The organism is Tropicimonas aquimaris (assembly GCF_042676185.1).
Lineage (GTDB): Bacteria > Pseudomonadota > Alphaproteobacteria > Rhodobacterales > Rhodobacteraceae > Tropicimonas > Tropicimonas aquimaris.
The window spans coordinates 1-45,245 of sequence record NZ_JBHTJT010000044.1; the positions used below are offsets into that span (position 1 = coordinate 1).

The 45,245-nt window shown below is 65.3% G+C and carries 53 protein-coding genes; 25 read left to right on the plus strand and 28 right to left on the minus strand.

Going from position 1 to position 45,245, the window contains the following annotated elements; all coding sequences use genetic code 11:
• The first annotated feature begins 53 nt into the window (after positions 1-53).
• Both ACFQ2S_RS18085 and ACFQ2S_RS18090 read left to right on the plus strand, forming a co-directional pair.
• On the plus strand, positions 54-359 hold the full coding sequence (locus ACFQ2S_RS18085) for a hypothetical protein (RefSeq protein WP_386076698.1): 306 nt from the start codon (positions 54-56) through the stop codon (positions 357-359).
• Positions 360-503: 144 nt separating this feature from the next.
• A complete protein-coding gene (locus ACFQ2S_RS18090; RefSeq protein WP_386076619.1) occupies positions 504-857 on the plus strand; it encodes a hypothetical protein in 354 nt (117 codons plus the stop codon).
• Positions 858-911: 54 nt separating this feature from the next.
• Here ACFQ2S_RS18090 and ACFQ2S_RS18095 read toward each other — a convergent pair whose 3' ends face one another.
• Both ACFQ2S_RS18095 and ACFQ2S_RS18100 read right to left on the minus strand, forming a co-directional pair.
• A complete protein-coding gene (locus ACFQ2S_RS18095) occupies positions 912-1,454 on the minus strand; it encodes a L,D-transpeptidase family protein (protein WP_386076621.1) in 543 nt (180 codons plus the stop codon).
• Positions 1,454-2,623: a MalY/PatB family protein gene (locus tag ACFQ2S_RS18100; RefSeq protein WP_386076622.1), complete on the minus strand. Its 1,170-nt coding sequence runs from the start codon at positions 2,621-2,623 to the stop codon at positions 1,454-1,456. Before ACFQ2S_RS18100 ends, ACFQ2S_RS18095 begins: the two co-directional genes overlap by 1 nt.
• A 113-nt stretch (positions 2,624-2,736) precedes the next feature.
• Here ACFQ2S_RS18100 and def (ACFQ2S_RS18105) point away from each other — a divergent pair, with 113 nt between their 5' ends.
• Genes def (ACFQ2S_RS18105) through fmt form a run of 4 tightly spaced genes read left to right on the plus strand, consistent with a single transcriptional unit; the run spans position 2,737 to position 5,155 of the window.
• On the plus strand, positions 2,737-3,258 hold the full coding sequence (gene def / locus ACFQ2S_RS18105; protein ID WP_386076624.1) for a peptide deformylase: 522 nt from the start codon (positions 2,737-2,739) through the stop codon (positions 3,256-3,258).
• A gap of 4 nt (positions 3,259-3,262) precedes the next feature.
• The gene (gene def, locus ACFQ2S_RS18110; RefSeq protein ID WP_386076626.1) at positions 3,263-3,757 is read left to right on the plus strand and encodes a peptide deformylase; all 495 of its coding nucleotides are present in this window, start codon (positions 3,263-3,265) and stop codon (positions 3,755-3,757) included.
• Positions 3,754-4,251 (plus strand): peptide deformylase, encoded by a 498-nt coding sequence (gene def / locus ACFQ2S_RS18115; protein ID WP_386076628.1) that lies wholly within the window; start codon positions 3,754-3,756, stop codon positions 4,249-4,251. Before def (ACFQ2S_RS18110) ends, def (ACFQ2S_RS18115) begins: the two co-directional genes overlap by 4 nt.
• Positions 4,252-4,255: 4 nt before the next feature.
• Positions 4,256-5,155 (plus strand): methionyl-tRNA formyltransferase, encoded by a 900-nt coding sequence (gene fmt, locus ACFQ2S_RS18120; RefSeq protein WP_386076630.1) that lies wholly within the window; start codon positions 4,256-4,258, stop codon positions 5,153-5,155.
• 224 nt (positions 5,156-5,379) lie between these two features.
• Here the strand turns inward: fmt and rnhA are convergent, their stop codons facing one another.
• The 5 genes from rnhA to ACFQ2S_RS18145 form a co-directional block, all read right to left on the minus strand.
• Positions 5,380-5,832 carry a ribonuclease HI gene (gene rnhA / locus ACFQ2S_RS18125; RefSeq protein ID WP_089233306.1) on the minus strand — a complete coding sequence of 151 codons (453 nt, stop codon included), beginning with the start codon at positions 5,830-5,832 and terminating at the stop codon, positions 5,380-5,382.
• A 69-nt stretch (positions 5,833-5,901) separates the two neighbouring features.
• Positions 5,902-6,354 (minus strand): DUF3429 domain-containing protein, encoded by a 453-nt coding sequence (locus tag ACFQ2S_RS18130; protein ID WP_386076632.1) that lies wholly within the window; start codon positions 6,352-6,354, stop codon positions 5,902-5,904.
• On the minus strand, positions 6,351-6,965 hold the full coding sequence (locus ACFQ2S_RS18135; protein ID WP_386076634.1) for a LysE family translocator: 615 nt from the start codon (positions 6,963-6,965) through the stop codon (positions 6,351-6,353). The genes ACFQ2S_RS18130 and ACFQ2S_RS18135 overlap by 4 nt, the downstream gene beginning before the upstream one ends.
• Positions 6,962-7,915 carry a 4-hydroxy-3-methylbut-2-enyl diphosphate reductase gene (gene ispH / locus ACFQ2S_RS18140; RefSeq protein ID WP_386076636.1) on the minus strand — a complete coding sequence of 318 codons (954 nt, stop codon included), beginning with the start codon at positions 7,913-7,915 and terminating at the stop codon, positions 6,962-6,964. The genes ACFQ2S_RS18135 and ispH overlap by 4 nt, the downstream gene beginning before the upstream one ends.
• Before the next feature lie 150 nt (positions 7,916-8,065).
• Positions 8,066-8,644 (minus strand): LabA-like NYN domain-containing protein, encoded by a 579-nt coding sequence (locus tag ACFQ2S_RS18145; RefSeq protein ID WP_386076638.1) that lies wholly within the window; start codon positions 8,642-8,644, stop codon positions 8,066-8,068.
• 140 nt (positions 8,645-8,784) lie between these two features.
• Here ACFQ2S_RS18145 and folK point away from each other — a divergent pair, with 140 nt between their 5' ends.
• From folK to ACFQ2S_RS18165, 4 genes are read left to right on the plus strand one after another with little or no spacing between them, the layout of a single operon-like run.
• The gene (folK, locus tag ACFQ2S_RS18150) at positions 8,785-9,360 is read left to right on the plus strand and encodes a 2-amino-4-hydroxy-6-hydroxymethyldihydropteridine diphosphokinase (RefSeq protein ID WP_386076700.1); all 576 of its coding nucleotides are present in this window, start codon (positions 8,785-8,787) and stop codon (positions 9,358-9,360) included.
• 38 nt (positions 9,361-9,398) lie between these two features.
• A complete protein-coding gene (gene rpoZ / locus ACFQ2S_RS18155) occupies positions 9,399-9,755 on the plus strand; it encodes a DNA-directed RNA polymerase subunit omega (protein WP_386076640.1) in 357 nt (118 codons plus the stop codon).
• Positions 9,756-9,790: 35 nt separating this feature from the next.
• Complete coding sequence (locus ACFQ2S_RS18160; RefSeq protein WP_386076642.1) at positions 9,791-11,908, plus strand: RelA/SpoT family protein; 2,118 nt, start codon at positions 9,791-9,793, stop codon at positions 11,906-11,908.
• 34 nt (positions 11,909-11,942) lie between these two features.
• Complete coding sequence (locus tag ACFQ2S_RS18165; protein WP_386076644.1) at positions 11,943-12,656, plus strand: DUF2062 domain-containing protein; 714 nt, start codon at positions 11,943-11,945, stop codon at positions 12,654-12,656.
• A gap of 69 nt (positions 12,657-12,725) precedes the next feature.
• On the opposite strand, the gene ACFQ2S_RS18170 is transcribed toward ACFQ2S_RS18165, so the two are convergent.
• Positions 12,726-15,074: a DNA topoisomerase IV subunit A gene (locus ACFQ2S_RS18170; protein ID WP_386076646.1), complete on the minus strand. Its 2,349-nt coding sequence runs from the start codon at positions 15,072-15,074 to the stop codon at positions 12,726-12,728.
• A 151-nt stretch (positions 15,075-15,225) separates the two neighbouring features.
• Here ACFQ2S_RS18170 and ACFQ2S_RS18175 point away from each other — a divergent pair, with 151 nt between their 5' ends.
• The 7 genes from ACFQ2S_RS18175 (at position 15,226) to ACFQ2S_RS18205 (ending at position 20,213) form a co-directional block, all read left to right on the plus strand.
• Complete coding sequence (locus ACFQ2S_RS18175; RefSeq protein ID WP_386076648.1) at positions 15,226-15,864, plus strand: SH3 domain-containing protein; 639 nt, start codon at positions 15,226-15,228, stop codon at positions 15,862-15,864.
• Between the two features lie 120 nt (positions 15,865-15,984).
• Positions 15,985-16,560 carry an SH3 domain-containing protein gene (locus ACFQ2S_RS18180; RefSeq protein ID WP_386076649.1) on the plus strand — a complete coding sequence of 192 codons (576 nt, stop codon included), beginning with the start codon at positions 15,985-15,987 and terminating at the stop codon, positions 16,558-16,560.
• Positions 16,561-16,620: 60 nt separating this feature from the next.
• Positions 16,621-17,451, plus strand: coding sequence for an SDR family oxidoreductase (locus tag ACFQ2S_RS18185; RefSeq protein WP_386076650.1), 831 nt, complete (start codon positions 16,621-16,623; stop codon positions 17,449-17,451).
• A gap of 60 nt (positions 17,452-17,511) precedes the next feature.
• Entirely contained in the window at positions 17,512-17,715 is a 204-nt protein-coding gene (locus tag ACFQ2S_RS18190; protein ID WP_089233293.1) for a twin transmembrane helix small protein, read from the plus strand.
• Position 17,716: 1 nt separating this feature from the next.
• Complete coding sequence (locus tag ACFQ2S_RS18195) at positions 17,717-18,289, plus strand: cob(I)yrinic acid a,c-diamide adenosyltransferase (RefSeq protein WP_386076652.1); 573 nt, start codon at positions 17,717-17,719, stop codon at positions 18,287-18,289.
• 236 nt (positions 18,290-18,525) lie between these two features.
• A complete protein-coding gene (locus ACFQ2S_RS18200; RefSeq protein ID WP_386076654.1) occupies positions 18,526-19,287 on the plus strand; it encodes an electron transfer flavoprotein subunit beta/FixA family protein in 762 nt (253 codons plus the stop codon).
• On the plus strand, positions 19,287-20,213 hold the full coding sequence (locus ACFQ2S_RS18205; protein WP_386076656.1) for an FAD-binding protein: 927 nt from the start codon (positions 19,287-19,289) through the stop codon (positions 20,211-20,213). The genes ACFQ2S_RS18200 and ACFQ2S_RS18205 overlap by 1 nt, the downstream gene beginning before the upstream one ends.
• Before the next feature lie 76 nt (positions 20,214-20,289).
• Here the strand turns inward: ACFQ2S_RS18205 and ACFQ2S_RS18210 are convergent, their stop codons facing one another.
• Positions 20,290-21,114, minus strand: a complete 825-nt coding sequence (locus tag ACFQ2S_RS18210) for a DUF6473 family protein (RefSeq protein ID WP_386076657.1) — start codon at positions 21,112-21,114, stop codon at positions 20,290-20,292.
• A gap of 182 nt (positions 21,115-21,296) precedes the next feature.
• Between ACFQ2S_RS18210 and ACFQ2S_RS18215 the strand changes: the two genes are divergently transcribed.
• A complete protein-coding gene (locus ACFQ2S_RS18215) occupies positions 21,297-22,172 on the plus strand; it encodes a 3-hydroxybutyryl-CoA dehydrogenase (RefSeq protein WP_386076659.1) in 876 nt (291 codons plus the stop codon).
• A 67-nt stretch (positions 22,173-22,239) separates the two neighbouring features.
• Here ACFQ2S_RS18215 and ACFQ2S_RS18220 read toward each other — a convergent pair whose 3' ends face one another.
• The 7 genes from ACFQ2S_RS18220 to ACFQ2S_RS18250 form a co-directional block, all read right to left on the minus strand.
• A complete protein-coding gene (locus tag ACFQ2S_RS18220; RefSeq protein WP_386076701.1) occupies positions 22,240-23,094 on the minus strand; it encodes a lysophospholipid acyltransferase family protein in 855 nt (284 codons plus the stop codon).
• 84 nt (positions 23,095-23,178) lie between these two features.
• The gene (locus ACFQ2S_RS18225; RefSeq protein ID WP_089233287.1) at positions 23,179-23,457 is read right to left on the minus strand and encodes an HPr family phosphocarrier protein; all 279 of its coding nucleotides are present in this window, start codon (positions 23,455-23,457) and stop codon (positions 23,179-23,181) included.
• The gene (locus ACFQ2S_RS18230) at positions 23,458-23,859 is read right to left on the minus strand and encodes a PTS sugar transporter subunit IIA (RefSeq protein ID WP_386076661.1); all 402 of its coding nucleotides are present in this window, start codon (positions 23,857-23,859) and stop codon (positions 23,458-23,460) included.
• A gap of 1 nt (position 23,860) precedes the next feature.
• Positions 23,861-24,793, minus strand: coding sequence for an RNase adapter RapZ (gene rapZ / locus ACFQ2S_RS18235; protein ID WP_386076663.1), 933 nt, complete (start codon positions 24,791-24,793; stop codon positions 23,861-23,863).
• On the minus strand, positions 24,790-25,263 hold the full coding sequence (locus tag ACFQ2S_RS18240; RefSeq protein WP_386076664.1) for an HPr kinase/phosphorylase: 474 nt from the start codon (positions 25,261-25,263) through the stop codon (positions 24,790-24,792). The genes rapZ and ACFQ2S_RS18240 overlap by 4 nt, the downstream gene beginning before the upstream one ends.
• Positions 25,264-25,279: 16 nt before the next feature.
• On the minus strand, positions 25,280-26,968 hold the full coding sequence (locus ACFQ2S_RS18245; RefSeq protein ID WP_386076665.1) for a sensor N-terminal transmembrane domain-containing protein: 1,689 nt from the start codon (positions 26,966-26,968) through the stop codon (positions 25,280-25,282).
• Positions 26,969-26,990: 22 nt separating this feature from the next.
• On the minus strand, positions 26,991-27,692 hold the full coding sequence (locus ACFQ2S_RS18250; protein ID WP_089233282.1) for a response regulator transcription factor: 702 nt from the start codon (positions 27,690-27,692) through the stop codon (positions 26,991-26,993).
• 416 nt (positions 27,693-28,108) lie between these two features.
• Between ACFQ2S_RS18250 and ACFQ2S_RS18255 the strand changes: the two genes are divergently transcribed.
• Both ACFQ2S_RS18255 and ACFQ2S_RS18260 read left to right on the plus strand, forming a co-directional pair.
• Positions 28,109-29,971, plus strand: coding sequence for a phosphoenolpyruvate carboxykinase (GTP) (locus ACFQ2S_RS18255; protein ID WP_386076667.1), 1,863 nt, complete (start codon positions 28,109-28,111; stop codon positions 29,969-29,971).
• Positions 29,972-30,198: 227 nt separating this feature from the next.
• Positions 30,199-31,797: a phosphoenolpyruvate carboxykinase gene (locus tag ACFQ2S_RS18260; protein ID WP_386076668.1), complete on the plus strand. Its 1,599-nt coding sequence runs from the start codon at positions 30,199-30,201 to the stop codon at positions 31,795-31,797.
• 75 nt (positions 31,798-31,872) lie between these two features.
• Here ACFQ2S_RS18260 and ACFQ2S_RS18265 read toward each other — a convergent pair whose 3' ends face one another.
• Positions 31,873-32,646, minus strand: coding sequence for a sulfite exporter TauE/SafE family protein (locus ACFQ2S_RS18265; RefSeq protein ID WP_386076669.1), 774 nt, complete (start codon positions 32,644-32,646; stop codon positions 31,873-31,875).
• Between the two features lie 151 nt (positions 32,647-32,797).
• On the opposite strand from ACFQ2S_RS18265, the gene ACFQ2S_RS18270 reads away from it, so the two are divergent.
• Positions 32,798-34,495: an acyl-CoA dehydrogenase family protein gene (locus tag ACFQ2S_RS18270; RefSeq protein ID WP_386076671.1), complete on the plus strand. Its 1,698-nt coding sequence runs from the start codon at positions 32,798-32,800 to the stop codon at positions 34,493-34,495.
• A 114-nt stretch (positions 34,496-34,609) separates the two neighbouring features.
• Here ACFQ2S_RS18270 and ACFQ2S_RS18275 read toward each other — a convergent pair whose 3' ends face one another.
• The 8 genes from ACFQ2S_RS18275 to lepB form a co-directional block, all read right to left on the minus strand.
• Positions 34,610-35,230 carry an NUDIX hydrolase gene (locus tag ACFQ2S_RS18275; protein WP_386076673.1) on the minus strand — a complete coding sequence of 207 codons (621 nt, stop codon included), beginning with the start codon at positions 35,228-35,230 and terminating at the stop codon, positions 34,610-34,612.
• Between the two features lie 66 nt (positions 35,231-35,296).
• On the minus strand, positions 35,297-35,962 hold the full coding sequence (locus tag ACFQ2S_RS18280; RefSeq protein WP_386076674.1) for a DNA-3-methyladenine glycosylase I: 666 nt from the start codon (positions 35,960-35,962) through the stop codon (positions 35,297-35,299).
• A complete protein-coding gene (recO, locus tag ACFQ2S_RS18285) occupies positions 35,959-36,693 on the minus strand; it encodes a DNA repair protein RecO (protein ID WP_386076676.1) in 735 nt (244 codons plus the stop codon). Before recO ends, ACFQ2S_RS18280 begins: the two co-directional genes overlap by 4 nt.
• 157 nt (positions 36,694-36,850) lie before the next feature.
• Complete coding sequence (locus ACFQ2S_RS18290) at positions 36,851-37,177, minus strand: DUF1491 family protein (protein ID WP_386076678.1); 327 nt, start codon at positions 37,175-37,177, stop codon at positions 36,851-36,853.
• Entirely contained in the window at positions 37,174-38,082 is a 909-nt protein-coding gene (era, locus tag ACFQ2S_RS18295) for a GTPase Era (protein WP_386076679.1), read from the minus strand. The genes ACFQ2S_RS18290 and era overlap by 4 nt, the downstream gene beginning before the upstream one ends.
• Before the next feature lie 92 nt (positions 38,083-38,174).
• Complete coding sequence (locus ACFQ2S_RS18300; RefSeq protein WP_386076681.1) at positions 38,175-38,666, minus strand: bacterioferritin; 492 nt, start codon at positions 38,664-38,666, stop codon at positions 38,175-38,177.
• 113 nt (positions 38,667-38,779) lie between these two features.
• Positions 38,780-39,460, minus strand: a complete 681-nt coding sequence (gene rnc, locus ACFQ2S_RS18305; protein WP_386076682.1) for a ribonuclease III — start codon at positions 39,458-39,460, stop codon at positions 38,780-38,782.
• Entirely contained in the window at positions 39,457-40,233 is a 777-nt protein-coding gene (gene lepB / locus ACFQ2S_RS18310) for a signal peptidase I (RefSeq protein WP_386076684.1), read from the minus strand. The genes rnc and lepB overlap by 4 nt, the downstream gene beginning before the upstream one ends.
• Positions 40,234-40,419: 186 nt before the next feature.
• Here lepB and ACFQ2S_RS18315 point away from each other — a divergent pair, with 186 nt between their 5' ends.
• Positions 40,420-41,259, plus strand: a complete 840-nt coding sequence (locus ACFQ2S_RS18315; RefSeq protein ID WP_386076685.1) for a calcium-binding protein — start codon at positions 40,420-40,422, stop codon at positions 41,257-41,259.
• Positions 41,260-41,263: 4 nt separating this feature from the next.
• Here the strand turns inward: ACFQ2S_RS18315 and acpS are convergent, their stop codons facing one another.
• The 3 genes from acpS to ACFQ2S_RS18330 are packed head-to-tail and all read right to left on the minus strand — an operon-like array spanning position 41,264 to position 42,912.
• The gene (acpS, locus tag ACFQ2S_RS18320; protein WP_386076687.1) at positions 41,264-41,674 is read right to left on the minus strand and encodes a holo-ACP synthase; all 411 of its coding nucleotides are present in this window, start codon (positions 41,672-41,674) and stop codon (positions 41,264-41,266) included.
• The gene (locus ACFQ2S_RS18325; protein ID WP_386076689.1) at positions 41,675-42,142 is read right to left on the minus strand and encodes a nucleoside deaminase; all 468 of its coding nucleotides are present in this window, start codon (positions 42,140-42,142) and stop codon (positions 41,675-41,677) included.
• Positions 42,139-42,912: a pyridoxine 5'-phosphate synthase gene (locus ACFQ2S_RS18330; protein ID WP_386076691.1), complete on the minus strand. Its 774-nt coding sequence runs from the start codon at positions 42,910-42,912 to the stop codon at positions 42,139-42,141. Before ACFQ2S_RS18330 ends, ACFQ2S_RS18325 begins: the two co-directional genes overlap by 4 nt.
• A gap of 134 nt (positions 42,913-43,046) precedes the next feature.
• Here ACFQ2S_RS18330 and ACFQ2S_RS18335 point away from each other — a divergent pair, with 134 nt between their 5' ends.
• From ACFQ2S_RS18335 to ACFQ2S_RS18345, 3 genes are all read left to right on the plus strand, one after another.
• The gene (locus ACFQ2S_RS18335; RefSeq protein ID WP_386076693.1) at positions 43,047-43,598 is read left to right on the plus strand and encodes a hypothetical protein; all 552 of its coding nucleotides are present in this window, start codon (positions 43,047-43,049) and stop codon (positions 43,596-43,598) included.
• A gap of 85 nt (positions 43,599-43,683) precedes the next feature.
• On the plus strand, positions 43,684-44,331 hold the full coding sequence (locus tag ACFQ2S_RS18340; RefSeq protein ID WP_386076695.1) for a sulfotransferase family 2 domain-containing protein: 648 nt from the start codon (positions 43,684-43,686) through the stop codon (positions 44,329-44,331).
• 46 nt (positions 44,332-44,377) lie between these two features.
• A complete protein-coding gene (locus ACFQ2S_RS18345; protein WP_386076696.1) occupies positions 44,378-45,025 on the plus strand; it encodes a sulfotransferase family 2 domain-containing protein in 648 nt (215 codons plus the stop codon).
• The last annotated feature ends 220 nt before the right edge of the window (positions 45,026-45,245 follow it).

Sequence of the window (45,245 nt, forward strand, 5' to 3'; positions counted from 1 at the left end):
TGTTCGCCATTCTCTGTCCTCCGTTTCCTAAACATAACGGTGGACCAGTTCAGATGGGGCACTCCAATGCCGTTCGGCTCGTTCGCGGACAGGAAGATGCCATCGACGTTCTCAGGCTCGACGCCGTCGACGTGATCGTTCTCGATCTGGTGCTCGAGGAAGGGAGTGCGCTCGCCGTTGCCGATTTCGCGTCCTACAAGCACCCTGACACGAAGGTCGTGTTCGTGACTAACACCACCTTCTTTTCGGATGGGTCGATCTTCAGGCTGGCGCCGAATGCCTGCGCATTCCTGCAATCACAGACGCCGCCCGAGGATCTCACGATGATGGTCGAGCACTACGGCGCCGCGGCGCACTGAACCGGCCCGACGGCCATGACCGATAGAGACCACGTCGGTCATGTGTTTGAAAGGCATCGGTTTCCTGCCAGCTTTCGGCCTCGGTGGTTGACAGGTGGCGAGCGGTGCGCGCCAATAGAGGTGTTCGGTGCGGGAGTCGTAGGTATGTCTGAGTTTCTTCCCAAGGAAGTGCGCGAGGAGCTGGAATCCGCGCGCAAGGAGACCAAGCGTCGGCGTTCGCGGATGGTGGTCCGCGTGGGGGACGAGGACTTCACGATCCTGCGCCACTGGGAGGGCGGTTTCGCGCTCGATGTGGCCGATGCGCCGGGGCTGCGCGGGCTGGTCGATCTCTATGACGGCGGGCGGCATCTCTGCCAGGCGCTGATCGTCGCCTCCGCGGAGGCCGATGGCGAGCGGGTCTTCGAGGTCAAGCGGACGACCCCGGCAGCGGGCGCTGCTCCGGCAGCGGATTTCGTACGTGACCGTCCGGAGCCCTCGGGCCTTCTTCCCCGGAACTGACCGGCCGCGACATGCCCCGGGATTGCCACAGGTGTTAACGCAGGCGCTGCCGGGTCAGGGCAGGATCTCGACCTCTGTGCCCATCGGCGTGTAGCGGAAAAGCTCCTCGATCTCCTCGTCGCTGATCGCGACGCAGCCGGCCGTCCAGTCGCCGCGCAGGTCCGGGCGGCCCTTGCGCTGGTTCGGCTGACCGTGGATGAAGATGTCCCCGCCGGGCGAGACGCCGGCCTCGCTGGCCCGGGCGCGGTGCGATCGCTGCGGATAATCGATGCCGAGCGAAAGGTGATAGGCGCTCTGGTTGTTGCGCCTGTCGATGCGGAACACCCCTTCCGGCGTCCGCCCGTCGCCTTCCTCGAACTTGTCGCCCGCAGGCGCGAAGCCGAGCGCGATCGGGCGATAGACCTTCTGGATCCTGCCGTCGCGATAGACGCGCATGGTGCGGCGCGTCTTGTCCACCACGATGCGGTCGATCTCGGCGGTGAGCTGGCGCGGCGGGGTCATGTCCCAGGGCTGGAAGCGATCCCAGAGGGCATGGCCGGTGGCGCCCGGCGGCCCCAGGATTATCGTCAGCAGCACGGCATGACCCAGCCCCGGCATCACTGCAGGTCCGAGAACGCGCTGGCCAGCCGCTCCATCGCCTCGGCGACCCGGCTGCGGGGCGTCCCGAAGTTGAACCGCAGGACACTGTCGCCGCCCTTGCCGAAGGTGGGGCCGTGGTTGGTCGCGATCCGCGCGCCTTTCTCGACGCGTGCGGTGAACTCCTCGCGGGCCATGCCGGTGCCGGAGAAGTCGACCCACGCGAGGTAGGTCGATTGCATCGGCATCGAGCGCAGGCCGGGGATCGCGTTGATCGACGAATCGACGAGTTGCCGGTTTCCGTCCAGGTAGGCGACCAGATCGTCGACCCAGGCCGCGCCTTCCGGGGAATAGGCGGCCTCGGTCATGAAGAGGCCGAAGGAGTTCGGCGACTTGCCAAGCCCCGCCATGCGCCGCGCGAAGCGGTCGCGAAGGTTCGGGTCCTCTATGATGACCTGACCGGTATGGGCGCCGGCGATATTGAAGGTCTTGGACGGCGCGGTCAGCATGATCAGCCGGTCGGCGATGCCGGGCAGGGTGCTCATCGGGATGTGGTGCGCGCCGGGATAGACGATGTCGTGGTGGATCTCGTCCGAGACGATCATCAGGTCATGGCGCCGTGCGAAATCCGCGATGCCTTCGAGCTCGGCGCGGGTCCAGACCCGGCCGCCGGGATTGTGCGGCGAGCAGAGGATCAGCATCTTTTCCGAGCCGGTCATCTGCGCGTCCCAGGCATCGAAATCCATCCGGTAGATGCCGTCCTGGACGGGCATCTCGCATTCCACCACGTTGCGCCCCGCCGCGCGAATGACCCGGGCGAAGGCGTGATAAACGGGCGTGAACAGCACGATGTCGTCGCCGGGCGCGGTGAAGGCCTCGAGGTTGATGGCGACCGCGTTGACCAGCCCGGCGGTGGTGAAAATCCAGGACGGGTCCACCTGCCAGCCATGCCGCTCCTTCATCCACCAACAGATCGCCTCGCGATAGCTGCGGTCGTCGCCGTGGTAGCCGAAGACACCGTGATCGACCATGCCCTGCACCGCGTCCAGCACGCAGCGGGGGGGACGGAAATCCATGTCGGCCACCCACATCGCGATCCCGTCGTCGGCCGGGACGCCGTAGCGCTCCTCCATCATGTCCCACTTCACGCAATGAGTTCCGCGGCGGTCGATGATTTCGTCGAATGACATGGTGCACCTCGTTGTTCCTGGAGCGCCAAGCTACCCGCAGGGCGGGCAGGGGCAAGGGGTATACCGCAGTCGTGATATTGCACCGGCCGCACCCTTGCCTTACATCCCCGCGCATGACCCTGCGTTCCATTCTCATCCATCCCGATCCGCGCCTGAAAAAGGTCTGCGAGCCAGTGCCCGACCTCACTGACGAGTTGCGGGTGCTCGCCGATGACATGCTTCAGACCATGTATGACGCGCCCGGCATCGGCCTGGCCGCGCCGCAGGTCGGGATCACCAAGCGCCTGATCGTGCTGGATTGCGTGAAGGAAGAGGGCGCGACCCCGAGGCCGCTGGTGATGTTCAATCCCGAGGTCGTGGCGAGCTCGGACGAGCGCAGCGTCTACGAGGAGGGCTGCCTGTCGATCCCGGACCAGTACGCCGAGGTCGAGCGCCCGTCGGAGGTCACCGTGCGCTGGGTGGACCGCGATGGCCGGCTGCAGGAAGAGACCTTCGCCGATCTCTGGGCGACCTGCGTGCAGCACGAGATCGACCATCTCGACGGCATCCTGTTCATCGACTACCTCAAGCCGCTCAAGCGTCAGCTGATCACCCGCAAGATGCAGAAGCTCAAGCGCGAGCGCGCGAGGGCCTGATCGCATGCCGAAGCTCAAGATCCAGATGTGGCCGGCACCGGTGCTCGCTCGGGTCTGCGAGCCGGTGGGAGAGATCGACGCCGGCATACGGACGCTGGCCAGCGACATGCTCGAGACGATGTATGCCGCCGAGGGGCGCGGCCTCGCGGCGCCGCAGGTCGGTCACGCCCTGCGCCTGTTCGTCATGGACTCGGCCTGGAAGGAGCGTGCGCCGGATCCGGTGATCTGCATCAATCCCGAGATCACCTGGACCTCGCCGGAACGAGCCGCCCATGACGAAGGCTGCCTGTCGATTCCCGGCATCGCCGCCCGCGTCGAACGCCCGGCGCAGATCCACATGACCTGGACGGACATCGACGGACGTGCGCAGGAGGCGGATCTCGAAGGTTTTGCCGCGATCTGCGCCCAGCACGAGGTCGACCATCTCGATGGCATCGTCACCCTCGACCGGCTTGACCGGCAGACCCGTCAGGCGCTGATCGAGGAATACAGCGCGTGAGCCCCCGGCCCTTCGTGCGCTGGCCCGACAAGCGCCTGCGGACGCCCGCGGCGCCGGTCGGGGAGATCAACGACGAAATCCGCGCGATCTGGGACGACATGGTCGACACGATGGAGGCAATGCCCGGTCTCGGGCTCGCGGCGCCGCAGATTGGGGTCATGCTGCGTCTCGCGGTTGTCGACTGCTCCACCGAGCGCGGCCAGGCCGTGCGGCTTGCCGATCCGCAGATCCTGTCCGCCAGCGAGGCGCTGCGCGCACATGAGGAGGCGAGCCCGAACCTGCCCGGCGTGCACGCCCGGCTGGAGCGCCCCGCGAAGGTCGACGTCGCTTTCACCGACCAGACGGGGATGCGGGTGCGCCGGGCCTTTGAGGGGCTTTGGGCGACCTCGGTGCAGCACCAGATCGACCATCTCGACGGGCGGATGTATTTCGACCGGCTGAGCCGGACGAGGCGGGACATGCTGATCAAGCGGGCACGCAAGACAAGGGAGTGAGGGGATGAAGGTCGTCTTCATGGGAACGCCGGACTTTTCGGTGCCGGCGCTCGACGCGCTGGTCGCGGCCGGCCACGAGATCGCAGCCGTCTACACCCAGCCACCGCGTCCAGCGGGTCGCGGCAAGAAGCCCCGTCCCAGCCCTGTGCAGGCGAGGGCCGAGGCACTCGGCCTCGAGGTCCGCCATCCGGTCTCGCTGCGCCCGCAGGAGGAGAAGGAGGCCTTTGCCGCGCTTGGCGCCGATGTCGCCGTGGTGGTCGCCTACGGACTGATCCTGCCCCGCGCCATCCTCGACGCGCCAGCGCAGGGCTGCCTCAACATCCATGCCTCGCTGCTGCCGCGCTGGCGCGGCGCCGCGCCGATCCACCGCGCGATCATGGCGGGGGATTCGGAGACTGGGATCTGCATAATGCAGATGGAGGCCGGGCTCGACACCGGCCCCGTGCTTCTGCGGCAGGCCACGCCGATCGGGCCGGAGGATACCACCGCAGACCTGCACGACCGCCTTGCCGCCATGGGCGGCGGATTGATCGTCGAAGCGTTGTCCCGCCTCGACGGGCTCGCGCCCCAGGTGCAGCCCGACGAAGGCGTCACCTATGCCGAAAAGATCGACAAGGTCGAGGCCCGCATCGACTGGTCCCGCCCGGCCGAGGAGGTCGACCGCCAGATCCGCGGCCTGTCCCCGTTCCCGGGCGCCTGGTGCGAGATCGGCGAGGAGCGGCTGAAGCTTCTTCGGTCGCGGCTCGCAGTGGGCGAGGGACAGCCCGGCGAGGTTCTGGGCGGATTTCGGATCGCCTGCGGCAGCGGCGCGATCGAGATACTCGAAGCGCAGCGTCAGGGCAAACGCCCGATGGCCGTGGAAGAAATCCTGCGCGGCCTGACCCTGCCGGACCGGATCTCCTGATCCTGCCTTGTGAAAGAGTTTACTTGCCTCCGGCGGGGATATTCCAGGACAGAAGAAGTCATGACCTGTGAACCGGGATGGGCGACACTCCGGCTACGGTACAGGCGGGGACGCCAATGACCGTGACAGGAGAAGTCGCCCGGCCTCCGCTTTGATGGCCGGGCGCGCCCGCTGCTTCTTCTGTCGAAAAATATCCCCGCCGGAGGCATCGCCCGCAGGGCGGTTCACTTCTTGAAAGGGGCCATTCCTGCGCGCGCCAGTTCGTCCGCGCGCTCGTTCTCCGGGTGGCCGGCGTGGCCCTTGACCCATTCCCAGGTGACCTTGTGGCGGGCCTGCGCGGTGTCGAGACGCTTCCAGAGTTCCTCGTTCTTCACCGGCTTCTTGCTCGCGGTCTTCCAGCCGTTTCGCTTCCAGCCGTGGATCCAGCCGGTCACCCCGTTCTTCACGTAGGCCGAATCGGTCACGATGGTGATCGCGGAGGGGCGGGAGAGGCTTTCCAGCGCCGAGATCGCGGCCAGAAGCTCCATGCGGTTGTTGGTGGTGGCCGCTTCGCCGCCGTTGAGTTCGCGTTCCTTCACGACGGTCTCGCCGTCCTTGGCCTGCAGCAGGACGCCCCAGCCTCCGGGGCCGGGATTCCCGGAGCAGGCTCCGTCGGTATAGGCAAAAAGCTCGGGCATGCGGGGCGGATACGTCAGTGATCGGGGCAGGGCAAGGGGGCACGACCGGCAGAGCCGGTGCAGGCAGTGTCAGGCAAGCGCCACGACGGAAAGGCAGGCCACGACCACGACGGTCAGTGGCACCCGCAAGGCCATCCACCAGCGCGGCGTCAGGCCGTTGGACCAGAGCAGCCAGTCGATTCCGAGCACGCCGAGAAAACCCACGATCAGGTAGATCGCGGTGCTGACCGGCCCGGTGCCGCTGAAGAAGAAGGCCCAGAGCGCCGGAATCACCGAGAGCGCATATCCGAGGCTGGCCGCCTCGCCCTCCGCCCGCGCCGCGAAGCCCCAGAGCACGCCGGACATGAAGGCGAGGATGATCGTGCCGTAGTAAAGCAGGATATAGGGCGCGACGAACCTGGGGCCGACGGTGGCGAGGGTCAACTCCTGCAGCGCCGGCACGAACCGTGTGAGCACGCCCCACAGGAACGGGAGCAGCCCGGCGATGCCGAGCACGAGCGCCATGCGTGGAATGTCTCTCATGCCCGCTCCAGTGCGAGGCGGGCGCCGAGGGCGGCGAAGATGGCGGCGAAAGAGCGGTTGAGCCAGCGCATGGCCGTTTCGCTCGACAGGATCAGGGTGCGGGCGGACGCCGCGAAGACCCCGTAGAGGACGAAGACGGCGAAGGTCATCGCCATGAAGACCGCGCCGAGGCTCAGCATCTCGGAGGTTGCCGTGGCGGCGGTGCCGGACAGGAAGGGCGGCAGCAGGGCGAGGAAGAAGATCGAGAGCTTGGGGTTGAGGATGTTGATCAGCGCCCCTCGGCGGGCGATCTGCCAGCCGTTAAAGCAATGCGCCGAAGGCGAGATCGCGAGCGCCCCGCCGGAGCGTAGCGCCTGCCATGCGAGCCAGAGCAGGTAGGCCACGCCGGCGAACTTCACCACCTGGAACAGGAGCGCCGAGGTGTGGAGCAGCGCGGCCAGCCCGAGCACGGCGGCGAGCAGATGCGGGACGATCCCGATCGTGCAGCCGAGCGCGGCCCAGATCGCGGCGCGTCGGCCCTGACCCAGCCCGGTCGCCAGCGTGTAGACCACCCCGGTGCCCGGGGCGAGCACAACGACGAATGCGGTGAGCAGGAACTGAACGGAGATCATGCGGTCACCTGCCGGAGCACACGCGGCACCTTGAACTCGACCCGCTCGACCGCAGTTTCCACCTGTTCGAGCGTCACCTCGAAATGGTCGCTGACCGCATCTATGACCTCCCGGACCAGCACCTCGGGGGCCGAGGCGCCGGCGGTGATGCCGAGCGCGCTGATCCCTTCCAGCGCGCGCCAGTCGATGTCGGAGGCTCGCTGCACGAGTTGGGCGTAGCCGCAGCCGGCACGGGCGCCAACCTCGACCAGGCGCCGCGAGTTGGAGGAATTCGGCGCTCCGATCACGAGGATCGCATCGACCTTGGGCGCCATTGCCTTGACCGCCTCCTGGCGGTTGGTGGTGGCGTAGCAAATGTCTTCCTTGTGCGGTCCTATGATCGCGGGGAAACGGGCCTGCAGCGCGGCGACGACCTCGGCGGTGTCGTCGATCGAGAGGGTTGTCTGGGTGACATAGGCGAGGCGCTGCGGGTCGCGCACCTCCAGCGTGGCCACGTCCGCCGCGGTCTCCACCAGCAGAACGTCGCCCTCGGGGAGCTGGCCCATGGTTCCGATCGTCTCGGGGTGGCCGGCATGGCCGATCATGATGATCTGCAAACCTTCCTCGGCGTGGCGCTCGGCCTCGATATGGACCTTGCTGACCAGCGGGCAGGTGGCGTCGACATAAATCATGTTGCGCCGTTCGGCCTCGGCGGGCACCGCCTTGGGCACCCCGTGGGCCGAGAAGATCACCGGGCGATCCTCCGGGCAATCCTCAAGTTCCTCGACGAAGACGGCCCCCTTGTTGCGCAGCCCGTCGACCACGTAGCGGTTGTGCACGATCTCGTGGCGCACGTAGACGGGCGCGCCCCATTTCTCGAGCGCCATCTCGACGATCTTGATTGCGCGGTCGACACCGGCGCAGAAGCCGCGCGGCGCGGCCAGGTAGAGGGTCAGGTTCGGTTTGGTCATGCGCTACCTCCGGGCCCCACAGGTAAGGCCACAGCCCGCGCCCGTCCAGCGCTGATGCCCGGGATCGATGCATGGCCTGACTGCGTCGCAAACGAAAACACGGCCCGCATACAATGCGGACCGTGCCGAATAACTCCCGAAGGTGTCGGGTCAGTCGCGAGCGTATTCCTCGGACTGGGCGACCTCCTGCGGACGCGGTTCGCGCGGCGGGCGACCGATCACGTCCTTGAGATCGTCGAGCTCGATGAAATTGTCGGCCTGACGGCGCAGCTCGTCCGCAATCATCGGCGGCTGGCTGCGGATGGTGGAAACCACAGACACCCGGACGCCCGAGCGTTGCAGGCTCTCAACCAGCGGGCGGAAATCGCCGTCGCCGGAGAACAGGACAATATGATCTACCCGCGGCGCCAGCTCCATGGCATCGACGGTGAGCTCGATATCCATGTTGCCCTTGACCTTACGTCGGCCCTGGCTGTCGATGTATTCCTTCGCGGGCTTCGTGACCATGGTAAAGCCGTTGTAGTGCAACCAGTCCACCAGCGGCCGAATCGGCGAGTAGTCGTCGTTTTCAAGCAACGCGGTGTAGTAGAACGCCCGCAGCAACTTTCCCCTGCGCATGAACTCCTGTCGCAGCAGTTTGTAATCAATATCAAAGCCAAGGGACTTTGCTGCTGCGTAGAGGTTCGAACCGTCGATGAAGAGCGCAAGCCGCTCGTCTCTGTAGAACATCAAATATCCTTCCGATATATCTGCCCGGCCTGTGAGTGAGTGGTGAGTGGTTCGGCCGAACAGAATGGAAAAAATAAGGAAATACGATCCTGCCGCAAGATATACCACGTTACAAAACGGACACAAAGGCGTTCATTTCGATAGGCTCGAATGTTGCAGCTATGGGGATGTCGCCGAAAGACCTTGTATTTGCAGGAGTTGAGGCCCTCGAATGCGATGCCGTCCGGGTCGTTGCAGCGAGTCGTCTTTTTGCCACACCTTGCGTGCCGGCCGGTGCCGGGCCCGACTATGTGAATGCCGCGGCGGTGGTGCAAACCTCTCTGAATGCCGGGGCCCTGCTGGCGCATCTTCATGCCGTGGAAAAGCGGTTCGAACGCAGCCGCAGCCAACGTTGGGGGGCGCGGTCGCTGGATCTGGATCTGCTGGACTTCGGCGGTGTCTTGCTGCCCGATCGGGGAACCTGGGAACATTGGCGGGCGTTGCCATTCGAGCGCCAGCGCGAGGAGGCGCCGGACCAGTTGATCCTGCCGCATCCGCGCATCCAGGATCGCGCCTTCGTGCTCGTGCCGCTGGCCGATATCGCGCCCGGCTGGGTGCATCCCGTGCTGGGGCAGAGCGTCACGGAGCTTTGTGCGGGCTTGACCGAGGCGGACATGTCGGGGATTGTCCCGCTGGACTGTTCCGAATCCCTTGCGCTTTTGGCCAAGGGGAGTTAAGGAACGCGCTCCCACCCCTGGCAGGACTGGAGTTTCCCATGGCCCGCGTGACGGTCGAAGATTGCGTTGACAAGGTTCCCAACCGTTTCGAGCTGGTGATGCTCGCCGCTCATCGTGCGCGCGAGATCTCTTCGGGTTCCCAGATCACCATCGACCGCGACAACGACAAGAACCCCGTCGTGGCGCTGCGCGAGATCGCGGACGAGACCCAGCAGGCCAACGACCTGCGCGAACGGATGATCGAGGCCAACCAGACCCAGATCGAGGTGGACGAGCCCGAAGAGGATTCGATGGCCCTGCTGATGGGCGCCGAGACCCCGGACAAGCCCGCCGACGACGGGATGGACGAGGAGAAGCTGCTGCGCGCGCTGATGGAAGCGCAGGAGCCTCGCTGAGGCCCGAGGCGAACATCTGGTGAGACCGGCGCGCAATGATTGATGTCGAAGACCTGGTTGCGCTCGTCACCGCCTACAACCCGCACAGCAATACAGAGAAGCTCCGGGAGGCCTATGCCTACGGGGCTGAAATGCATGCGGGCCAGACACGCCACTCTGGCGAGCCCTATTTCACGCATCCGGTGGCCGTCGCCGCGCTGCTGACCGAGCAGCGGCTGGATGATGCGACGATCATCACCGCCCTGCTGCACGACACCGTCGAGGACACGCGGGCGAACTTCTCCGACCTGGAGCGCCGATTCGGCAGCGAGGTCGCGGAACTTGTGGACGGCGTCACCAAGCTGACCAACCTGCAGCTGACCTCGACCGAGACCAAGCAGGCGGAGAATTTCCGCAAGCTGTTCATGGCGATGTCCAAGGACCTCCGGGTGATCCTCGTCAAGCTGGCGGACCGCCTGCACAACATGCGGACGATCAAGTACCAGCGCCCCGACAAGCAGGTGAAGAAGTCCCGCGAGACCATGGACATCTATGCGCCGCTCGCCGGCCGGATGGGCATGCAGTGGATGCGCGAGGAACTGGAGGACCTGTCGTTCCGGGTTCTTAACCCGGAGGGGCGCTCCTCGATAATCCGCCGCTTCATCACGCTCCAGCGCGAGACCGGTGACGTGATCCACAAGATTACGCACGACATCCGGCTGGAGCTGGACCGCGTGGGCATCGAGGCCGAGGTCTTCGGCCGGGCCAAGAAGCCCTATTCGATCTGGCGCAAGATGCAGGAGAAGGGGCAGGGCTTCTCCCGCCTGTCCGACATCTATGGCTTCCGCGTCATCACCGAGGACGAACTGGACTGCTACCTCGTGCTCGGGGCCATCCACCAGCGCTGGAAGGCGGTGCCGGGCCGGTTCAAGGACTACATCAGCCAGCCCAAGTCGAACGGCTATCGCTCGATCCACACCACGGTTTCGGGGCGCGACGGCAAGCAGGTCGAGGTGCAAATCCGCACCCGCCAGATGCACGAGGTTGCCGAGTCCGGGGTTGCGGCGCATTGGTCCTATCGCGACGGCGTGCGCGCGGAGAACCCCTTCGCCGTCGATCCGGCCAAGTGGATCACGACCCTGTCGGAGCGGTTCGACGATTCCTCCAACACCGATTTCCTCGAGCACATGAAGCTCGAGATGTATTCCGACCAGGTGTTCTGCTTCACCCCCAAGGGCGACGTGATCAAGCTGCCCAAGGGCGCCACGCCGCTGGATTATGCCTACGGCATCCACACCCGCATCGGCGACAGCTGCGTCGGCGCCAAGATCGACGGCGTGCGGGTGCCGCTGTGGACCCGGCTCAAGAACGGCCAGTCGGTGGAGATCATCACCGCCGAGGGACAGCGCCCGCAGGCGACATGGCTCGACATCGTGGTCACCGGCCGGGCGAAATCCGCGATCCGGCGCTCCCTGCGCGAGGAAAACCGCGAGCGCTACATCAAGCTGGGCTCCGAACTGGCGCGCGTGGCCTTCGACCATGTCGGCAAGAAGGCCACGGACAAGGCGCTGCGGACGGCGGCCCGGCAGATGGGTCTGGAGGACGGCGAGGAACTCCTTGCCCGCCTCGGCAGCGCCGAACTCTCGGCCCGCGACGTGGTCAGCACGCTCTACCCGGAACTCGCCGCCCGCGAGGGCGAGGAGGTGGAGCAGGAGCGAGCGGTTCTCGGCCTCGCCCCGGACCAGACTCCGACGCGCGGCAAGTGCTGCCAGCCGGTTCCGGGCGAGCGGATCGTCGGCATCACCTATCGCGGTCAGGGCGTGGTGGTCCACGCCATCGACTGCCCGACCCTCGTCGATCTCGAGGACCAGCCCGACCGTTGGGTCGATCTGCACTGGCACTCCGGCCTGCACGCGGCCATCTATACGGTGACGATGCAGATGACGATCAGCAATGACGCCGGGGTAATGGGTCGAATCTGCACATTGATCGGCGAGCAGAAGGCAAATATCTCCGACCTGCACATCGTTGACAGGAAACCGGACTTCTATCGCCTCGAAATCGACGTGGATCTGCGCGACGTGGAACAACTGCACATGGTGATGACCGCGTTGGAGGCCGACAATGATGTTGCCGAGGTGTCGCGGGTGCGGAACGTCGACGGTCTGGACTGAGCGCCGGAAAAATTGAAGTGGGAGTTCTTGAGGCGTGGTCTTCAAGAGGCGTGAGAAACGGAGCTGGCTGCAGGTCGTAGCCGAAAGTCTCTGGCCGCGGGGCGGCTGGGGGCGCGCTGCGATCTACGTCAAGCACCGCATCCGCCGCCTGCCCGACAAGCCGCACCGCATCGCCCGCGGCATCTTCTCAGGCGTCTTCGTGTCCTTCACGCCGTTCTACGGGCTGCATTTCATCACCGCCTTCATGGTCGCCAAGGCGATCGGCGGCAATATCCTCGCCGCGATGCTGGCCACCTTCTTTGGCAATCCGCTCACCTTCCCGTTCATTGCCGCCATCTCGCTCAAGATCGGGTACTGGATCCTCGGACTCGAACCGGCGCCCGGGTTCCGCCAGGAACTTCAGGAGCGGATCGAGGCGGGCGAGTTCCACCAGCACATGAATCAGAACCTGATGAGCAAGTTCTCGGGGGCCTTCGCCGATCTATGGGGGAATTTCCGCGCGATCTTCACCGACGACGTGGCGAACTGGGACCGGCTCAGCCTGTTCTACCACGAGGTTTTCCTGCCGTTCCTCGTGGGAGGCATCATTCCCGGAATCATCGCCGGGCTGATCGCCTATTACGTCACTCTGCCGATCATTACCGCCTACCAAAACCGCCGCCAGAAGCGGATCAAGAAGCGGCTTGTCGAGCTGCGTGCCGCGCAGGCGGCCGCATCCGTCGGCAAGGTGGGCACGCCCGGTCACTGAGTCCAAATTCCGTTCGGAAGTATCGCGGGGGACGGGGGCGGCGCCCCATTCCCCCGTGTCAGCTGAAAATCAGGTGAACCTGTTGTCGCGCGGGAAGCCGTAGGGCGGCTGTCGTCCAACCGAGGCGCGCTTCCCGACATATGGCGAGAGGTCTTTCTCGTGGCGCACCTGCCCGTTGGGCATGGTCCACTTCAGCCCGTCCTCGCCGCGGAAGGTGGTCAGGTCCGACAACCCGCCATCGAGCTCGAGCGTCCCCTGCCGTCCGCGGGTCTGGTTGTATTTCTGGATCCGCACGCCCTTGCCCCGGGTCATTTCCGGAAGCTCGTCGACAGGGAAGACGAGGAATTTGCGGTTCTTCGAGATCACCGCCACGTGGTCGCCCTCGATCGGCTTGCAGATCACCGCCGTGACGTCGTCTTTCACGTTCAGCACCTGCTTGCCAGCGCGGGTCTGCGCCAGAACCTCGTCGGACGGCACCACGAACCCGTCGCCCGCCGAGGACGCCACCAGCAGCCGCTGCCCGGCGCGATGGATCATCAGGTCCACGATCTCGGTCTCGTTCGGCAGGTCGACCATCAGCCGGACCGGCTCGCCCATCCCGCGCCCACCGGGCAATTGCGAGGCGGAGAGCGTGTAGAAACGCCCGTTCGAGCCGAAGATTAGCAGCCGGTCGGTGGTCTCGGCGTGGAACAGGAAGCGGCCCTCGTCGCCGTCCTTGAACTTGAGCTCGCTGTCGAGAGCGATGTGGCCCTTCATCGCCCGGATCCAGCCCATCCTGGAGCAGACCACGGTGATCGGCTCGCGGTCGATCATCGCCTCGAGCGGCACCTCGGTCACTTCGACGGCCTCGGCAAAGCTGGAGCGGCGTTCTCCGCCTGGGGCCTTCTTGCCGAATTTCGCGCGGATTTCCTTCAGTTCCTCGGCGATCCGGGCCCATTGCAGGCCTTCGTCGTCGAGCAGGTCCTGCAGCCCGGCGCGCTCCTCCATCAGGGCCGATTGCTCGGCGAGCAGTTCCATCTCCTCGAGCCGGCGCAAGCTGCGCAGGCGCATGTTGAGGATCGCCTCGGCCTGGACCTCGGACAACGAGCCTTCTTCACCCTTGGCCAGCGGCGCCGGCGGCACGTAATCGGCCTCGCTGAGCGCCCGCGGGAATTCTCGTCCCCAGGTCTCGCGCATCAGCGCATCCTTCGGCGCCTCGTCGTAGCGGATGATCTCGATCACCCGGTCGAGGTTCAGGAAGGCGATGATGAAGCCCTCGAGCACTTCGAGGCGGTGGTCGATCTTTTCAAGCCGGTGCTGCGAACGGCGCACAAGCACGTTCTGCCGGTGGTCGAGGAAGGCGCGCAGCACCTCCTTGAGCGAGCAGACCTTGGGCGTGCGGCCGTCGATCAGCACGTTCATGTTCATCGAGAACCGCGTCTCCAGCTCGGAGGTGCGGAACAGCATGTTCATCAGCACGTCGGCATCGACGTTGCGCGAGCGCGGCTCCAGCACGATGCGGATGTCCTCGGCGCTTTCGTCGCGCACGTCGGCCAGGATCGGCACCTTCTTGGTCTGGATCAGCTCGGCGAGTTTCTCGATCAGTTTGGACTTCTGGACCTGATAGGGGATCTCGGTAACCACGATCTGCCACTGGCCGCGCCCGGTCTCCTCGATCTCCCAGCGGGAGCGCAGACGGAAGGCGCCGCGCCCTGTGCGGTAGGCCTCCGCGATGTTCTCGCGCGGCTCCACGATCACGCCGCCGGTCGGGAAATCCGGGCCGGGGATGTAGTTGAGCAGCGTCTCGTCGCGGGCGTCCGGCGTCTTGATCAGATGCAGGCAGGCGCCGATCAACTCGTCCAGGTTGTGGGGCGGGATGTTGGTGGCCATGCCGACCGCGATGCCGCTCGATCCGTTGGCCAGAAGGTTCGGGAAGGCGGCCGGCAGCACTTCGGGTTCGGTCAGCGTGCCGTCGTAGTTCTCGCGGAAGTCGACGGCGTTCTCCGCAAGGCCCTCCATCAGCGCCTCGGCGGCGGCGGTCAGCCGGGCCTCGGTGTAGCGCGATGCCGCCGGGTTGTCGCCGTCGATGTTGCCGAAGTTGCCCTGCCCGTCGACCAGCGGGTAGCGGATCACGAAGTCCTGCGCCAGGCGGGCCATCGCGTCGTAGATCGCGGCGTCGCCGTGCGGGTGATAGTTGCCCATCACGTCGCCGGAAATCTTGGCCGACTTCCGGAAGGCCCCGGTTGCGGTGAGCCGAAGTTCCCGCATGGCATAGAGTATCCGCCGGTGGACCGGCTTCAGCCCGTCACGAGCGTCCGGCAGCGCGCGGTGCATGATCGTCGAGAGCGCATAGGTCAGGTAGCGCTCGCCGATGGCCCGGCGCAGCGGTTCGGACGTCTCAAGAGGTTGGCTTTCGGGGCGGTCCGCGTCGTCGCTCATGGCCTGCTGTGTAGCCAAGCGCGTGGCGGCGAACAAGCGGTTCCGCAATTCTACCTAATGGGCGGTATGGGCTGCTTCGTGATATGTTCGTCGAGCTCGATGTGATTCTGCTGTTAATTCGTGAGACGTTTTTGACTGAGGGGGATGGAAGATGCTCGGACGGTATGTGACCGGGACGCTGCTTGTTCTGGGTGTAGCGATGCTCATGGCGCCGCCGGCGCCCGAAGCCGACGTCGAGGACGTGCAAGTCACCCGCAGCGAGACGTCTCCCACGGCGCTGAACGCGCCAAAACGTGTCGACCTCGCCAAGGCGTCCGATGCCGCGCCCGTCGCAGTCGCGACCGCCGATGCCGCGCCGGTCGCCGCTTCGTCCGAGGATGCCGATGCCGTCCACGCCGCAATTCTCGAAGCGCTGAGCCTGGACCAGTCTGAAGATGCACCTGGCGCAGAGCAGGCAAGCGTCGAGCCCGCGTCTCTTGCCGACACGGATGAACCCGACGGGGAGCCCGTCGGCCTGATGGCCGGGCTTGGCGATCCGGGCTTCCTTGCCGTACCGACCGAAAATGTCCGCGATGCCGAAGCACAATCCGCCGGGTCCTCGCGCTTTCTGGTGACTGGCAACCGCGTCAACGTCCGCTCCGGGCCGTCCACGGCCTTCGATATCGTCGGATCGGTCGTCGCCGGAGATGCTGTCGAGCTTGTTGCCTTCGCTGGCGACGGCTGGGCGCAGATCCGTCTGCCCGACGGGCCGGAAGGCTACATGTCGCGCAATTTCCTGCAGGAAGAATAGCGCCGGAGAACGGCCGACTGGCGCATCGAAATTCGGGTGCAGCGGGCGAGATATTCCGGAACGTGGAACAATTTCCATGTGGGGGCATTGATCTTGCAAGGTTTTTTGCAGGAGTTGACGATGCTTGGACGCTATGTTGCCACCACGCTGACGGTTCTCGGTTTCGCCATGCTGGTCGCGGATGAGGACACTGCCCCGGGGCCGAGCCTGTCGGAGACGCCACTCCTCGCCCAGTTCGTGGCGCGCGTCGACTCGCGATCCGGCGGGGCGGTCGAGGTGTCGCGCACGGCCTTCGACCCGGCAGCGGTTGCGGCAGAGGATGCCGGAGCCGACGCGCCCTTCGAGGTCGCCTCTGCAAACCTGCCCGACGAAATGGTCCGGCTCGCCTCCGCCGGGGCGTCTGCCGAACCGGAGGACCGCCTGCCCGCCCAGGCTGCGCGGGTCCCCGCGGCCTCTGCGGGGGCCACCCCCGCCGCGACGCCCGACGCGGATCTGCTGCAGGTGCTGGGCAACCGGGTCAACCTGCGCGCCGGCCCGTCGACGCGGCACCCGGTGGTCGGCTCTGCCGGGCGGGGCGAGAAGGTCGAACTCGTCGCCTACGAGGGACCGGACTGGGCCCGTATCCGGCTTTCGGACGGCGCGACGGGGTTCATGTCCCGCCGCTTCCTCGTCCGTCCTGAGGCCGTGGACGGCTGACCACTTGCACCCCTGTCCCGGACGCGCCATGACGCGCGGAAACTGGCAGGAAGGGCAGGCATGGCGCAGAAATCCATTCTCATCACCGGATGCTCCTCGGGGATCGGCCTCGCATGTGCGCATGATCTGAAAGCGCGGGGCTGGCGCGTGTTCGCCACCTGCCGGAGACAGGAGGATTGCGCCCGGCTCGAGACCGATGGGCTCGAGAGCTTCCGCCTCGACTACACGGATGTCGACAGCATAAGCGCCGCGGTAGCCAAGGCGACCGCCCGCACCGGCGGCACGCTCGACGCGCTCTTCAATAACGGCGCCTTCGCGGTGCCCGGTGCGCTCGAGGATCTGCCCACCGACGGGCTGCGCTCGATCTTCGAAACCAACCTCTTCGGCTGGCACGAGCTGACGCGGCAGGTGATTCCGGTGATGCGCGCGCAGGGGCACGGCCGGATCGTCCAGTGCTCCTCCGTCCTCGGGCTGGTGCCGCTGAAGTGGCGCGGGGCCTATGTGGCGACGAAATACGCGCTCGAAGGCCTGACCGATGTGCTGCGGCTGGAGATGGAGGACACCGGCATACGGGTAGTCCTGATCGAGCCCGGGCCGATCACGTCGAAGTTCCGCGTGAACGCGATCCCGCAGTTCGAGCGCTGGATCGACTGGCGCAACTCGCCGCGCGCCGAGCAATACGAGACGAGCCTGCTGCAGCGTCTCTACAAGGATCGCGGCAAGGACCGTTTCGAACTGCCGCCCGAAGCGGTGGCCGCCAAGCTGCTGCACGCGATCGAAAGCCCGCGCCCGCGCCCGCGCTACTACGTCACCACGCCCGCCTATATCATGGGGGCGCTGCGGCGCCTGCTGCCGACCCCGGCGCTGGACGCGATCATCCGCAAAGGGTGAATTGGGCTTCGCAATCCGGAACGCGCGAGCTATGTCCTGACCAGACCCGGGGGGAAACCGATGCTGAACGATCCACTATTCATCGTTGTCGCCATCGCCGTGCTGTTGGTGCTGGCGATCCTGCTGACCGGTATCGGCGGTTTCGCCAAGGGTGGCGAATTCAACCGCAAGCACGCCAACCGGATCATGCGCTACCGGATCTATGCCCAGTTCGTGGCGATCATCCTGGTGCTGGCGTTCGTCTATTTCCGGCGAGGGGGCTGACATGGTCATTCTGAACAGGATTTACACGCGCACCGGCGACAAGGGCACGACGGCCCTCGGCAACGGCACGCGGGTGCCGAAACATGCGCTGCGGGTCGAGGCCTACGGCACCGTGGACGAATGCAACGCGACCCTCGGGCTGGCCCGGCTCCATGCCGATGGCGAGCTCAACGCCCGGCTCGCGGCGATCCAGAACGACCTGTTCGATCTTGGCGCCGATCTCTGCCGCCCTGAGATGGAAAAGGATGCCGAGGCAGAATACCCGCCGCTGCGGATGGTCGCGACCCAGGTGGAGCGGCTCGAGGCCGAGATCGACGCGATGAACGCGGACCTGTCGCCGCTGCGCAGTTTCATCCTGCCCGGCGGCTCGGCGCTGGCCGCGCATCTGCACCTCTGCCGGACGGTCTCCCGCCGGGCCGAACGGCTTGCGGTGGCCCTGACGGAAGTGGAGTCGGTCAACGAGCACGCGGTGAAATACCTCAACCGCTTGTCCGACTGGTTCTTCGTGGCCTCCCGCATCGCCAACGAGAACGGCACCGCCGACGTGCTCTGGGTGCCCGGCGCCAACCGCTGAGCAATGTGTCAGGAACGTTCGCTGGATCGCCCCTCATGCGCTGGCTCGGGGCTCATACGGCCTGCGAGATGCTCGCGAAACAAAATTACCTGCCGCGACAATAAACGCGGCGTCTCGTGCGTGTCGGGGGTCGCTTTTTGGCTGTCCGAGCGACAGGGGCTCCGTTAGGAAGTGTTCCGATGGTAACGAAATGCAACTTGCCGGTCGCCTCGACCGGCCCAGAAGGAGACACGTGAATGAAGGTCCTCGTACCCGTCAAGCGCGTGATCGACTACAATGTGAAGGTCCGCGTCAAGGCGGACGGAAGCGGCGTCGATCTTGCCAACGTGAAGATGTCGATGAACCCCTTCGACGAGATTGCCGTCGAAGAGGCGATCCGACTGAAGGAAGCCGGCAAGGCCGACGAGATCGTCGCAGTCTCGATCGGCGTCAAGCAGGCCCAGGAAACACTGCGCACCGCGCTGGCGATGGGCGCCGACCGTGCGATCCTCGTCGAGGCCGCCGATGACGTTAGCACCGATATCGAGCCGCTGGCCGTCGCCAAGATCCTCAAGGGGATCGTCGACGAGGAGCGGCCCGGGCTGGTGCTTTGCGGCAAGCAGGCGATCGACAACGACATGAACGCAACCGGCCAGATGCTGGCCGCGCTGCTCGGCTGGGCCCAGGGCACGTTCGCCTCCGAGGTCGACGTGGACGGCGAGGCTGCAGTGGTGACCCGCGAGGTCGACGGCGGGCTTCAGACCATCAAGGTCAAGCTGCCGGCCGTTCTGACCGTGGACCTGCGCCTCAACGAGCCGCGCTATGCCTCGCTGCCCAACATCATGAAGGCCAAGAAGAAGCCGCTCGATACCAAGACGCCTGCCGATTACGGCGTCGATGTCGCGCCGCGACTCGAAGTGCTCAAGACCAGCGAGCCCGAGGCCCGCAAGGCCGGCGTGATCGTGGGTTCGGTCGATGAGCTGGTGGCGAAACTCAAGGACGAAGCGGGGGTGCTCTGATGGCTGTTCTTCTTCTTGCCGAAGTGACGAATGGCGAGCTGGCGCTGGACGCCACTGCCAAGGCCGTGACGGCCGCGGCGCAGCTGGGCGACGTGACCGCGCTTTGCGCCGGTGCTTCCGCGGCGGCTGCGGGCGAGGCCGCGGCCAGGATCGACGGTGTCGCCAAGGTGCTGGTCGCCGAGGGCCCCGAGCTGGGGCACCGGCTGGCCGAGGCTACCGCGAACCTGATCGTGTCGCTCGCCGGTGACTACGACCACATCGTTGCGCCGGCCACCACCGACGCCAAGAACATCCTGCCGCGCGTCGCCGCGCTGCTGGACGTCATGGTGATCTCGGATATCACCGCTGTGGTCGATGCCGACACGTTTGAGCGGCCGATCTACGCCGGCAACGCCATCCAGACGGTGAAGTCGCGCGATCCGAAGAAGGTGATCTCGATCCGCACGTCGACCTTCGACGTCGCGGGCGAGGGCGGCCCGGCTCCGGTGGAAACCATCGGCGCGGGTGCCGGCTCCGATCTGTCGGCCTGGGTCGAGGACAAGGTCGCGGCCTCCGACCGGCCCGAGCTGACTTCGGCCGGCGTGGTCGTCTCCGGCGGTCGCGGTGTCGGTTCCGAAGAGGACTTCAAGATGATCGAGGCGTTGGCCGACAAGCTCGGTGCCGCTGTCGGCGCCTCGCGGGCTGCGGTCGATTCCGGCTACGCGCCAAACGACTGGCAGGTCGGCCAGACCGGCAAGGTCGTGGCGCCCGAGCTCTACATCGCGATCGGCATCTCCGGCGCGATCCAGCACCTCGCCGGCATGAAGGACAGCAAGGTGATCGTCGCGATCAACAAGGACGAAGAGGCGCCGATCTTCCAGGTCGCAGATTACGGCCTTGTCGCGGACCTGTTCCAGGCTGTGCCGGAGTTGACCGAGAAGCTCTGATCCGGGGCGCCGGAAATCGACAAGGGGGGCGTGCCCGAGCGGGCGCGCCCCTTTTTCATGCCGCACGCTCTTCGGATTACGGCGCCTCTATCAGGCCTTCGAGAACCGGGACGAGCGCGGCCGCGGCTTCGATGTGGACTGAGACCCCGGGCGTCTGCCGCGCCGCCTGCGCTTCCAGTTCGGAGAACACCATGCCTTCGGTGTTGAACTCGTTCATTGCCGGCATGTGCACCACTTCGATGATGTCATCCACGAGCGGGCGGATCTGCTCCAGCATCCGGCGGTCGACGAACAGCGGGTCGAGCACGTGATCCTCTTCCTCCGGCGTCCGCTCGGAGAGCCAGAGCAGCACCTTGCGGCATTCGAGCGCTTCCATCCAAGAGCGCATCCGCGCCACCCAGGCGGCTTTCAGTTCCTCGACCACAAGGCCGAATCGCCGCTCGCAATGGTCCTGGAGCGCCTGCAGCATGTGCCGCGTGAAGGCATATTCGGTGAAATCGACCTCGCGATAGATCGTTTGCATGAGCGCCGACGGGCCGATGAATCGATCGTTGCGGCGTGGATGCACCGAGTAGAAACGGTTCGACATGTTCTGCGCGCCCAGCACCTGGATCACCGCGACCTCGGCCCGGCTGGCGATCTGCGTCAGGGGCTGATCGCGGGTGTAGACGTCGATTCCGGCATTGACGCATCCCATGTTGATCGTCGGGAAGCCGAGCGCATCGCCGACGAGATCGGCAAAGGGGTATTCGATGAACTTGCCGTAGGTCTCGGTTCCGCCGAAGAACACGGCAAAGCGCCCCTCGAGCGGCTTCTTCGGCCCGCGAAACAGCAGCCTGGATTTGCCATATCGACACGGCAGATAGTCAAGGGCACCATCGCCCGGATGTTCGAAAGCCATCCCCACACCTCTTTGATTACTCACCCGAGGAGCAGAATCAGGGCTTTCGATTTCGATTTCCCTAAAGGTAAAGGTTGAGACGATTTGGAGCGGCTCTTGCGGGGCGGTCTTTCTGGATCATTTCGCAGGTGCAGCATATGCTCCGCGCAAGAGTCGCAATTCAACCACGGAAGGTGGGACCGATGGACATCAAGACCGTAGGCATCGTCGGGGCGGGTCAGATGGGCAACGGCATCGCGCATGTCTTTGCACTGGCCGGCTATCACGTACTGCTTAACGACATCAGCCAGGAGGCGCTCGATCGCGGCCTGGCGGTGATGCGCAAGAACCTGGAGCGGCAGGTTTCCCGGGAAAAGATCTCCGCCGAGGATCGGGATGCTGCGCTGGCGCGGATCTCGACGACGCTCAAGCTGACGGATCTGGGAAACTCGGACCTGATCGTCGAGGCAGCCTCGGAGCGCGAGACCATCAAGACCGCGATCTTCGAGGATCTCCAGCCGCATCTGAAACCCAATACCATCCTGACGTCCAACACCTCCTCGATCTCGATCACCCGTCTGGCCAGCCGCACCGACCGGCCCGAGCGGTTCATGGGCCTGCACTTCATGAACCCGGTACCAATGATGAAGCTGGTCGAACTGATCCGCGGCATCGCCACCGACGACGACACCTACCAGTCGCTGCTGAAGGTGGTCGCCTCGCTCGGAAAGACTGCCGCGATCGCCGAGGATTTCCCGGCGTTCATCGTCAACCGCGTGCTGCTGCCGATGATCAACGAGGCGATCTACACGCTCTACGAAGGCGTCGGGAACGTGCAGTCGATCGACACCGCGCTGAAGCTCGGCGCGGGGCATCCGATGGGGCCGCTGGAACTGGCCGATTTCATCGGTCTCGATACCTGTCTCGCGATCATGCACGTGCTGCACGAGGGCCTGGCGGATACCAAGTACCGCCCGTGCCCGCTGCTGGTGAAGTATGTCGACGCCGGATGGCTCGGGCGCAAATCCGGCCGGGGCTTCTACGATTATCGCGGCGAGACGCCGGTTCCGACGCGCTGAGGCAACTCTGGTGACGGGGCTTCATGCCCCGCACGCACCCCTGTGAGCGCCGGCATTTGGAGGACGTTCAGCTGTCGCGCAGGCTCAGAGTCTGCTCGCGCAGCCAGGACATGAAGCCGCGCGGGTTGCTTGCCCATTCCGCAAGGGCGGGGCGTTCGATCACCGGGCCGACGATCGGTGCCTGCGGCTTGTTGAGGGCGTGGACGACCTCGTAGAGCAGAAGGCCCTGGCGCAGGGTCGCGGAGACCCGGTTCGCCATCTGGTACCAACGCGAATTTCTGCCGGGGAAGAAGATCGGCTGCACGCGGGCGCCCGAGCGCTGGATCATCTTGGCGGTGAAGGGGTTCCACTCGCGCTCGACCGCGGGGCCAAAGAGGCTGTCGGAGGATGCAACGACGCCGGAGGGGAACAGGACGATACAGCCGCCGTTCTTCAGATGCTCCATCGCCCGGCGGCGCATCTCGAGGTTCTGCTGCAGCGCGTCTTCCTCGTGCGCAAACGGTACGGGGATCATGAATCGGTCGATCTCTCCGACGCCGGTCAGCAGCGACCGGGTGAGGATCTTGTAATCGGTGCGGCGGCGGCCGATCAGTTCGGCCAGGACCATGCCGTCGACAAGCCCGTGGGGGTGGTTGGCGACGATCACGAGCGGGCCGGTCTCGGGGATGCGCGCGATCTGTTCCGGCGGCGTCCGCAGGGCGATCCCCATCACGTCGAGCGCCTGTTTCCAGAACGCCTGACCGTCGGGCACGCCCATGGCCTCGAACTTGCGGATCAGGCGGAGCAGCCGCAGTTTGCCTGTCAGCGCTTCCATCGTGTGGATGATGCCGACCTGCAGCGGATTCTCGAAGGTGTTGGCATAGGACAGGCGGCGCCGGTCGTAGGGTTGGTCGGCGAGATTGCCGTCTCCCTGTCCGATCAACTGACGCGTCGGACGGCGGCTTACGAGCACGGGCCTATGCTGTGTCGATTCCACCAAGCCGGAAGAACTCCTTGCCGATCCGCCTCACATATCCTCGCCGAACCGGTTGGCGACGAGATCAGCCAGGGCCTTCGCAAGTTCCTCGGCCTGCGGGCCGCTGGTCTCGACCTCAATAGAGGTTCCGCGGGAGCCTGCCAACATCAAAAGGCCCATGATCGAGTCGCCCGCTGCGTCAAGTCCGTCCTTGCGGACTTCGGCCTGGGCGTCGAACGCCTCGACCGTTTCGACGAACTTGGCCGATGCGCGGGCGTGCAGGCCCTTCTCGTTCACGATCTCCAGAACCTGTACAATGCTCTTGGTCATTCAATGTCCGTTCCCGGATGTGCCGTCAAAACTGTTGATATACTTGCGCCCTGCCTTGAGTGCCGAATGGACCGCGTCGTCGACCGACATCTGTCGGGACTTTGCCAGCTTGATCAACATCGGCAGGTTGGCGCCGTACAGGATCTTGCGATTGGCCTTGTCGCAGGCCCTGAGCGAGAGGTTGGAGGGCGATCCGCCGAACATGTCGGTAACCACGACGACACCGTCGCCGACGTCGACCTCGTTCGCGGCATCGATGATCTCGGTCTGCTTGGCGACACGGTCGTGCTCGGGTGCTATGGCGATCGCCAGCATCCCGTCCTGCTTGCCGACGACATGTTCGACGGCTGAAAGATACTCGTTCGCCAAGCCGCCGTGGGCGACGATCACGATGCCGATCACCTCAAGTCCCCGCTTGCGCTTCGGCGCCGATCTGCGCGTCGCGTCGCTCCAGTTCCCGATGCCTAATTGACACCTGCCAACCGGCATCCGCAAGGGCATTCCCGAGCCGTTCGGCTAGTGTCACGGAGCGGTGTTGCCCTCCGGTGCAGCCAAACCCGATCGACAGGTGGGATTTGCCCTCCTCAACATAGGCCGGCAGCAGCAGAAGTGTCAGATCGCGGACCTTGTTGAAGAAGGCGTCGTGCCGCTGGTCGGCGGCAACATAAGCCGAGACCTCCGATGAGCGTCCGTCGAGGCCGCGCAGGGCCGGATCCCAATAGGGATTCCGCAAGAAACGGCAGTCGAACACCATGTCGATGCCGCGAGGAAGACCGCGCTTGTAGGAGAACGAGTGGATCGAGAGCGCCAGGCGGCTGTCCTTGCCGCCGCCGCCGTACCAGCGGCCGATCTCGGCCTTGAGGTCGTGCACCGTCATCTCGGAAGTGTCGATCTTGATGTCCGCGCGCTGCTGGATCGGCTCAAGCAGGTCGAACTCGCGGGCAATCCCCTGGGCGGGGCTTTCGGCCGGGGCCATCGGATGGCGGCGGCGGGTCTCCGAGTAGCGCTTGAGCAGCACGTCGGCGTTGCTGTCGAGATAGAGGATCTCCACCCGGCCTTCGCCGAGGCTGTTGACCAGATCGAGGAAGGCCGCGACGGAGAAGTCGCGGTTGCGGGTGTCGATTCCAAGCGCCAGCGCGGGCCCGTGCGGCTCTCCTTCGAGCAGCCGGGGCACCAGGCTCAGCGGGATATTGTCGATCACCTCGTAGCGAAGGTCCTCGAGCGCCCGGATCGCGGTGCTGCGCCCGGCGCCGGAGGGGCCGGTGACCAGCACCAGCCGCGGTGCGGCGGTCGGCGGCAGGTCTTCTGGCAGGTTGTCGGATGGGTTCTCGGTCATGGAGTGTCGCGTCGTTCGAGGAGGCATTGAAGCAGGCCGCTGGCGGAGACGGGGGGCGGCGGGCGGTGGAGCAAGGTGATCCTCTGTCCCAAAAGGATGATCTCGCGAAGCGGTGGCAGCCGGTCAGTTTCCTCCCGGTCGAGGTCGATTGCAAGGGTGACCCGGGCTTCGGACACGAAGGGCAGGGTCAGGATGCCGATGTGGCGGGCCTCGATCCGGCCGGCGATGCTGTCGGGCGGCGAGGCAAACAGGATGTCGCCGCGCCTTGCGAGAAACGTGCCGTCGTCGGAGACCAGGGTGGCGCCAAGCCCGACGAGATCGAGCGCGAGGCTGGATTTGCCGCTGCCGGAGCCGCCGAGGATCAACAGCGCGCGGCCATCCATCGCCACGCAACTTGCGCGCACGAGCGTCTTGTCATCGTCGAGAAAGGCGCCGTGGGCGGCCGCGTCGATTTTGCTCTGGGCCGACATGGATTGCCTCCCCGGCTCAGACCGGCAGGCCGACCACGAAGCGGGCCCCCAGCGGTTCGGAGGTTATGTCGGCATCTGTCGGGCGGATGTTTTCCGCCCAGATAACCCCACCATGGGCTTCGACGATCTGCTTGGAGATCGCGAGGCCGAGGCCCGAGTGGTCGCCGAACTGCCCCGGTGGACGTTCGGAATAGAACCGGTTGAAAATCTTGGTCAGCGCCTGTTCGGGGATGCCGGGGCCGGTGTCCTCGAACACCACGAGCACACGGTTCTCCCGCTTGCGGACCCAGACGCGCACGGCGTCGCCTTCCTCGCAGAAGCTGACGGCGTTGGTGATCAGGTTGACGAAAACCTGCGCCAGCCGCGCCTCGAGCCCGTAGACCATGATCGGCTGCTTGGGCAGGTCGGTGATGAACTCGACCCCTTTCGACTTGGCGTCCTCGCCGAGATAGTCGGTGAGGTTGTGCAGCATGTGCAGCAGGTCGAACTGCTCCTCATCCTCCTTGACCAGTTCACTGTCGAGCCGGGAGGCGTTTGAGATGTCGCTCACCAGCCGGTCGAGGCGGCGAACGTCGTGGTCGATGACGTCCAGCAGCTTCTCCCGCTGATCTTCCCGCTTGGCCACCCGCATCGTGCCGACAGCGGAGCGTAGCGAGGCCAGCGGGTTCTTGATCTCGTGGGCGACATCCGCGGCGAATTGTTCGTTGGCGTCGATCCGATCGTAGAGCGCGGCAACCATGCCGCGCAGCGCGCCGGAGAGCCGGCCGATTTCGTCGGGGCGGCCGGTCAGGTCGGGGATGCGCACCCGGCCCGGCGCCATCTTGCGGGCGTTGCGGTCACGCCCGATCTCGGCCGCGGCGGCGAGATCGGAGAGCGGGTTGGCGATGGTGGAAGCGAGCACGAGGCTCAGGCCGATCGAGACCAGGATCGCGATCACGAACATCTGGAGCACCTGTTCGCGCTCCTTGCGGACGAGGTAGTCGACCTCTCCCGCGGCGGAGGCGGCGGCGACGATGCCGACGATCCGCTCGCCCTGCAGGATCGGGCTGGCGACAGCAAAGAGCGTTTCCCCGTTCGCGTCGACACCGGTGGCCATCGGGGCGTTGCCGGCCTCCACACCCTCCAGCAGGGCCTCGGCGAGGCGCTCGCCGTCGGCGCCGGGAACGTCCGGGGCGCCGGGGGTCAGGAGGCGCGAGGTGCCCTCCCAAATGGAGTTCAGGAAGTCGGTGATCACGGTGGAACCGTCCGGCGTCTCGAGATCGAGGGCGGGACCCGAGCGGTGAGCCACCTTCTTGCCGGAGGTGTCGTAGACGAAGACTTCCACCCCGTGCGACAGGGTCAGATTGTCCAGCGTCGATTGCGGATCGATCCCGTCGCCGCCGGCGAGACTGACCGGCGCGTTGCGGGGGATCTGGACCTCGAAGACATCAGCTATCAGCCCGGCTTCGGAATGCAGCCCGTTGACCCGCTGCTCCGTCAGGCTGTCGCGAAACGGATTGAGATAGAAAACTCCGCCGACCAGTATGAGGAGGCCGATCAGGTTGAAGGTAATGATCTTCCGCGCCAGCGGGGACCGGTTGAGCGTCAGATACCCACGCCGTTCGCGCTTGCGTCGAACGTCGGCGTCCGAGGTCTCGGGCGTTACCCAGTCTTCGCCCAGAACAACGTCACTGTTTACTTCGTGCCTTGTGTCGCGCACACGCATGGTCCCTTTCGGGGGCAGAGGGTCACTCTTCGTTATAACGATACCCGATTCCGTAAAGTGTTTCGATGGCAGAAAACTCCGGATCGACGCTGCGCATCTTCTTGCGGAGGCGCTTGATGTGGCTGTCGATCGTGCGGTCGTCCACGTAGACCTGATCGTCGTAGGCGACATCCATCAACTGGTCGCGGCTCTTGACGAAACCCGGGCGCTGCGCGAGCGCCTGCAGCAGCAGGAATTCGGTCACGGTGAGGGAGACGTCCAGACCTTTCCAGCTCACCGAATGGCGCAGCGGGTCCATGGTCAGTTCGCCGCGCACCAGAACCTGCGAAGTCTCCGGCTCCCCTGCCTCGTCGGCGGAGATCGCTTCCTGCCGGCGCAGCAGAGCGCGGATGCGTTCCACCAGAAGCCGCTGGGAGAAGGGCTTCTTGACGTAGTCGTCCGCGCCCATCCGCAGGCCGAGAACCTCGTCGATCTCGTCGTCCTTCGACGTCAGGAAGATCACCGGCATCGAGGTCTTCTGGCGCAGGCGCTGAAGAAGATCCATTCCGTCCATGCGGGGCATCTTGATGTCGAGCACGGCCATGTCGGGGAGCCTTCTGTTGAAGGCGTCCAGGGCGGACTGGCCGTCGTTGTAGGTTTCAACCTCGAAACCCTCGGCTTCGAGGGTCATGGAAACGGAGGTCAGGATGTTCCTGTCGTCGTCAACAAGCGCGATGCGCGACATGGCGGGGGTTCCTCGTACTGCTCATGTTCCACTTTTGTCACATTTTCATGTGTCGCCACACAGGAATCAACAATGAATGCGAATCGCGCATGTTTGGCAGGCCCAGGGGACACCAATTTCGGAAACGAATGGCTAAATTACATCACATGGCGGCCACGGCATGGCGGACATGCAAAAAGTATACCGTGGCATGTAGTGCGCGAAACCCTGACATTCACAACCGGAAACAGCGACATGGTGGCGCTAACAATCGGGCCCTGTGACGGTTCATTTGCGTCTGGCAGGTGATATATGAGCGGCAGGCGGCGCAGGGATAGCGGCCCGAGGGGAACGCGCTCCGGATGACCCACCCCCACGCGATTGGGGGAGCAATCGGAGCAAGCCTGCGCAGCGTTGCTGCATCCTAGGAGGAAAGCATGGAAGCTCTCACGGCCAAACCGACCAAAAATGCCCGACTGCTTGAGTGGGTCGACAAGATGCAGGCCCTTTGCAAGCCTGACAAGGTCGTGTGGTGCGACGGGTCCCAGGAAGAATACGATCGGCTCTGCCAGGAGATGGTGGATGCAGGGACCTTCATCCGTCTGAACCCCGAAAAGCGCCCCAACAGCTATCTCGCCCGGTCTCACCCGTCGGACGTTGGTCGTGTCGAGGATCGGACCTTCATCTGCTCGAACAGCAAGAACGACGCTGGTCCGACCAACAACTGGGCCGACCCGTCCGAAATGCGCGAGACCCTGAACGGCCTGTTCGATGGCTGCATGAAGGGGCGGACGATGTACGTCATCCCGTTCAGCATGGGTCCGATCGGCTCTCCGATCGCGAAGGTCGGCGTCCAGATCTCCGACAGCGCCTACGTCGTTACCAACATGCGCATCATGACCCGCATGGGTCAGGCCGTCCTCGACTCGCTTGGCGAGGATGGTGATTTCATCCCCTGCATGCACTCCGTCGGCGCGCCGCTCGAACCCGGCCAGGAAGACGTGCCGTGGCCGTGCGAAAGCGACATCCAGAAGAAATACATCGTGCACTTCCCCGAGACCTACGAGATCTGGTCCTACGGGTCGGGCTACGGCGGCAACGCCCTGCTCGGCAAGAAGTGCCTGGCGCTGCGCATCGCTTCCGTGATGGCCCGCGATGAAGGCTGGATGGCCGAGCACATGCTGATCATGGGCATCGAGTCTCCCGAAGGCGAGAAAACCTACCTCGCCGCCGCCTTCCCGAGCGCCTGCGGCAAGACCAACCTCGCCATGCTGGTGCCGCCGAAGGGCTTTGAAGGCTGGAAGGTCACGACCGTCGGCGATGACATCGCCTGGATCAAGAAGGGACCGGGTGGCGAACTGCGCGCGATCAACCCCGAGGCGGGCTTCTTCGGCGTGGCCCCGGGCACGAACGAGGCCTCCAACCCGACCGCCGTCGAGACGATCAAGAAGGACGTCATCTACACCAACTGCGCGCTGACCGACGATGGCGACGTCTGGTGGGAAGGCATGACCAAGGAGCCCCCGGCGCACCTGATCGACTGGAAAGGCAACGACTGGACGCCCGACAGCGACGCCCCCGCGGCGCACCCCAACGCCCGCTTTACCGCGCCTGCCGCGAACTGCCCGTCCATCGATGACGAGTGGGAAAACCCGGCCGGTGTGCCGATCGCCGGCTTCGTATTCGGCGGCCGGATGAGCAAGGATATGCCACTGGTGTTCCAATCCTTCAACTGGAGCCACGGCGTCTACCTCGCCGCGACCATGGGATCGGAAGCCACCGCCGCCGCGATCGGCCAGGCCGCGATGCGGCGCGACCCGATGGCGATGCTGCCCTTCTGCGGCTACAACATGGCCGACTACTTCGGGCACTGGCTGAATATCGGACGCCGCGTTTCGAACCCGCCGCGGATCTTCCGTACCAACTGGTTCCGCAAGGACGAGAACGGCAAGTTCATCTGGCCGGGTTTCGGCGAGAACATGCGGGTGCTGAAGTGGATTGTCGACCGCGTCCACGGCCGCGGCTACGCTGTCGAAAGCCCGATCGGCTGGATGCCGCGTCACGAGGACCTCGAATGGGCCGGCCTCGATTTCCCGGCCGAGAAGTTCTACCAGCTTATGGAGGTCGGCCGCGAAGCCGGTGCCAAGGAAGCGCATGCCCACGAAGAGCAGTTCGACAAGTTCTTCGACCGGCTTCCGAAGGAGTTCATCTTCGAACGCGAACTCCTGCGCTCGCGGCTGTGGCGCTCCCCCGACCAGTGGGAACTGGCGCATGAGGACGTGGTTCGTCCAGAGGCGTGAACGCATTGAATTGAGGAAGGGGGCGGTTTTCACCGCCCTCTTTTTTGCGCGCGGCAAACGCCCTGAAATGTTCGCGCTAACCAGTGGCACTTGTCGCAGTCCAAGATCGAATTCCCGGTGTTATACGAATCTTGCGGGGCCGGATCGGCCTTGCTGGCAGGCACGTCGCCTGCCGTTTGTTTTGCAAGGAACTGGACGACCGCGAAGGCGGTTTTGGGAGCGAGCGAATGACGACTGGACGTGTAAACCCGGCAATGCGCCTTGAGGATCAGGGCATTACCGGCCTCGGCGACATCCACTACAACCTGCTGGTCAGCCAGCTGATGGAAAAAGCCATCCAGAAGGGCGAGGGAAAGGTCGGGCTTGGCGGGACGATGCTGGTCAGCACGGGCAAGTTCACCGGGCGGTCCCCCAAGGACAAGCACGTGGTGCGCGACGAGGTGACCGAGGATACCATCTGGTGGGAAAACAATGCTGCCATGTCCGAAGAGGGCTTTGCCAACCTCAAGGCCGACATGGTGGAGTTCATGAAGGGCGGCGAATATTTCGTGGAGGATCTCTACGGCGGCGCCGATCTCGAACACCGGCTGAACGTGCGGATGATCACCGAATACGCCTGGCACGGCATCTTCATGCGCCACATGCTGCGCCGCCCGGCCCGGGTCGAGCTGGACGGCTTCGTTCCCGAGCTGACGGTCATCAACATCCCCTCCTTCAAGGCCGACCCGGACCGCCACAACTGCCGCTCCGAGACCGTCATCGCGCTGAACCTCAAGGAAAAGCTGATCCTGATCGGCGGCACCGAATATGCCGGCGAGAACAAGAAATCCGTCTTCACCACGCTCAACTACCTGCTGCCCGGCAAGGGCGTCATGGCCATGCATTGCTCGGCCAACCACGCGCCCGGCAAGCCCGAGGACGCCGCCGTCTTCTTCGGCCTCTCCGGCACCGGCAAGACGACGCTCTCGGCCGACCCGAACCGGGTGCTGATCGGCGACGACGAGCATGGCTGGGACAAGAAGGGCACATTCAACTTCGAGGGCGGCTGCTACGCCAAGACCATCAACCTCTCGGAAGAGGCCGAGCCGGAGATCTACGCGACCACCCGCATGTTCGGCACGGTCATCGAGAACATGGTCTATGACGAGGATTCGCTGAAGCTCGACTTCGACGATGACAGCCTGACCCCGAACATGCGCTGCGCCTACCCACTCAACTACATCGCCAATGCCTCGGCGACCGGCGTCGCGGGCCACCCCAAGAACATCATCATGCTCACCTGCGACGCGTTCGGAGTTCTGCCGCCGATTGCCAAGCTTACCCCGGAGCAGGCGATGTACCACTTCCTGTCGGGCTTCACTTCCAAGGTGGCGGGAACCGAGCGCGGGGTGACCGAGCCGCAGCCGACCTTCTCGACATGTTTCGGCGCGCCCTTCATCCCGCGTCGCCCGGAAGTCTATGGCGACCTGCTGATGAAGCAGGTGCACGATCACGGCTCCACCTGCTGGCTGGTCAACACCGGCTGGTCCGGCGGCGCCTACGGCACCGGCAAGCGGATGCCGATCAAGGCCACCCGCGGGCTCCTCACCGCCGCGCTCGACGGCACGCTCAAGACCGTCGCCTTCCAGAAGGATCCGTTCTTCGGTTTCGACGTGCCAGTCGAGGTGCCGGGCATCGAGACCGACCTCCTGCATCCGCGCGATACCTGGAAGGACAAGGAGGCTTACGACGCACAGGCCCGGAAGCTGGTCGCCATGTTCAAGGAGAACTTCGAGCAGTACTTGCCCTATGTCTCCGACGAGGTGAAGGCCATCGCCATCGGCTGAGGCGCAAGCTCGGCCACGCTGAAACGGACGGCCCGGGTCACTCCGGGCCGTTCTGCATTTCCGTCCCTGTCTGGATCAGGTGAACGCCCGGCGCAGGAGGTTGAGGCCGGCCAGCACCAGCACGAAAAGCGTCGCCTTGCGGAAGGTCGCCTGGTCGAGCCGGTCCTGCACTCTTTGGCCCAGCCACATGCCAGCCAGGGCCGGCGCGAGCAGAAGCGCCGAGAAGGGGATCGTGCGCGCGTTGAGCACGCCGGTCTGCAGGTGCGTCGCAACCAGAAGCACGGCGCCGAGCGCAAAGGCCACGCCCTGCACCCGTACCTGTTCGACCTTCGGCGTGCCGATCGCGGTCAGGTAGATCACCAGCGGCGGTCCCCAGACCCCGGACACCCCGCCGATCACGCCGGACACTGTCCCCAGCAGGGCCTCGGCGCGCCGCTGAGCCTCCGGCCGGATACTCACCTGCCAGCCGAGCAGTTGCGCCACGCCGAAGAAGGTGATCGGAACGCCGATCATCGCGTAGATCGCCCGCGGGTCGACCGCCGTCACCAGCTGCCCGGAGAGCACCAGACACACCCCGGCCACGGCGAAATAGCGCGGGTAGTCGCGAACCGCCCCGATGGCCGCCCGCAGGCCATCGCGCAGCGCCTGCATCGCATTGGTCACGAGGGTCGGCAACATCAGCCCGGCCAGGGCCATCTCCGGCGACAGGAACGACGCCAACCCCGAGACCATGATCATCGGCATGGCGAACCCGGTGGTGCCCTTGACGAAGCCGGCGAGCAGCGTGATCGCGCAGGCGAGGGCGAAGAACAGCGGCCCGAGCCCGCCAGGAAGTGTAAACGTATCCATGGGCGTGGCCTTATCCGATCTCGGACGAGGCGCACAGGCAAATCGCGAGAGACATAATTTGCATAAATGACCTACAGTATTGAAATTATGTTGCGCTGCACCTGCAAACATCCTATTCCGTTTCGAAACCCGAAGACGGAGGATTCGAGTCATGCCCCACGATGGACAGGATCTGCCCAAGGCCGAGGCCGGCGGCGCCATTCTCGACACCCTGCTGACGCTGACCGAGAAGTCGCTGGCGCCGGTGGATGCCCTTCTGGCCCAGGCCCGCGAGGCCGTGCGCGATCGCGTGTCCGACGGCGGCCGCGTGTCCGGCGCGCTGCTGGAGCAGAACCAGACCGCGGCCCACGGGCTGGCCTGGCTCGCCACCTATGCCCAGTCGCTCAACCAGATGCAGGCTTGGGCCGAGCGGCTCGACGGCCAGGGCCGGTTCGGCGAGATCGAGCAGCTGATTCACCAGATCGCCTTTGGGGAGTACCTGCAGCAGATCCGTGGCGGCATCCCGATGTCGCAGGGCGAGATCGTCCGGATGCGCGACATGGGGCTCGACGACCGCATGGCGATGTCCGTGCTGGACACATCCGAGATCGAGGCGCTGTGCCAGAACGGCAACTCGCAGCGTGCCCGCACGCGGCTCGTCGAGCTGATGCAGGAGCAATCCGCCAACATTACTGTCGGGGCGACCGGGCTGGACGACGAGCTGGAGATGATCCGCGAGCAGTTCCGCCGCTACGCCGTGGAGCGCGTGGAGCCCAACGCCCACGAATGGCACCTCAAGGACGAGCTGATCCCGATGGAGATCATCGAGGAGCTGGCCGAGATGGGCGTCTTCGGTCTGACCATTCCGGAGGAGTACGGCGGGTTCGGCCTCTCCAAGGCGTCGATGGTCGTCGTCTCCGAGGAGCTGTCGCGCGGCTACATCGGCGTGGGCAGCCTCGGAACCCGTTCCGAGATCGCCGCCGAGCTGATCCTCGCGGGCGGGACCGACGCGCAAAAGGAATATTGGCTGCCGAAACTTTCCAGCGCCGAGATCCTGCCCACGGCCGTCTTCACCGAGCCCAACACCGGTTCCGACCTCGGCAGCCTGAGGACCCGCGCCGTGAAGGACGAGAACGGCGACTACAAGGTCACCGGCAACAAGACCTGGATCACCCATGCCGCCCGTACTCATGTAATGACCCTGCTGGCCCGGACCGATCCGAACACCACGGACCACAAGGGCCTGAGCATGTTCCTGGCCGAGAAAACGCCCGGCACCGACGAGGACCCGTTCCCGACCGAGGGCATGACCGGTGGCGAGATCGAGGTGCTCGGCTATCGCGGGATGAAGGAGTACGAGCTCGGCTTCGACAACTTCCACGTCAAGGGCGAGAACCTGCTCGGCGGCGAGGAAGGGCAGGGCTTCAAGCAGCTGATGAAGACCTTCGAAGCCGCGCGGATTCAGACCGCCGCCCGCGCCGTCGGCGTGGCGCAATCCGCGCTCGACATCGCGATGCGCTATGCGCAGGACCGCAAGCAGTTCGGCAAGGCGCTGATCGAGTTTCCCCGCGTCTCCGGCAAGCTCGCCATGATGGCGGTGGAGATCATGGTGGCGCGCCAGCTCACCTATTTCTCCGCCTGGGAAAAGGACCACGACCAGCGCTGCGATCTCGAGGCCGGGATGGCCAAGCTGCTTGGCGCCCGCGTGGCCTGGGCCGCGGCCGACAACGGGCTGCAGATCCACGGCGGCAACGGTTTCGCGCTGGAATACAGCATCAGCCGGGTGCTCTGCGACGCGCGCATCCTCAACATCTTCGAGGGCGCGGCCGAGATCCAGGCGCAGGTCATCGCACGCAGGCTTCTGGGCTGACCTAAGCCACAGCCATCAGGGCGTCGGCCGGCCAGAGCGCCGCCGGCGCCCCTTCTTCTGTCAAGACATATCCCGGGGTCCGGGGCAGCGCCCCGGCTCACCCCATCGGTGCAATCAATCCCAGTCGGTCAGCATTTGCGGCGCGCGGAGATGCACCAGCGCCCGGGCAACGTCGGCGGGGCTGGAGCGGCCGATGGACATGGGCGGCAGGTCTTTGGGGTCGAAAAAGCGCGCATCGGTGGTTTCCGGGCCGGCCTGCGGCGGAGCATCGTCCTCCGGGGTGCAGAGGAAGAAAAACTTGTAGAAATCGCGGTAATCCGGCGCGCCGGGCTGCTTGGCGCGGTGGCGGATCTCGTAGAGCTTGCTGGCCTCCACCCTGAGCGTCGCTTCCTCCCAGGTTTCCTTCACCGCGACCTCGCTCGCGGTATAGCCGATATCGGCAAACCCACCCGGCATGGTCCAGCGGCCATCGACCTTCTCCCGCACCAGCAACACACGGCCCTCGCGGAACACCGCGGCGCGGATGTCGATCTTGGGCGTAGCGTAGCCCTCGTGCGGCTCCGCCAGCCCTGTGAGCTGCCGCACAGGCACCTGGCCAAGACGCGAGATCATCTCGCGCGCGATCCCGTCGATCTCGGCAAAGCGTTCCTGGTCGAAGGCGTCCGGGGAATAATGCAGCCCGGTGGCGGCCAGCGCCTGCAAGCGCTTGGCATAGGACAGCCAGATATCTTCCATGCATTCCTCGCGAGGCCGGGATTTGCCCCTGTCTCCGACAGGCGCGGCGGCAATGCAAGGCCGGGCTCAGTCCGGGACGGAGAGCGCCAGCGTCCAGCTGATTACGGCATGGCGCGCGCCGCTTTCCGCGTGCCAGGCGTTGAACGCCGACTGGACCTTGCGTTGTGCTCCCTTGGAGGTCGCCGCGCCATCGATCACGCCATGCGCATTCAGCGCGGCCAGGACGGAGCGCGACAGGATGAAGGCGTCATAGCCGGCGTTGCGCAGCGCGTACTGGCCGGTCACACCGCCAAGCCGGGCCCCGCGCTTCTTCAGCAGGTCGAACAGGCCGATCGTGTCGTCGATCGGCCAGGCGGCGAGATAGCCCGCGGCCGAGCCGTGGGCGCGGGCGAGATCGGACAGGAAGACCGCATTGTCTCGCACCGTCAGGATCTTGGCCGCGTTGCGCACGATGTCGGTGTTGCGCAGATGGGCGTCTAGATCCTCGTCCGACATCATCGCGTTGCGGCCGATATCGAAGCCGTGGAAGGCCGCCTCGAACCCGGGCCACTTGGTCTCGATCACCGACCAGTTGAACCCGGCCTGAAACACCCGCTTGGTGAACTCGGACAACAGCCGGTCGTCCGACAGCGCGGACATGGGCAGCTCGGCCGGGGTGGGCATCGCGGCCTCGTAGGTGGCCTTGCCCTTGCGGGCGATGGCAAGGTCGCGGATCTCGGCAAAACTTTTCATGGGTGCGTTCCCTGGCGCGCGAGCAGGTCGATGAGCCGCTGGCGGGCCGGTGGCAAGGGGCGGTCGCCGAGCGCCGGCGCCAGCCAGGTTTCAAGGAAATGTCCCGTGGTCTGAAGCCCTTCCAGAATCTCGGCAGGGCTCTCCGCTGCCTCGCCGCGCAGGCAGGGCGGCAGCGGCAGAAGCCTGTCGGACCAGGCCCCGGCGCCCTCGGCGGTCACCGCCCGCCCGGTTCGGGGCGAGACAAAGACGAGCCCTTCGGTCGCGCCTGACACCGCGCAGGCGCTCAGGTCGAGCGCGAAGCCGAGTTCCTCCAGCAAGGCGCGTTCCCACAGCAGGTAAAGCCCTGGCCAGCGCGGATCGGTCCCTAGCGCGTCCAGCAGGTGCTGAGTTGCAGCATAAAGGCCCGGATGCGGCTCGCGTTCCGGCAGGGCGAAGGACAGGAGCGCGCAGGTCGCGCCGAGGGCCGAGAGGGCGAGGCGGTCGTTCAGGATGGCGGCGCTGCGGGATTTCAGCGGTTCGACCCGGAAGGCCCCGAGGTGCTCCTGCAGCCGTGCCCGCCATTCCAACGAGAGCTGTGCGCCGGGTTGCAGCACCGGGGTCAGCTTGCGGCTGGTGCCGCCGCGCACCACGCCGGCATGGCGACCGTGCTCGGCGGTGAAGACCTCGAGGATCGCCGAGGTCTCGCCATGCGGCCGCACGGTCAGCACTGAGCCTTCGTCCCGCCAGTCCACGCCCGCAACCTCCGTTTCACCGGCGCGTATCGTGGCGGGTGATGCCGGGGAAGTCCATGGCTGCGCGCGGCTCGAGGGGGGGGGCGGGGCGTCTGCCCTCTGCGCCCCGTTCCGGGTCCCTCCCCCTAGGGGTTTTCGGACAGGCGAAAGGGGGGCGTCAGTCGAGACCGGGCTGGTCCAGCAGGTGGCGGCCGTCGCGGCTTTCGACCTCGATCACCCAGAGATCGGGATCGGTCTTGCGCTGGCGGGCGATCAGGGCGTCGACCTCCGGTTCGGGGCCGTCGGCCAGCACGTCCCAGGGGCGGGAGCCGTCCATCGCCATCATGCGCTGGTAGAGGCGCGCGGTTCCATCCAGTGGGCTGAGCTTCACCATGATCGCGCCGGCGGTGTCGTCGCCATGGGCCAGCACATAGGCCGGGATGGTCTCGATCTGGAGCCGCATGAGGTAGGCCTGAACCCAGAGGCCCGAGGCCAGCCGGCTCACGAATTGCCGTCCTTGAAATCGAGGCCCATCTCGGAGTAGCGCTCGGCTTCCTCCAGCCAGTTGGGCCGGACCTTGACCTGCAGGAACAGGTGGACCTTGCGGCCGAGAAATTCCTCGAGCTCGGCGCGGGCGGCCTGCGAGACGGCCTTGATCGTCTCGCCGCCCTTGCCGAGCACGATGCCCTTGTGGCCGTCGCGGGCGACGTAGATCATCTGGTCGATGCGGGCGGAGCCGTCCTTGCGTTCTTCCCAGTTCTCAGTCTCGACCGTGAGCTGGTAGGGGAGTTCCTGATGCAGTCGCAGGGTGAGCTTCTCGCGGGTCATCTCGGCCGCGATCATCCGCATCGGCAGGTCGGAAAGCTGGTCTTCGGGATAGAGCCAGGGGCCCTCGGGCAGAGCGCAGGCGAGCCATTGGCGCAGGTCATCCACGCCGTAGCCTTTCTCGGCCGAGATCATGAAGGTCTTGGCGAAGGGATAGGCGTCGTTCATCTGCTGGGTCATCGCCAGCAGCGCGTCGGATTTCACGCGGTCGATCTTGTTGATCGCGAGCGCCACGGTCTGGCCGGAACCACGCTCCTTCAGCGTCTCAAGGATCGCCTTCACGCCCTCGGTCATTCCGCGATGCGCCTCGATCAGAAGCACCACGATGTCGGCGTCGGCAGCCCCGCCCCAGGCGGCGGCAACCATGGCGCGGTCGAGCCGGCGGCGCGGGCGGAAGAGGCCCGGCGTGTCGACGAAGACGATCTGGCTGTCGCCCTCCAGCGCCACGCCGCGGATTCGGGCGCGGGTGGTCTGCACCTTGTGGGTGACGATCGATACCTTTGAACCCACCATCGCGTTCAGCAGGGTGGATTTGCCCGCGTTGGGCTCTCCGATCAGGGCGACGAATCCGCAACGTGTGGACATGGCTTCAAACCTCCGGCTCAGAGCCGGGGTTTACGCCATCCGGCGCCCGGGCGCCAGCGGGACGGCAGGGGCCGCCCCGACGGGCGTTCAGATCAGGCTTCGGTGTCGCTCTCGTCGGCAAAGGAGACCCACTTAGCGCTGTAGGCCTTCTCGCCCAGCCGCTTGATGAGGCTCAGTTGCAGGTCGAGCCAGGCCTTGTGGCCTTCCTCGTCGAGCACGATCTGCTCGAACAGGGTCCGGCTGCCGATGTCGCCCACCTCGGCGGCCTGCATGGCGGCGCGGGAATAGGTCTCGATCGCCTCCTGCTCGTCGGCGGCGTCCATGCTGAACATCTCTTCGAGGCTATCGGCCTTTTTCGGCTGCTTCTGAAAGCGGATCTCGGGTGAGCCGCCAAGAAACAGGATGCGCTCCATGAACAGATCGGAATGGCCGATCTCTTCCTGCATCTCCTCGCGCATCTTGTCGGCGAGCAGGTTCAGCCCCCAGTCGTCCAGGACCTGTGCGTGGAGCTGGTACTGGTGACCGGCGGTCATCTCCATTTCGAGGGCGGTCTGCAGGTTCTTGAGGGTCTGATCGTTGGGCATCTGTCTCTCCTGACTGAGGGCGGCGCGGGTGGCCGCTTCGGAGATATATTGCGCATCGAAGATACAACAATTGGGCCGCGATGTCGCAGCGTTCGAGCACCGATGCGGTGGGGTCAGGCTTCGAGCCGCTCCAGCAAGGCGGTGGCGGCGGCCTGTTCGGCCTGGCGCTTGGAGCCGGCGGTGGCAGTGGCCTCTTCGCCGTTCTCGAGCCGGGCGCTGATCGTGAAAGAGGGGGCGTGGTCCGGCCCGCTACGTCGGGTCTCGACGTATTTCGGAGGCGCCATGCCGCGGGCCTGAGCCCATTCCTGCAGCGCGGTCTTGGAATCGCGGGCCTGGCTCTCGGCCGCCTCGATCCGCTCGCCCCAGAGGCGCAGCACGATCGGCTTGGCGGCCTCCAGCCCGGCATCGAGGTAAACAGCTGCGATCACCGCCTCCATCGCATCGCCGAGTAGCGCGTTCTTGCGACGCCCGCCGGACATCATCTCGGATCGACCGAGCTTCAGCGCCGCGCCGAGATCGATCTGGCGGGCGACGTCGGCACAGGTTTCCTTGCGCACCAGTGCGTTGTAGCGCGGGGCGAGCTGGCCCTCGTCCGCGAGGCGGTCATGCAGGAAGAGCGCCTCGGCGATCACCAAGTTCAGCACCCGGTCCCCGAGGAACTCGAGCCGCTGGTTCGATGGACGGGTCTCCGAGGCAAGCGACGGATGGGTGAGGGCGCGCAGCAGCAGTTCGGGGCGCCGGAAACGGTGCCCCAGACGATCCTGAAATGCCCTCAGTTCCGCCGAAAGCCTCACTCGATCCTCTTGAAAAAGCGGTCCGGGCGCCATGTCCAGACAAAGAACAGCGACTTGCCGGCGGAGGAGAACATGATCCGGTCGGCGCGGCCAATGAGGTTCTCGGCCGGAACCATGCCAACGCCGCGCGCGATCTGGTTGACCCGGCTGTCGGTGGAGTTGTCGCGGTTGTCGCCCATGAAGAAGTAATGGCCTTCGGGCACGGTGAAGATCGGGGTGTTGTCGTTCGGGCCGAGGCCGATGTCGAGGATCGAGTGGCTCGTGCCGTTCGGCAGGGTCTCGATGAAACGTGCCTTTTCGCAGGTGCCGCCCTGGCCGACGGGGTCGTTGGAGCAGCGCGGCAGAAGCTGCTGCGGACCCTGCGGGGCCATGTCCTCGATGAACAGCCCGTCCGGTTCCATTCCCACCGGCTCGTCGTTGATGTGCAGCACGCCATCCTTCATCTGGATCCGGTCGCCGGGCAGGCCGATCAGCCGCTTGATGAAATCGGTGCCGTTGACCGGGTGGCGGAACACCACGACGTCACCGCGCTCGGGCTCGGAGCCCATCAGCCGGCCATCGATCGGGCAGAGGCCGAAGGGGCAGGAATACTGCGAATAGCCATAGGCCATCTTGTTGACGAACAGGAAATCGCCGATCAGCAGCGTGTCCTTCATCGAACCCGAGGGAATCCAGAATGGCTGGAAGAACAGCGTGCGGAAGACGCCGGCAATCACCAGGGCCCAGAAGACCGTCTTGATCGTTTCCCAGATGCCTTCGACCGCGTCGCCCATACCTGTTCCCTGCCGTGCCTGCCTGCGCTCCTTGCGCACGGCGCTTCATGGTCGGGGGCGGTGAGGGAGTCAAGCCGGTGGCAGGGTGGCCGGCGCGGATCGCGGTTTGACCGTCGGGCTGCGGCACGGCAAGCTGATCCGTGCGAGAGCCGATATTCATTCCCGAAGCAATGATTGGAACGTGAGATGTTTGAAGGCACCAAGGCCCGTTTGCAGGTATTCATACCCGACATGAAGACCCCCTCCAGCCGTGCTGAGACACGGAAGATTGACGAGGATGCTGTCGAGTTCGACGATGTGTCCTTTCTCGACATCAACGGGGATCCGTACTTCGTCGTGGCCGCCCGCTTCGATCTGACGGGCACGACGGTCCATTACGAGACCTTGCAGGGCGGCGTCTTTGCCAATGTCGACGACGAGACCGGGTTCAACGGCTACAAGCTGACCATGACCGCCTTCGCGGAAGACGACCAGCTGTCGCTGCGCGGGGCAAGCCTGGTCGGCGGCACCAATTCGCTCGAACTTCCCGACGCGAATGTCGAGACCCGGGGCAACGCGATCTGGATCAACGTGGACGGGCTTTTCTTCTCGACGGGCGACGGCTTTGACCTGCGGCTGAATCTGAAATTCGACGGTGACGGTGGGCGGGACGTGTTCCTTGGCGGTGACGGCAAGGACCTCGTGGTTGGGCGCGGCGGCGCAGACGTTCTGGCCGGCGGCAACGGGCGCGACAGCATCAATGGCGGCAAGGGCTCCGATCTGATCGATGGCGGCGCGGGCCGGGACATGCTCACCGGCGGGCGCGGGGGCGACACCTTCGTCTTCGGCGATTATCGCGGGCGCGATACGATCACCGATTTCGACGTCGCGCGCGACAAGCTGCTGGTCGTGGGCGAGGCGGAACGGTTCCGGGATATCGACATCAGCAACACCAGGGACGGAGCGCTCGTGACGGCGGGCGCCGGCAAGGTTCTGCTGGAGGATGTGCGCGCGGGCGAGCTCGAGGCCGACATGTTCCTGTTCTGAACGGTCAGTCCCGTGCGGCCAGGGGTCTCGCCTCGATCACCACGAAGGCCTGCGCCCAAGGGTGGTCGTCGGTGAGCGTGACATGGATGATCGCCTCGTGGCCCGGCGGCGTCATCTCGGCCAGCCGCTCGGCGGCCCAGCCGGTGACGACCATGACCGGCTGGCCGGTCTCAAGGTTGGAGACGGCCATGTCCTTCCAGGCGATCCCCATGCGCAGCCCGGTGCCGAGCGCCTTGGAGCAAGCCTCCTTGGCCGCCCACCGCTTGGCGTAGGTGCCGGCGGTGTCGGCCCTCCGCTCCGCCTTGCGCTGTTCGATCTCGGTGAAAACGCGGTTGCGGAAGCGGTCGCCGAAACGGTCCAGCGTACCCTGGATCCGCTCGATATTGGCAAGGTCGGAGCCGATGCCGAGGATCATCTACTCGTCGCCCTCGGCGTAGAGGTCCAGCACCTCGGCTTCCAGCACCCCGCCGACCCATTCGAAAGCGCCCTTGTCCGCGTCTTCGAACTGCTCGATCGTCAGCTCGGGAAACACGAAATACTTCGCCGCGACACGCGGCTTGGTCGCGGCGAAGACGACCCTGCGGATACCCGCGAACCGCATCGCCGAGAGGCACATCTCGCAAGGTTGAAGCGTCGACAGCAAGGTGCAGCCCGACAAGTCCGGCGTGTCCAGCGCCGCGGTGGCGCGGGCCATGGCGACGACCTCGGCATGGCGGGTGATATCGTTGTCGAGATGTACCTGGTTGTCACCCCAGGCGATCACCACGCCCCCTTTCAGGACGGCCGCCGAAATCCCGGCCTTGCCATCCACGTCGCTTGCCTCGCGGGCGCGGTGGATGCATTCGGCCAGCGCACTGCGTTCTGCCTCCGTGACCGTGCTCATGCGGCGTTCGAGGGGCTGCGCGCCTCGTCCATCCGCCGGCGCATCTCGCGGATCGAGGCGTCCAGCCCCACGAAGATCGCCTCGCCCACGAGGAAATGCCCGATGTTGAGCTCCACCACTTCCGGAAAGGCGGCGACGGGTTGCACGGTGTCGTAGGTCAGCCCGTGGCCGGCGTGGACTTCCAGCCCTAACGAATGGGCGAAGGCTGACATCTCGCGCAGCCGCTCCAGCTCCGCGTCGCGCTCCGCGAAGCGCCCCTCGGAGTGGGCATCGCAATAGGCGCCGGTGTGCAGCTCGATCACCGCCGCGCCGATCCGGTGTGCGGCCTCGATCTGGCGCCGGTCGGCCGCGATGAAGATCGACACCCGGCAGCCGGCGTCGCGCAACGGGGCGATGAAATGGGCCATGCGGTTCTCGTCCTTCGCAACCTCCAGCCCACCCTCGGTGGTGCGCTCCTCGCGCTTCTCGGGGACAATACAGACGGCGTGAGGGCGGTGGTGCAGCGCGATCTGCTGCATCTCCGGGGTCGCGGCCATCTCGAAGTTGAGAGGCACCGTCAGATTGGCGGCCAACGCCTCGATGTCGGCGTCGCTGATGTGCCGTCGATCCTCACGCAGATGCGCCGTGATGCCGTCGGCGCCCGCGGCCTCCGCGATGCGGGCGGCCCGCAGCGGGTCGGGAACAGCGCCGCCGCGGGCGTTTCGCACGGTGGCGACATGGTCGATGTTCACACCCAGCCGCAGCCGGCCGACGAAATCCGCATCTTGCATCGCAAATCTCCCTGTTGCGCCGCAGACATAGACCCGACGGCAGGCCCGGAAAAGCCCGAAGCGAAAATTGCGCGCGCGCCACTCCTCGGATATGCCAGTGGGACCCTGCGACCAGAACCTGCACGGAGCCCTGGATGACACGACTGACGCGCCGCCTCTTCGCACTCGCCGCCGCCACGGCGCTCGCCGGTTGCGCCAGCAGCACGGAAACCGTCACCCAAACCGAACGCATTCCGCTTGGCGAGTTCAAGCTCGGCCACATCGTCGTGGTCGCCGACAACGTCAAGCAGGTTCAGCCTTCGCGTAACGTGTCGGTCGATGAATGGGAGAGCGCCTATCGGGATGCGCTGGAGGCGCGGTTCAGCGGCTACACCGGGGACCAGTTCTACCACATCGCCGTGAACATCCTTGGATACTCGGTCGCCGTGCCGGGGGTGCCGGTGGTGCTGGCCCCGAAGTCGGCGATGATCATCGAGGCTTCGATCTGGGATGACGAAGCCGGAGGCAAGATCAACGCCGAACCCAAGCAGTTCACGGTGCTTGAATCCTTCGACGGGGATTTCGTGGTTGGCTCGGGCCTCACCAAGTCGCGCTCCGAACAGGTCGCGGCACTTGCCGCGAACGGGGCGAAGCAGATCGAGGAGTGGATGCGCGACAATCCCGAATGGTTCGCGCGAAAGAATTGATCTTGCCTCAATTCTCTGCAAGGCCTGCCGCCAAACCCTCCCGCGGATTTGCGGGGCTGGACACGTTTCCTAGGAGTTCCCGGGTATGACCTTTTACCTCAAGAAGCACGACCTGACCTATGTCAGTGTGCCGAAATGCGCCTGCACGTCCTTGAAGCAGTTCTTCTTCCACATTCATAACGGGTTCGAATTCCGGCGCTTCAATATCAACGGGCAGACCTACACGATCCACAAACTCGCAAGCAGTATCCCCTTCGAGAATCTGGATACGAAGTCGACCCGGAACCACCGCAAGATTGCGGTCGTGCGGGAGCCGGTTGGGCGGCTGGTGTCGTGCTACGCGAACAAGGTCGTCGACGGGCGCATTCTGGAGAAGCCGAAGGTGGCCAGGAATCTGGAAAGGCGGGGTTTGTCCACGACGCCCACGATCCACGATTTCGTACGAGATCTTTCGGCCTACCAGGCCGCTTCGCCCAACATACTGCATCACTCAAGGCCGCTCTCGTATTTCCTGGGTCGCGATCCGTCCTATTTCGACAAGCTCTTCTCGCTGCGGGAGATGTCCTCGCTTATCGAATACGTGGCCGACGTCGTGGGCGAGGTTCCAAGCCTTCCGCATTCGCAGAAAAGCACCAGCTCGGATGTGGCCAAGCAAATCACGTCGGAAGACCGGGAGCGGATCGAGAAGATCTATGCCGAGGATCTGGAGATTTTCGGCCAGTGGATGAAATAGGCAATCACGAGGGCCCCGGCCGGCGCAGGTCGGGGCGGGCCTGGCGATGACGGTCCACCTGTTCGATCACAGGTTCAGCTATATCAGCGTGCCGAAATGCTCGAGCACCTCGCTCAAGTTCCTGTTCTTCGAGATCGAGAACGGCCGGCCGTTCGAGCCCTACACCGAGAACGGCACCCATTGGCACATCCACAACGCGGCCTACCCGTTCGTGCCATTCGGGGACTTGCCGCATGACCGGATCGCGGGGCATCGCCGGGTCTGCATTGTGCGGGAGCCGGTTTCGCGGATCCTGTCGTGCTACGCCAACCGTGTGGTGGCGCGCGGAGACCTGAACAGGCTGGATCTCTCGCCCGAACTGCGCGAGCGCGGCGTGGTGGAGGCCCCCGACATCGGCACCTTCATCCGCTTCCTTCCGGAATATCGCGCGCTGTCGGAAGTCGTGGCGCACCATTGCGAGCCGCTCAGCCATTTTCTTGGCCGCGATCCCGCCTATTTCGACCGGATCTACAACACCGGGCAGGTCGATGCCCTCGTCGCGGACCTCGCGGAAGTGATCGGCCCAGTGCCCGAGGTTGGCCGCCGCACCACAAGCCGCTCGCGTTCCTTCGCGGCCGAACTGGAGCCGGAGGACCGCGCCCGGATCCACGAGCTATTTGCCGAGGACCTCGAGATCTTCGGCGCCTTCATGTGAGATCGGCAGGGCGGCCGGGGCGGATGACATCCGCAGCAAACGCGTGCGGAAGCCGTTTCAGGACGGAAGTTTGGAAGGCGCTTGATTTCCGGCGCCAATCGACATACTTCGCGCGCGATGTGCAACGGGCCGAAGGTAGCCCCCAACTCACGAGGCGCCATCATGGCAAAGGAAAAGTTTCAGCGTAACAAACCGCATGTGAACGTCGGCACGATTGGTC

Excerpts from the sequence above, each read along its gene's own strand:
- ACFQ2S_RS18085 (WP_386076698.1), top strand. The coding sequence starts at position 54 with ATGGGGCACTCCAATGCCGTTCGGCTCGTTCGCGGACAGGAAGATGCC.
- ACFQ2S_RS18090 (WP_386076619.1), top strand. The coding sequence starts at position 504 with ATGTCTGAGTTTCTTCCCAAGGAAGTGCGCGAGGAGCTGGAATCCGCG.
- ACFQ2S_RS18095 (WP_386076621.1), bottom strand. The coding sequence starts at position 1,454 with ATGCCGGGGCTGGGTCATGCCGTGCTGCTGACGATAATCCTGGGGCCG.
- ACFQ2S_RS18100 (WP_386076622.1), bottom strand. The coding sequence starts at position 2,623 with ATGTCATTCGACGAAATCATCGACCGCCGCGGAACTCATTGCGTGAAG.
- def (WP_386076624.1), top strand. The coding sequence starts at position 2,737 with ATGACCCTGCGTTCCATTCTCATCCATCCCGATCCGCGCCTGAAAAAG.
- def (WP_386076626.1), top strand. The coding sequence starts at position 3,263 with ATGCCGAAGCTCAAGATCCAGATGTGGCCGGCACCGGTGCTCGCTCGG.
- fmt (WP_386076630.1), top strand. The coding sequence starts at position 4,256 with ATGAAGGTCGTCTTCATGGGAACGCCGGACTTTTCGGTGCCGGCGCTC.
- rnhA (WP_089233306.1), bottom strand. The coding sequence starts at position 5,832 with ATGCCCGAGCTTTTTGCCTATACCGACGGAGCCTGCTCCGGGAATCCC.
- ACFQ2S_RS18130 (WP_386076632.1), bottom strand. The coding sequence starts at position 6,354 with ATGAGAGACATTCCACGCATGGCGCTCGTGCTCGGCATCGCCGGGCTG.
- ACFQ2S_RS18135 (WP_386076634.1), bottom strand. The coding sequence starts at position 6,965 with ATGATCTCCGTTCAGTTCCTGCTCACCGCATTCGTCGTTGTGCTCGCC.
- ispH (WP_386076636.1), bottom strand. The coding sequence starts at position 7,915 with ATGACCAAACCGAACCTGACCCTCTACCTGGCCGCGCCGCGCGGCTTC.
- ACFQ2S_RS18145 (WP_386076638.1), bottom strand. The coding sequence starts at position 8,644 with ATGTTCTACAGAGACGAGCGGCTTGCGCTCTTCATCGACGGTTCGAAC.
- rpoZ (WP_386076640.1), top strand. The coding sequence starts at position 9,399 with ATGGCCCGCGTGACGGTCGAAGATTGCGTTGACAAGGTTCCCAACCGT.
- ACFQ2S_RS18160 (WP_386076642.1), top strand. The coding sequence starts at position 9,791 with ATGATTGATGTCGAAGACCTGGTTGCGCTCGTCACCGCCTACAACCCG.
- ACFQ2S_RS18170 (WP_386076646.1), bottom strand. The coding sequence starts at position 15,074 with ATGAGCGACGACGCGGACCGCCCCGAAAGCCAACCTCTTGAGACGTCC.
- ACFQ2S_RS18175 (WP_386076648.1), top strand. The coding sequence starts at position 15,226 with ATGCTCGGACGGTATGTGACCGGGACGCTGCTTGTTCTGGGTGTAGCG.
- ACFQ2S_RS18180 (WP_386076649.1), top strand. The coding sequence starts at position 15,985 with ATGCTTGGACGCTATGTTGCCACCACGCTGACGGTTCTCGGTTTCGCC.
- ACFQ2S_RS18185 (WP_386076650.1), top strand. The coding sequence starts at position 16,621 with ATGGCGCAGAAATCCATTCTCATCACCGGATGCTCCTCGGGGATCGGC.
- ACFQ2S_RS18190 (WP_089233293.1), top strand. The coding sequence starts at position 17,512 with ATGCTGAACGATCCACTATTCATCGTTGTCGCCATCGCCGTGCTGTTG.
- ACFQ2S_RS18195 (WP_386076652.1), top strand. The coding sequence starts at position 17,717 with ATGGTCATTCTGAACAGGATTTACACGCGCACCGGCGACAAGGGCACG.
- ACFQ2S_RS18200 (WP_386076654.1), top strand. The coding sequence starts at position 18,526 with ATGAAGGTCCTCGTACCCGTCAAGCGCGTGATCGACTACAATGTGAAG.
- ACFQ2S_RS18205 (WP_386076656.1), top strand. The coding sequence starts at position 19,287 with ATGGCTGTTCTTCTTCTTGCCGAAGTGACGAATGGCGAGCTGGCGCTG.
- ACFQ2S_RS18210 (WP_386076657.1), bottom strand. The coding sequence starts at position 21,114 with ATGGCTTTCGAACATCCGGGCGATGGTGCCCTTGACTATCTGCCGTGT.
- ACFQ2S_RS18215 (WP_386076659.1), top strand. The coding sequence starts at position 21,297 with ATGGACATCAAGACCGTAGGCATCGTCGGGGCGGGTCAGATGGGCAAC.
- ACFQ2S_RS18225 (WP_089233287.1), bottom strand. The coding sequence starts at position 23,457 with ATGACCAAGAGCATTGTACAGGTTCTGGAGATCGTGAACGAGAAGGGC.
- rapZ (WP_386076663.1), bottom strand. The coding sequence starts at position 24,793 with ATGACCGAGAACCCATCCGACAACCTGCCAGAAGACCTGCCGCCGACC.
- ACFQ2S_RS18240 (WP_386076664.1), bottom strand. The coding sequence starts at position 25,263 with ATGTCGGCCCAGAGCAAAATCGACGCGGCCGCCCACGGCGCCTTTCTC.
- ACFQ2S_RS18245 (WP_386076665.1), bottom strand. The coding sequence starts at position 26,968 with ATGCGTGTGCGCGACACAAGGCACGAAGTAAACAGTGACGTTGTTCTG.
- ACFQ2S_RS18250 (WP_089233282.1), bottom strand. The coding sequence starts at position 27,692 with ATGTCGCGCATCGCGCTTGTTGACGACGACAGGAACATCCTGACCTCC.
- ACFQ2S_RS18255 (WP_386076667.1), top strand. The coding sequence starts at position 28,109 with ATGGAAGCTCTCACGGCCAAACCGACCAAAAATGCCCGACTGCTTGAG.
- ACFQ2S_RS18260 (WP_386076668.1), top strand. The coding sequence starts at position 30,199 with ATGACGACTGGACGTGTAAACCCGGCAATGCGCCTTGAGGATCAGGGC.
- ACFQ2S_RS18265 (WP_386076669.1), bottom strand. The coding sequence starts at position 32,646 with ATGGATACGTTTACACTTCCTGGCGGGCTCGGGCCGCTGTTCTTCGCC.
- ACFQ2S_RS18270 (WP_386076671.1), top strand. The coding sequence starts at position 32,798 with ATGCCCCACGATGGACAGGATCTGCCCAAGGCCGAGGCCGGCGGCGCC.
- ACFQ2S_RS18275 (WP_386076673.1), bottom strand. The coding sequence starts at position 35,230 with ATGGAAGATATCTGGCTGTCCTATGCCAAGCGCTTGCAGGCGCTGGCC.
- ACFQ2S_RS18280 (WP_386076674.1), bottom strand. The coding sequence starts at position 35,962 with ATGAAAAGTTTTGCCGAGATCCGCGACCTTGCCATCGCCCGCAAGGGC.
- era (WP_386076679.1), bottom strand. The coding sequence starts at position 38,082 with ATGTCCACACGTTGCGGATTCGTCGCCCTGATCGGAGAGCCCAACGCG.
- ACFQ2S_RS18300 (WP_386076681.1), bottom strand. The coding sequence starts at position 38,666 with ATGCCCAACGATCAGACCCTCAAGAACCTGCAGACCGCCCTCGAAATG.
- lepB (WP_386076684.1), bottom strand. The coding sequence starts at position 40,233 with ATGGGCGACGCGGTCGAAGGCATCTGGGAAACGATCAAGACGGTCTTC.
- ACFQ2S_RS18315 (WP_386076685.1), top strand. The coding sequence starts at position 40,420 with ATGTTTGAAGGCACCAAGGCCCGTTTGCAGGTATTCATACCCGACATG.
- acpS (WP_386076687.1), bottom strand. The coding sequence starts at position 41,674 with ATGATCCTCGGCATCGGCTCCGACCTTGCCAATATCGAGCGGATCCAG.
- ACFQ2S_RS18325 (WP_386076689.1), bottom strand. The coding sequence starts at position 42,142 with ATGAGCACGGTCACGGAGGCAGAACGCAGTGCGCTGGCCGAATGCATC.
- ACFQ2S_RS18330 (WP_386076691.1), bottom strand. The coding sequence starts at position 42,912 with ATGCAAGATGCGGATTTCGTCGGCCGGCTGCGGCTGGGTGTGAACATC.
- ACFQ2S_RS18335 (WP_386076693.1), top strand. The coding sequence starts at position 43,047 with ATGACACGACTGACGCGCCGCCTCTTCGCACTCGCCGCCGCCACGGCG.
- ACFQ2S_RS18340 (WP_386076695.1), top strand. The coding sequence starts at position 43,684 with ATGACCTTTTACCTCAAGAAGCACGACCTGACCTATGTCAGTGTGCCG.
- ACFQ2S_RS18345 (WP_386076696.1), top strand. The coding sequence starts at position 44,378 with ATGACGGTCCACCTGTTCGATCACAGGTTCAGCTATATCAGCGTGCCG.